Source organism: Chitinophaga sp. GbtcB8 (assembly GCF_019091455.1).
GTDB lineage: Bacteria > Bacteroidota > Bacteroidia > Chitinophagales > Chitinophagaceae > Chitinophaga.
Genome location: NZ_JAGXJN010000021.1, coordinates 57,672 through 115,342, shown reverse-complemented (window position 1 = coordinate 115,342; position 57,671 = coordinate 57,672). Strand labels below are relative to the sequence as shown.

Here is a 57,671-nt window from a genome sequence, read left to right as displayed (position 1 = left end):
CCGGGCATGGTTTCTATAATTTTACCGGCTTCCTGCTGCGCGCGGTGAAAGGTTTCAATATTCTGTTTAGCCTGCAGAATGGCTTGTTTCAGGGCAGGGTCTAAAACTGCGGTGGCCTGTGCAAATTCCGTTTCGGTTACCTGCAGCTCATTCAGCTGTACCTTATCAAACTGTAAAGCGTATTTGCGAACAGCGGCATCGCCCTGTTGCTGCACCTCCTTCAAAATAGCGGCCACATTGCTTTCCAGCGCAGTGGTATCCATTACCGGGCGTTGTAAAAGTGCCGGCCAGGATGCGTTATCAGGATACTCAAATATTTGCATGAGCCAATTGTCAATTACGAATTATCAATTACGAATTAAATGCAGCGACTGAATGAAGGGACCACTTTGATCAATCTAAAATCAGATGATCATTTTCTCAATAGGCACTACCAGTATGCCTTGTGCACCGGCGGCTTTCAGGCTTTCAATAATGTCCCAGAAATCATTTTCATTCAGTACGGAATGTACGGAGCTCCAGCCTTCTTCTGCCAGCGGCAGCACGGTGGGGCTTTTCATACCAGGCAGCAGGCTAATGATCTGCTGCAGGTTATTGTTAGGCGCATTCAGCAGAATGTACTTGTTGTTCTTTGCCTTTTTTACTGCCTTTATGCGGAACAGCAGCTTGTCCAGTATTTGCTGTTGCGCGGCATTCAGCCCATTGTTGGCAATCAGCACAGCCTCTGATTTCAGGATCACTTCTGCTTCTTTAAGGCCGTTCATGAACAGGGTGGAACCGCTGCTCACCAGGTCACAGATAGCATCTGCCAAACCAATACCAGGCGCTATTTCCACAGATCCGCTGATCTCATGGATCTCTGCGGTAATGCTGTTCTTTTTCAGGAAATCATCTACAATTACCGGGTAAGTGGTGGCAATGCGCAGCTTGTGCAGGTCCTGCACACCGCTGTAGTCCATGGCTTTGGGTACGGCTACGGATAAACGGCATTTTCCAAAACCCAGCTTTTCTACTACCTGTACCTGCTTGTTCTTTTCCATCACTACATTCTCACCCACTATGCCTAAGTCGGCTACACCGTCTTCTACGTATTGCGGAATATCATCATCGCGCAGGAAAAATACTTCCAGGGGAAAGTTGCTGGCTTCTGTCTTTAGCCGGTTAACCCCGTTGTTGATGTCTATACCGCATTCTTTGAGCAGTTTAATAGAATCGTCGTGCAGGCGGCCTGATTTCTGGATGGCGAGTTTAAGCTTCATAAAAGATGAATGTTCAGTAAAAACAACAGCGGCTTACCTTTTCCGGTAAGCCGCTGATATTTAGATATATTTTATATACATAATATCATCCCTGCCTACCGGTGTGGTAAGTATGGTGGTGATGATGGGTATGTACGTTAGTGATCATAATGACGGGGCAAAAATAGTAAGAAATGTGGAAAATCAAAATTAATTGCCCATTAATTCAAAGTAAAGTCCACACCCTGCGCATCGCGGCTGTTAGCGCCTACAAATACGGTAAAGGCGCCCGGCTCATAGGTCCACCGCATATCCTTGTCGTAAAATTTCAGGTCTTCCACGCTAATGGCGAATGTTACGGTTTGACTTTCTCCTTTCTTCAAAAAGATCTTTTTAAATCCTTTCAGCTCTTTTACCGGGCGGGTTACGCTGCCAACCTTGTCGCGGATGTAAAGCTGCACTACCTCTTCCCCATCGTAGCTGCCGGTATTGCTAACATTCACGCTTACCTGTAAAGGCGCGGCAGCCGTGATCTGCGGCTTGCTCAGCTGCAGGCTGCCATAGGTGAATTTCGTATAGCTTAACCCGTATCCAAAGGGATACAACGGTTCGTTGGATACATCCAGGTATTTGGATGAGTATTTGTTGTTAGGATCAATGGGGCGGCCGGTGGTGCGGTGATTATAGTAGATAGGGATCTGGCCCACATTCCGCGGAAAGCTCATGGTGATCTTACCGGCAGGGTTATAATCGCCAAACAGCACATCTGCAATAGCATTACCGGCTTCTGTGCCCAGGAACCAGGTTTCTACAATAGCTGGAATGTGCGCATCTTCCCACTCCAGCGTAAGCGGGCGGCCATTCATTAATACCAGCACCACTGGTTTACCGGTGGCGTATACTGCCTTTAATAATTCCTGCTGGCTTTCCGGTATGCTGATGTTGGAACGGCTGGCTGCTTCGCCCGTCATGCCCTGCGATTCGCCCAGGGCCATGATCACAACATCTGATTGCTTTGCAAGCGCTACTGCTTCGGATAACAGCTGTGCGCTGTTGGCCGTATCAGCTGCTTCCAGCCGCTGTTTTTGCATGGCCTTTTTTAATAAGCCGGTATCGCTGGTTATATGGGCGCCTTGTACATAGCTAACTTTTACGGCTGTACCCAGCTTGTTCTGAATGCCCTGTAATAAGCTCACTGCTTTGCCGGCATCGCCTGCGGCCGACCAGTTACCGATCACATCCCGCTGGCTGTTGCCCAGGGGGCCTATGAGGGCAATGCTGCCCTGCTTTTTCAGCGGCAGCAGCTGTGTTTCATTTTTAAGCAGTACAATGGAGCGTTGCGCTATTTCGCGGGCAGCCTGTAAATTCTCGGGGTTCATGATCTCTTTAGCGGCGCGTAGGGTATCGCAATACTTAAAGGGATCTTTGAACAGGCCCAGATCATACTTGGCGGCAAGAATGCGGTACACTGCATCATTGATAAGCTGCAGTGTGATCTTTTTATCCTGCAACAGCTTCTTTAACTGGGTAGCAAATACGCTGCCCTGCATATCCATGTCCACCCCGGCATTCAGGGCCAGGGCAGCGGCCTCATACTCATCTTTAGGTACACCGTGATTGATCATTTCATTGATAGCGGTATAATCCGTTACCACAAAACCTTTAAAGCCCCATTGCTTGCGCAGCAGCTCCGTCATCAGCCATTTGTTGCCGGTAGCGGGTATGCCATCCACTTCGTTAAAGGAGGTCATTACCGTAGCTACGCCCGCATCTATGGCCGATTTATAGGGCGGTAAATAATCCTGCATCATGCGGCGGCGGCTCATATCCACTACATTATAATCGCGGCCTGCTTCCACGGCGCCATATAAAGCAAAGTGTTTTACACAGGCCAGTATGGTATTATTGGCGGCAAGGTCTGTACCCTGGTAGCCCCTTACCTTGGCTTTGGCCACCTGTACACCGTACCAGGTGTCTTCCCCTACCCCTTCGGCCACGCGGCCCCAGCGGGGATCGCGTGCAATATCCACCATGGGGCTAAAGGTCCAGTGCAGCCCATCGGCGCTGGCTTCCTGTGCGGCAATACGCGCGCTTTTTTCCAGCAGGCCAAGGTCCCAGGTGCAGGCTTCGCCTAAGGGAATGGGGAAAATGGTCTTATGGCCATGGATCACATCGTAACCGAATAACAGGGGGATCTTCAGACGGGTGCCCATAGCCATTTCCTGCAGTTTGCGGGTATACTGCGGCGTGTAGGCGTTAAAGATAGATCCGCACAAACCGGCTTCAATATCTTTTTTATAACCCGGCCTAACGAAGGGGCCGGTAACATCCATATCGCTGGTGAGCAGGTTAAGCTGGCCTATTTTTTCTTCCAGCGTCATGCGCTGTATTAGCTGGGTAAGGAATTGCTTTTTAGCTGCTGATGTTTGCTGGGCCTGGGCTGGGGCTGCAAGTACAATGGCAAGGAGGGCCATTATACTGCCGGTAAGGATCCGTTTCATGACGTGCTTATTGTTTAGATAGGGTTAAAGGTACGTAACCCGGCTATTGTAAACTTCAAACCGGATTATTTAATCGATCTGTAAACCTTTTCCAGGATAAGTTATCTCTGTCTTATTCCATTAAACCACGGGGTATCCAAATAAAAACAGGCTGTATCATATATTGATACAGCCTGTTCCCTCTCAAAGGATATCTTTTATAATTATTCTGTTTTTAAACTCTTTACCGGGTTGGCTACTGCGGCTTTTACCGCCTGGAAGCTGATAGTAAAAAAGGCAATTAATAACGCCAGTAAAGCTGCTATTGCAAACACCCACCACTGGATACTGATACGGTAGGCAAAATGCTGCAGCCATTGCTGCATGCCCCAACCCGCAATGGGCGCGGCTATGAGCGCTGCTATAATTACCAGCTGCAAAAATTCTTTGGATAACAGGCTTACTACCTGACTTACAGAGGCGCCCAGCACTTTACGGATACCGATCTCTTTCACCTTTTGCTCTGCCGTGAACAGGGCCAGGCCGTATAATCCCAGGCAGGAAATAAATACGGCCATAATGGTGAAAATGGTGATGATAGTACCGGTACGCCGTTCCATTTCATAATTATGCTGGAACTGCCGGTCTAAAAAGTAATATTCAAAAGGCTCTTCGCTGTTAAGGGTTTTCCAGGTAGCGGCCAGGGATTGCAGGGCGCTTTGCAGCTGCTTTGTATTGAGGTGCACCATCAGGTAGTTATACTGCCCCTGCTGCATTTCAAAGCTGTAAGATTTAATGGGTTCCTGCAAACCTTCAAAGTGAAAGTTCTTCGTTACGCCAATGACCTCGTAGGTATACTTGTGGTCCTGCCAGTCAAAGAAAATGCGTTTGCCAATAGCTTCTGCCGGCTGGTAGCCCAGCTCGCGGACGGCTTTTTCATTTAACACGATCTTGTTAAAACCGGCAGTATCTGCTGCAAATCCGTTGGAGAAAAAGCGGCCGGCCAGCAAGGGGATCTGCAATGTGGCGGCATAATCATAGTCTACCCAGTTGGAGCGGATGGCTATTCCTTCTTTGGATGACTTACCTTCCGTATAAAAAGATTTATCAGCAACTACGGCTTTGCCGGGGTAAGTGTCACAGCCGGAAGCCTCTGCTACCAGGCTGCTTTTTTTGACTTCCGTTTTAAAGGCCAGGTACATCTTTCTGGCATGTTCTGTTCTCAGGGGTATCACTATTTGCTGCGATTGCTGGAAGCCCAGCTGCTGGTGCTGCATATACCGCATTTGCTGCAAAATGATGATGGAAGCCAGAATAAGGCAAATGGCAATGGCAAACTGGAAAACGACCAGCCCCTTGCGCACGAACACCGCGGCAAAACTATTCTTTAGCCGCCCCTTTAATACCTGTACCGGGCGAAAGGCGGAAAGGTAAAAAGCCGGGTAGCTGCCGGCCAGCAAACCCGCCACCAGCGTAAGTGTAATAAAAGCGGATATGTACAAAGGATTGGCCAGCACATTTAAGGTGATGGCGCTCCCGGAAACATCATTGAACAAGGGTAGCAGGGAGGCCAGTAAAACAACGGCCAGCACTAATGCAATTACGCTGGCCAGCACCGATTCGCCTATGAACTGCTGCACCAGCGAGCCGTTACCGGCGCCAATGGCTTTGCGGATCCCCACTTCCACCGCACGTTTGCTGCTGCGGGCAGTGGAAAGGGTCATGAAATTAATGCAGGCGATCACCAGTATGAACACCGCGATCAGGATGAGCATATATACATAGGTAATGCTGCCATTACGGGCAAACTCCGCGTCAAGGTGGGAGTGCAGGTGAATAGCTGTTACCGGCTGCAGGAAATGCTTTTTATCGAACCCGGCTGCTTTCAGCCATTTGCGCTCATATTTTTCTATAAAGGCAGGGAATTTACTTTCCAGCACTGCCGCATGGGCGCCGGGTTTAAGCCGGAGATAAGTATAGAAGATATTATTAACGGCAAAGTCGGTAGTGGTACGCGCAAACTCGCCCATACCCCCGCTTTGCAGCGACATAAAAAAGGTACCGTCAATATGCGATTTGCCGGTTGGGTTGAACACGCCGGTGATGCGGTAATCAATCTGCCCGTTGCTGTTATTAATGCGGATGATCTTATTTAATGCGGGCGCAGCGCCAAATAATTTTGCGGCGGTTTCTTTTGAGATCACCACAGTGTTGGGCTCCTGCAGGGCATTATAGGGGTCGCCTTCTGTAAAATGATAGTTGAATATGCGGAAAAAAGGCGCATCGGCCATATAACCATGGCTCTCATAAAACGACTTCACCAAGGCGCCGCCTTCATAATACTGCAACAGGCTCTTATCCTCGTTATAGGGCACAAACAAACGGGCTGCCTGCTCTACTTCCGGGAATTCCTGCTGCAGGGCGGCCGCAATGGGCGCGGCGCTCACGGCATTGGGAATAGCCCCTTCCCGGCCAATGCTTATAGTACCCAGGCGGTATAGGTCCTGAGGGCGCCGGTGTTGCCGGTCATAGCTGAACTGATCCTGCACATACAGTAAAATAAACATGCAGCAAGCCAGGCCAATGGCTAAGCCAGCCACGTTAATAATGGAAAACACCTTGTTGCGCCACATATTGCGCCAGGCGGTTTTAAGATAGTTTTTAAACATACCCGGGAATTAAGCATATAAGGGCACACAAAGGGAGTGCTGGATTGTGTGGGGATTGATTACCAGATGATTGTGATGTAATAGCAAGGGAAAATGTCCGGTTTTAAGGCAGTGGGGTGTTCGAATCTGGACGCGGGTTACGCCATTACCGCCTGCTTGGCGGCCACGGGTTTGGCCTTGCTTTTCTTATGCCTGCGGCCCCACCAGATATAAACGCCGGTAACGGGCAGGCTGGCGGCAATAAGACTGGCGCAGAAAGCCATGATCTTGCCGGGCAGGCCCAGTACGGCGCCTACGTGTATATCATAGTTCATACGGGCCAGCTTATCCGCAGCAGATGCTTTAGCAAAACGGTTGTAGGAGTGGGTAACCGGTATTTCCTGAAGGGTATATTGATCAAAAAAGAGAATGTCCTGCTTCCAGTAAGTATCCAGATCCGGGTTGGCTACGGCAGAAATGGCGGCAGTATCGCTTTCCGGGTAGTGCACTTCTATGATCTGCGCTTTGGGATAATCTGCTTTCATTTTTTCCCAGAGCCGGTCTGTAACCGGGGTGGCAGCGGCCAATGCAGCGGTGTTCTTTTTAGAGAAAGGCTCGTAATATTCCACCAGGCTTTTACCGCCGGAGCTTGTCCAGTACACGGTTTTGGCAAACCATTGAAAGCCCATCACCAAACCGGTAAGGGCTATAAAAATGATCACCCAGCTAATATAAAAGCCCATCACATTATGCAGGTCATAGTTCACCCGCCGCCACCGGGCATTCCATTTTACGGAAAAGCGCTGTTTGCTGGCTGCCCGGTTCTTAGGCCACCACAATACCAGGCCGGTAATAAGCATGATTACGAAAATAAGGGTGGCGCTGGCTACAATGGGCTGGCCAATGGCGGGCGGCAGCCATAAATAGTAATGGCCCATGATCACGATCCGGAAAAAATCGCGGTTCATATCCTTTACCTTCAACACCTGCCCGCTATAGGGATTAAAGTATACGATGTAATAATATTCCGGGTCGGCCGCATAAAAGGCTACTTCCGCGGCCCGGTCTTTGGGGAAAAAGCTTACACTGTGCGGGAGCTTGCCGGGCAGGGCTTTTTCTGCGGCGGCCTTTAATACAGAGGGCGGCAGAAAAGGGCGCTGCTCATTTTTAATATACCGGTAAGGGGTAGTTACACTTTCAATTTCGTGCTCAAAGGCCAGTATACAGCCGGTAATACCCAGGAATAAAACTACCAGGCCGGAGCTAAGCCCCAGCCAAAGATGTATTTTCCCAATCCAGTACTTCAGATCCTTTTTCTTAGTTCCCATATGGTAAAGCCGGCGGCCTAACACGCCTTATTATAGGTATTTAACATATAAAAACGTTTGCCTTACAGCTATCGTCCCCATTTGTTAATGCCTTTGTCACTTATCAGATTACCCGGCAAAATTGCGATTAAAGCGGCTAAAGTGTTTACGGGATCGGGAAAATTATTTACGGGATGCGAAAAAAACTGAACCGGATAGGGCAATGGCCCCGGGACGGATCTATAACAGCGTGGCCTACACGACGTTTCCACCGCGGGGCTTTTTACCGGTTAAAATACCTGCCGGTTCCTGATGCCGGTAAAGCGGAAACCATATACTTATCCGGTAACCCTTATTTCCGCAACCCGCCTGGTGCCGTATTAATTGCACAGGATCATGCCCGCCTGTTTTTACAGAGTTACGGTTATGATCATTCACAAAAAAAATTATTTACGTTAACAACGGTCAAATAATATTTTCTGTACTTTTAGTTGGTATAAGTTAGGCACAACTGCTTGTCATAAGAATTACGAACCTTGCCCTGAAAGTTAGATGCTCTTCCTTAGAATTGTTGCCTGGTTCCGGCTATTGTATCGTAGACACCGGGAATCATATACCGGCTACGGGCCAACGTTATGAACAGAAAAACCAAATCTAGTGTATGAAACGAAAAGTGGAGCAACACAATGACAAACAATTATTACGCAGACTCAGAACGGGCGACCCAAATGCGTTGAACGATGCCTATCGTCAATACCGTGTATGGCTGCTGGTGGTAGCTACTACTTATCTCACCGATGAAGCTGAAGCCAAAACCCTGGTGGAAGACTTTTTTATAGAATGCTGGGATAAAAATTTATTTAAGGATGTTCGCGTTCCGTTAAGGACTTTTCTTTTCAAAACCCTTACAGAGCGTTGCAAAAAACAGGGTATACAGGTAAACATGTACCCCTGATAAATCTTCGGGAATAGATCAACAATATGTCATTTTATTGACCGGTAGTACTATTATTACTTCTACTTCGACCATGTCATTATTTGTATGACTGCCAACGAAACAACTTTGTAGCCTTGACACACACACAACAACAGAACGAACACCTATGGCAACTGATGTTTGAGAAAGTTGCCGGCGTGATCTCCACGAAAGACCTGCATTACCTGGAAGCGCAGCTCCGGGAAGATGAATCCATGCAGGAAGCATTCCACGCAATACAGATCACCTTTGGTCATGAGGATCTTGAACGTTTAAAGGAGGATGAGGACTGGACCGATCTTTTAAGCATGATCAAAACCCGGCCACGCACCGCCCACCTGCACCGCTTTGGTAAATATACCATGGCAGCTGTGCTGGCAGGCCTGCTGGTAAGCAGCGCGGGGCTTTACTTTTTAACGAACCGTAAAACAAAACCACCCTTAGCTGCTGTTACTGCCGGCGAATCCCCGCAGGCAGTGGTATTACAGCTGGCCGACAGTAAAACCGTGCTGCTGTCAGACAAAACCACCAACATCAGCCTGGGCGATGTGCAGCTCCACAATGCGTCAGACCAGCTCACTTTTAGCAGCCCAGACAATTTTTCTGTATATGGCGGACAGCATACGCTGATAGTGCCGGTAGCTAAATCGTACAGGGTTACCCTGTCCGATGGTACAGCTGTATGGCTGAATGCCGATACCCGCCTGCAGTTTCCCTTTAGCTTTAATGGCAGCAGCCGGGAAATTACCCTGCTGAGCGGGGAGGCATTTATAGAGGTGGCCCCTGATGCCGGCCAGCCTTTTATTGTACACACACCTAACAGCACCGTACAGGTATTGGGCACGGCATTTAATATTAATGTCTACAACCCAAAGCAGGTGCGCCTGTCGCTGGTAAGCGGGTCTGTTAAAATGAACACCCATGGCGCAGCTGTAGTGGTAAAACCCGGTATGGAAGCGGTGTACACGCCGCCCGATGGCTTATATACACAATCCTTTGACGAAAAAACGGTGCTGGGCTGGAAAGCCGGTAAACACTTCTTTGATAAGGCCTCCCTGCCAGATATCTGCCTGATCCTGTACCGCCATATGGGTATTAAAGCGGTTATAGACAGCGGCCTACAGGGCCATGATATTCACTTTAACGGTATGGTGGATAAGTATAAACCCATCCAGGAGTTTATGGATGATGTGAAGAATATGACCGGGGTAGATTATTACTTTGACAGGCAGGGTATACTGCACTTCAGATAAACTGCTTAATACAGCATTACTGCTGTTATATATTGCTTAAAGGTTGAGGTACGTTACAAGGGAATAATAAGTACCTCCGGCGCATTCCGGGTGATGCCGGCATGCGCCACAAATGCACTATTGGCGGCCATGGCCGCCAATTTGCTTTTTACAGACGCCCTGGCAGATCAGGTACATTCCCCCGTTATGACCGGCCTGTTTTAACCCGGTATTTGTAATAAGCCACTACGGCAATCCGGCTACAGTAAAGCATTGCAAAGACTACATCCGCTGGCAAAAATCTTTCAGTAACCAAAAGGTTTCATTATTTTTGTGGCAGGGGAATTTTTCATCCCCGGCTAATTACATTTATCATGAGACGGGATGTTTTCCAGGCGATCGCGGATCCAACGAGAAGGGAAATTATACACTTGCTGGCCCAGCAGGCCCTTAACCTGAATGCGGTAGCAGAGAACTTTGATATCAGCCGGCCAGCTATTTCCAAACATATAAAGATACTCACGGAGTGCGGGCTGGTGGTGATCAAACAACAGGGCCGGGAACGGTATTGTTATGCGGAGCTGCAAAAACTGCAGGAGGTAGCGGAGTGGACTGAAAAGTACCGTATTTTCTGGACCGGGAAACTGGATGCGCTGGAAAATTTCCTGGAAAAAACGCAGCCCCGGAAGAAAAAATAGTTGTCATTTTCCCCACCGCCCTAGGGGGATTGCGCCTATAACGCTCAGAATAATTACATCGCGCTATAAATAATACTTCAGTCCTCCCAAGCAGCCATCACAGGACATTTTAGTAAATTATAAATATGCCAGGCCTAAGATCCGGCCGGCCGGGTATGCCGTATATTTTCAAGGAACACTCCTATACTGATACATTCCTACTGTTCACTTTGTCCTGAATTTAGCTGCATTTCATTATTCATCTTACCCAATTACGGAAGTATGAATCCGAATGATCAACTCTTATTGAACCGCTTGAAGGCTGGTGATGTTACTGCTTTTACGCAGCTCGTTAGCCAGTACCGCCGCTGGATGGTTTATATAGCCTATACGCTGCTGGAAGATGAAACTGAAGCGCATGATGTTGTGCAGGATTTTTTTATGGATTGCTGGGAGAAACAATTATTCACGAACGTAACCATATCACTAAAAAGTTTTTTGCACTGCGCCATGAAGAACCGTTGCCTGAACCGGCTACGGGATGAGGCTTTGCGCCGGAAGAAATTAAAGCTGCTGTTACAGCAGGCTGCCGAGCTGCCCCTGCAGCCTGCTGAGATCAGTGATTTCTGGGAACGCGTGCTGCAGGTGGTAGAGCAGGTACCGCCCGCGTCTGCGCAGGTATTCCGGTATACCTATTTTGATGGTATGAACCGTAAGGAAGTAGCCTTACAGCTTGGCATCAGCCCCTCTACCGTCAAACACCAGCTGGCGCGCTCCCTGCGCATTGTACGTAACCTGCTGCTGCGCAGCCACCAGCTTCATTACTGATCCTGCATTTCCAATACCACCGGCCCTAATAAACCGGATTCCAGCAGCTGCCATTCCGGGCGGATGGTGATATTGGTTTTAGTGAACCGTTTTTCCGCCGGCTGATCACGATCGCCTACCAGGCGGTTACGCCAGCTGTTGATCACTTCTACTTCCAGTACATTTTTACCCGGTTGTATATCGTTTAAGGCTATACGATAAGGCGGCGTCCATAATACCCCGATCTCTTTTCCATTTAATTTTACCCCGGCAATGCCTACATCTTTTACAGCGCCCAGGTTAAGGTAAATGTGCTTTTGCTTTGGATCATAATTAAACTCCTTATGATATACCACGCTGCCGGAGTAGTAACGGATGCCGGGTTCCGGCCTTTCCGTCCAGCTGGTCAGGGACGGGAACTCCACAGATGCCGGGCCTCCCCAGCGTTCATCAAAGTGTAATTGCCAGGGCCCCTGCAGGGTATCTGTTACCCTAAACTCCGGGAAGTTGGTGGCTGCTGTGCCTTGCTGTGTAACCGGCACAGGCTTGCGGAACACTACAAACCAGGAGCCATAAGGCGCAAAAGATACCGGCACCGTAGTAACACCTTTTTCCTGTGTATACGCTACTGCCGCTTGGGTGCGGCCGCTTACCGGGTCCCAGAACTCCGGCTGGCGCCCGCTTACCCGGAAGCTAACGGTAGCTTTTGTGGCTGTTTGCTTCCGGCTGCTAATGAAATAATAATCCGCTTCATTCCAACGGTGATGGATATATCCAAATGTATCTGTAAGAGGCGCTTCAAAATGACAGTCTTCCGCTATGTGCTGTAAGGCCAGCCATTCTGCGGCAGTGTAACCCCAGGCCATATGCCCCTTGCCTACTGCCCGGCTGCCTGCTTGCTGATTGGCCGTACTGTCTGTGCCCCATAAATGCGCTACCAGCTGTTGTAATGTTTTGCCGGAAGTAGCATACTTTTCCAGGCTTACAGTTCGCTGTGTACGCGGGCCAATTACCGTGGCGCCGGCACTTACCAGCTGATCTATTTTTTGCAATGCAGCCAGTGACATTACCCGGTGTTTGGGCAATACCAGCACGCGGTAACGCATACCATGCGGCAATGTGATCCAGCCTTGCTGTACCTGTAAGGCCATTAACCGCTCTTCATTGATCACGTCATAATCGTACCCGGGTAAAGCGCCCGCGGGATCATCTTCTTTCAGCCGTGCAATATTCGGTACATGATCTCCATAATAATATAACACATCCGCTACAAAACGGCCCTGCTGCATCATGTACTGCGCGCGGGCCATGTAGCTCCAGAAGGCATCTGAATATTTCCACCAGGTTATGTTGGGATTAAAGTGCGTGCCTGCAAAATATTCCTGCCCCGGCAAACCCATTTCAGGCGGCGAGCTGGTAAAGGTATGCAGCAAGGTAAGGTTCAGGCCTGCACACAGCTCATGGTCAAAGCTGGGTTTCATTTCTTTCCAGATAATATCGTCCCAGTGGTGGCCAATCGTGGTAAAAGCTTCTGCGCCTACCAGGTTTTTATTGTAGATGTGCGCTGCGCTGGCGGCCTGCTTCACAAAAAAACGGCTTTCCGGCAAAGGGCGGTGTGCGGAGGGCGACCAAAACTCGCCCATCATAATTTCACTATGCCCAAAATTCTTTAATCCATCAAAGGGTCCGGCGTGCGGGCCGGCGCTTTCCGGCTGAATTCCCATGCCATAAGCGGCCGCTTTTTCCTGGAAAACCTTGTAATGATTATCGGCTATACAATCGCTGATGGTTTTGCGCAGGTCTGCTAAAAAACGGTTGCTCACCTCGCGGCTGTCAATGAGCTTACCGGCTACTATAGGTAAGTAAGGGAGTATATCATATCCCCTGCGGTTGCGGAACTCCTGCTGAAAATCCTCTGTCCAGTTAATGCCGCCCAGCTCCCAGCTGTCTGTTTGCAGATAACGCAGCGTGGTACCCGCATCCTTGCCAATGCTTTGCAGCAGCGGCTCTACATGCGTATTCCAATACCTGGTAAAATGCTGCCGGCTCATGTAATCAATTACTAAGCCCTGCCATTTACCGCTAGAGGTAGAAATTTCCGCGCCGTTGAGGGTGTACCCAAATCTTAGGATCACCCATTTGCCTGCAGGCGCTTTCCAGCTGAGGACACCCTGTGCATTCATTTTTTGCGTAAGGTTAATAACAGCGCTGTGCTGTGCATGTACCAGCTTATTATTGGTGGTATCCTCATTCAGCAGAAAGCGTGTATCCGTAGCAGAGCCGCCTACTTCATCAAAAGCTGCTTTTTGTTTCAGGTTATGCAGGGGTTGTATGCCGGTGGTATCCCTGTAGGGGAAGGCCAGCACGGCAATGTCTTTATAAAACCCGTCCCGCGCCCCTGGTACCGGTAAGGACTGTACGTAGTTCTGATTACCATTGATGATGGTTTGCGACCAGGTTAAACGTTTGGCGGCTTCCTGCGGTTTTACATCCGGTGCGCCCAGGTTCCAGCCGCTTTGTATGTTAAGGCTTAATACCAAACCTAAGCGGTGTGCTTCCTGTACGGCAAAGCGGAACAGCTCCTGCCAGGCGGCTGAGCCAAACAGGGGGCCTTCGGGTACATTACTATTTCCCCGCTGATCCTGCCCGCCTGCGTCAAAGATACAGGCCCCGCTGAAACCCTTTGCCTTCATGGCTTCCAGGTCGCGGGTAATGGACTGTTTGCTTACATTGCCATTCAGCCACCACCACCAGCAGCGGATGCCGTAGGCAGCTGGCGGCTGCTGAAAGGCCGTTTCAGAGAGTTGTGTATTTGTATTGTTATTGGGTTGTTGTGCAAATGCCTGTTGTGATAGTAACAAACCGGATAAAAGGCCGGTTAAGATTATGCTGGATCTCATACGCGTATTTATGAAAGAAATGTAAAATTATAATGATTATCCGTCATTGCGAGGCGTAAAGCGAAGGTGCTAAGCGTGGGCGCCGAAGCAATCTCCCGAATGGCAGGAGATTGCTTCGGCCCTGCTTCCCGCTGGTCCTGACGCACGGCCTCGCAATGACCTTGGTATCATTTAATCCATCAGCTGCACTTCCCTGCGCGGGTATTGGTAAATAAGCTTTATGCTGGTATAGGCGGCAGGCACCAGGTAAGCTTTCAGACTCTTTTCCCTGGCTGCATGCGCCTGCATAATGGCAGTGCCCTGGCCGGTGCGCAGCAGGTCAAACCAGCGGTGATCTTCAAAGGCCAGCTCTACCCTCCGCTCCTGCCATACAGCCTGGCGAAAGGCTTCCTGCGTGCTTACATTCAAGGCGGGGTTGGCGTTACCGGATGTTTTGGGTAATAACCCCGCGCGCTGGCGTACCTGGTTCAACAATGTATATGCTTCCCCGTTAGCTGCAAAACCGGCTTCATTCAAACACTCCGCCAGCATCAGCAGAACATCTGCAAAACGGTATACCGGGAAGTTGCTGGCTGTCTGGTAACGGATGGCATGCGGCGTTTTATACTTGATCACATACGGTACTATCTTACTGGTATTGGGATCGGTAAAGGTAAGGCTGATGGATGCATCCTTTCGTTTATCACCTGCTTCATATGCATCCAGCATATCCTGGGTGGGAATGTTCCAGCCTGACCCGGAGCCTGTATACAAACCAAAACCGGTAATGCCGCTGCCGGCATTATAAGGTGCAAACTGGTACATAAAATCGCTGAACTCATTAGAGCTGCCTTCCATGTACTGGATCTCAAAAATGGATTCCACACTGTTCTTGTTAGCCAGCGTGTACAGGCTGGCATAATCTGGCAGCAGGGTGTACCCGTTGGGCGACTGCATAACAGCGCGTAACAGCGGCACCGCGTTATTGTATTGCTTTTGCGTAAGGTATACTTCTGCCAGCAGGGTTTGTGCGCTGGCTTTTACCGCACGTCCCTTATCCTTGGCGTTGGTCCATGCATCGGGCAGGTTGGCGATAGCTGTTTGCGCGTCCGCTATGATCTGGGTGTAGATGTCTGCTGCCGGTTTACGTTCGGCTACGTTAAAGGCATCGTTGGTGGAGGTTACTTCATGTGTAACCAGTGGAATATCGCCAAAGGCGCGTACCAGGTTAAAGTAATAGAAAGCCCGCAGAAAGCTGGCCTGGCCGGTGATCTGCGTTTTTATGGTGGCGTCTATGGTGGCGCCGCTTAAGTGATCCAGCACAGTGTTACAGCGCGCAATGCCATTGTAGCTATAGTTAAAGTACGCGTATACAAAATTGTTATCATCCTGCTCGCGGAACTCATCCAGCTCTTCGCGTGCAAAACCGGAAGCATCGCCGGTATTCTTCTGGTAAGAGGTGTTGTCGGAACGCATTTCCGTCATTACCCAGTGGCTGCCGGTGAATAAACCCTGCAATGGTGCATAAGCGCCGTTTAAGGCCTGCACAAACTGGTCGGCGGTCTTAAAATAATTACCTTCTTTCTGGAACTGCTCAGGCGATATATCCAGAAAGCTTTTTCCGCAGGCGGTAAGCAGCAGGCAGGTAAGCACTAAATATCTTGTGTGTTTCATGTTACATGTTTTTGAATAAACCATCACTCCTATAACTTCAGGTTTGCACCCAGTGTAAACGTGGCTGGTACCGGGTAGCCGGTATAGTTCACGCCCGGCGCCAGGGAGTTGCTGCCGTTCACATTCACTTCCGGGTTGCCCCTGTAGGATGAGAAGATCCAGGCATTCTGCGCGCTGAAGTATACCCGCACATTGTTGGCTGCTTTTATTTTAAAATTGTAGCCCAGGGTAATATTCCGTATAGCCACGTACGATGCATCTTTTACCCACAGGGAGTTGATCTCACGCGCCAGCGGCGTGCTGGCTACCGTGGTAGGCAGCTGCCCGTTGCCCGGCTGCTGTGGTGAGCGCCAGCGGTTCTTTACATCTTCTTCTACATTAAATACCCCATCCAGGTTAGTGGTAAAACGTTTGTACAGGTCCAGCACCTTAATGCCCTGTGATCCGTTAATGAGGATAGACAGGTCAAAATTGCCGTAGTTGAACTTATTGGTAAGGCCCCAGGTAAAATCCGGGTAAGGGCTGCCCATAACGGTTTTGTCGGCGCTGGTAATATTACCATCGCCATTCACATCTTTATACTTCACGGTGCCAGGTACCTGCCCGGTTTGATGCGGTGATTTATCCACCTCTTCCTGGCTCTGGAAAATGCCTTCAAAAATATAACCGTAGAACATGCCCATTGGGCGGCCAATTAAGGAAATATTGGTGCTTTCACTACCGGAAATGATCTGTGATTTATTGCCCAGGTTCTGAATGCGGTTACGGTTAAACGCTACATTAAAATCCGTGCTCCAGCGGAAGGCATTTATAAAATTGCGGGTGCTTACAGAAAATTCCCAGCCATGGTTACGTACTTCGCCAATGTTGGCAATGCCGCTTTCAAAGCCGGATACGCTGGGCACATCAATGGTTTGCAGCATATTCTTTGTATCGCGGACATAATATTCACCTATAAAATAAATGCGGCCTTTTAACAGGGACAGGTCCAGGCCTACATCTGTTTGCCGGGATGATTCCCAGCCCAGGTCAGGGTTAGCCAGGGCGTTCACACGCACACCGCTGGCCAAACCACCGCCCAGCACATAGTTAGTATTGTTTAAGAAATTGCCGGTATTGTCAATTACCACGCCGGGTAAATAGGTATAGTTACCAATGTTATTATTGCCTGCCAAACCATGGCTGGCGCGTAATTTCAGGTCATCAATAAAACGGGTTTTCGGAAAAAAGGGCTCTTCAGATACCCGCCATCCCAGTGATGCGGAGGGAAAATTACCCCAGCGATTGTTCTGGCCGAAACGGGAAGAACCATCGCGGCGGAATACCACGCTGGCCAGGTAACGGTCTTTAAAACCATAGTTAATACGGCCCAGGAAAGAGAGCTGCCGCCATTCCTGTACAGAGGTTTGCCCGGTGATCACGGCTGCTGCGTTTAATGTGCGCACATTATCGTCGGGATATTGTGTGCCGGTAAAGTTGCCGAACTCGCCCCGCTCCTGCTGCGCGGTATAACCCGCCAGTAAGGAAAAGCTGTGCTGCTTCCATTGCTTATCATAGGTAAGCGTATTTTCATTCAGCAGGCTTAACACGCTGCCCGTATTATACTGGCCGCTTGCAGGCTGTGGGGGCGGGCTGCGGAAGCTGCCTACAAAGGAAGGCACGTAAATGTTCTGCTTATCGTTACTGTAATCAACATTCAGGGTGGTTTTAAAATTCAGGCCGGGAATAATTTCCCAGTTCACATACACATTCGTTAACGCACGTACGCTGTTCACTTTGTTAGTAGTGTTCTCCAATACATTCACCGGGTTGGCATTAGAAAAAGCATCTGTTGATCCTATCACCGGCGTAAAGCTGCCATCCGGCTGTTTTACGGGCGGCAAAGGGCTGTTCAGCAAACCCTGTGTAAGAATGGCGGTATTGAAGTGGCCTTCTGTTTCCTGCAGGTTGCGGATGTTATAGGTGGGTGAAAAGTTGAGGCCTATGGTAACATTCTTACGCACGTTGCCTTCAATATTTGCGCGGAAGGTATAACGCTGGAAAGCGGTATTGCGTACAATGCCCTGCTGGTTAAAGTATCCGCCGGACAGCAGTACCCTGATATCTTCTGATCCTTTGCTCCAGGTTACATTATAGCTTTGAATAGGTGCGGCATGCGTCATAGCATCGTACCAGTTAGTACCGGCGCCTAATGAATCCGGGTTACGGTATTCTTTGGGTACAGATGCCGGATCAAAGGTCTGCCCGGTAAATGCGGCCATATCCTGCCGGTGCTCTGTACGCCATTCGGCATATTCCTGCGCCGACATCATCTTTACACGGTTGCGTTTATACTCCTGCTGAATGCCGGTGTACAGATCCACTTCCAGGCGGCTGGTACCGGGTTTTGCTTTTTTTGTGGTGATGAGTATTACGCCATTGGCGCCACGGGAACCGTAGATAGCCGCTGCAGAAGCGTCTTTCAGCACCGTAATGGATTCAATATCATTGGGGCTGAAAAGGCTGAGCGGGTTTGAATATTTGTTGTAGTTGGTGGTAATGGGAAATCCATCTATCACGTACAGCGGATCATCGCCAGCGCCTATGGAGCCTGCACCACGGATGCGCACCACCGGGCTTCCACCAGGCGTGCCCGTTACCTGCATTACCTGCACACCGGCTACCTGGCCGGTCAGCTTCTGATCTACGCTTGTTACCGGCAGGTCTTTGATGGATTCTGCACGTACGGTGGATACTGCGCCCGTTACATTACGCCGTTCCTGCTTACCGTAACCTACTATCACTACATCCTGCAGGGATTGGGAGGCCGGCCGCAGCTGTATGTCTACCGTTGTTTTGCCTTCAACAGGCAGCTCCTGCGTTTCATAACCAATAAAGCTTACCAGCAGCGTTGGATTACTGCTGGTTACACGTAATCTAAAGGCGCCATCGGGATTGGTAACGGTACCATTGGTGGAGCCTTTTATCACCAGCGTTACGCCGGGTATGGGATGGCCCAGCTCGTCCCGGACCGTGCCGGTGATCACTTTTTCCTGGAAGGCTGCAACGGCAATGAGCTTGTCTTTATCCAGCGCATACAATAAGATGCGCTCATCCATCACCTTATAACCAATGTCCATTGGTTTTAATACTTTATCCAGCAGCACGCCCAGCTTCTCATTATTTACAGAGAATGACAGCTTGCGGTCTGTCCGGATCACCTCCGGGCTATACAGGAAGCGGATACCGGTTTGCTGCTGCAGCAGCTCAATAATGCCGGAAATTTGTGTAGGCTGTACTGTTAGTGTTACTCTTTTGTTCAATACATCCTGTGCGGATATTTTGCTGGCATACACGGTGCAGGCAAACATACCTGCCAGTGCCAGCTGTATTACTGTTATCCTCATGACAAGCAGTATTTTGGCCTTCCATGGCCTGTGCTGCGGCACATGAATGACCTGCGATGAATAGTGATCGCTAGATTTCATAACATGAAAATTTGTTGGTTTAATAAAAGGATCCGGGAATTAGGGCCGTGCTAAGCGGTATTGCGCCACAATACCGGCTGGCCTGGTGGAATTGATTTTGGTTAATTTTTCATAACTTGGAATTGTTTGTTCGTTTAGTAAAAGGATCCGGACAACACTAACAGCCGGTAATGCGCCACATTGCCGGCTTGTTTTTTATGCTGACCGTTATTTATTGCTGACTACTCTACATTTACACCGGGCAACCGTTGCCCCTGATAATAATCTTTGTACCCCTGATCTCATAGGCTGCATGTAATACCTGGCAGATCACTTCCATTCTGGCATTAAAATCCATGTTAGATATATCTCCTGAGAAATGGCAGCTGTTAATACGCTCATTCTCTACTTCTATTTCTATACCGTATACCTGTTCAAAGGTGCGCAGCACTTCCGGTAAGGGCGCCCTGTTAAATACAAAGCTGGCTGCTACAGCCACTGCACCGGCACTGTGTATACTGTCTGCCGGTACTACCGGCAATAAGGGCAGCGGATCTTCTACCAGCAATGCTTCAAACTGCCGGCTATCTTCCGAATAGATCACTTTCTGGTTAGGTGTCAGGATCACTCCATTGCTAACGTTGATCCGTTCCCGTTTGCGGGAAGCGGTAACCTGCTCATACACTTCTACCTTACCGCTGTGTACCGTTACCTCTACCTGTTTCTTCGGATTGGTTTTTATCCGGAAGCTGGTGCCCAGCACATGTGTGACCAGGTTATTGTAGAACACATAAAAAGGGCGGTCTGCATCATGGCTTACATCAAAAAAAGCCTCCCCTTCCAGGTACACTTCTCTTTTACCGCTTTTGAAATGCGGCGGGTATAAAAGTTTGGCGCCTGCTTCCAGTATCACGGTGCTGCTATCTTCCAGCTGTATGGTTAATGCCTGTGTGCCGTTGTTCTTTTTCTCCTGCAGGTATTGGGTGGCCAGTAGCTGCCGGGTGTTCTTGTTGTTGTAATACTCCTTATTATAAAAGAACAGTATTACTGTAAGCACAATCCCAATGGTGATCACGGCCAGCGCAAACAGGCGTATCAGGCGGCCCTGTTTGGTGGCTATCAGCGGTGCCTCCTCTTGCGGGGCTTCGCCTTCATGGGTGTTAATAGCGCGGTGCAGGCGTTCCATCTCCTGCTGGTATTCCTCTTCCGGCAGCTGCAGGGCAGCAAAGCTGATGAGCTGATCGGCGCTCATGATCACATCCAGCTTTTCCGGATGATTGCTGATCCAGTTCTGCCAGAAAAAAACATCTACGGGGTCTAACTTAAAATAGTACCGCAGGTAGGATTCATTGGCCGCAAAGTCTTCCGGTGCATATAATGTATAATCCATACGGGGGCTTTGTATATATATAAGTGCAACCAACATTCCATTTTTACTATGGAATTGTTATAAAAATTTAAAAATAATTTTTAACAGGCTGATAATTAGAAAAATAGTACCACTCTTAAACACTTACGCAGGATCTTGAGGGAGTCGTATACCTGGTTATAAATGGTACGCGGGGTGGTGGTGGTAAGGGCGGATATTTCTTCGTAGCTCTTATTCTCAAAGAATTTCATGCGGATGATCTCTATCTGGCGCTGGGATAGCTGCTGCATGGCGGCCCGTACTTTATCGGCCATTTCTTTTTTAGATTGCATGAGGATGAGCAGCTCTTCGTAGGGGCGTTCTGTTTCGGTAATGCGGGTTTCCATATCGGCTACAGCGTAATGCTGCAGCTTGCCGGCTTCCCGCTGAATTTTCCTGCGGAGATAGGTTTTGAGATAAGCGCCTACATGCTGTACCGGCGGCAGTTTGTGGCGGTTATACCATATTTCGAGGAAGAGCTCATGAATACAGTCTTTCACCAGGTCTTTATTACCACAGGTGCGGAAGCCTTCTGCAAAAAGCAGCTGGTAGTAAGCCTTGTACAACATAGTAAAGGCTTCTTTGTCATTGTCCCTTATGGCATCCCAAAGTTGATCTTCCACGTGGTATTACGTATGGTGAGTTAGCGGAATATAATAAATTATCTCCAACTAACTGTCCTATACTGTCATAATTCCCTTACCCATATGTTGCGGAAGCTGACCTTACTGCCGTGTTCCTGCAGCAGCAGCGGCAGTTTAGCGGCATGGCACACATATCTGGGATAACCGGCATATACCATGGGGCCTTTAATGGCTACGTGGTTCTGTATAAGGATGCCGTTCTGAAAAACGGTGATATAAGCGGGTGTTTTCAAAGACTGATCAGCATTAAATTCCGGCGCTTCAAACACTACATCAAAGGTTTGCCAGGTTTGCGGCGGCAGGCTTGCATTTGCCAGGGGTGCATATTGTTTGTAAATGCTGCCGGCCTGTCCATTATAATATATGCGTTCCCGGTACTGGTAGCTTTCGTAGATCTGCAGCTCATACAGGCCCATGAACAGCACCCCGCTATTGCCCATGTTATTGCGGCCTTTATTTTCTTTGGGATCAGGCGTTTTCCATTCTATATGGAGCTGTATGCTGCCAAAGGCCTGTTTGGTACGGATATCTTTTGCCTTGGGCACAATGGTAAGCTCATTGCCATTAACCGCCCATTTTACAGCGCTGCTGTCCGGGTGCTCCCATTTGTTAAGGTCCTGTGCTGTGGAAAATAACACAATGGCGTCTGAAGGCGCATGGCGTTTATCCGCAGGGGTTACCACCGGTGGCTGGTGCGACCAGTCTTCGGTGGCTTCAGGTTTTACTTCCTGGGCGAAGACAGCCATTGGGAGGAGGAGCAATATGAAGAAATACTTCATTTAGAATTACGAATTGTGTAGAGCGTGTTCAATTAATTATTACTTCACCACTTCTAACCGGTCATCTTTAACCTGCAGTCGGTATTTCTTTCCTTTTTGGGTAGATAGCTTCAGCGATTGCTGCCCGTACTTCAGCTCACAGGGCCCGCTGGCAGTAGCCGTTACCGTTAGCTGCTGCAGCTTACCTTGTTGCCAATTCATATTCAGCACAAAACCACCGCGGGTGCAAATACCGCTTACATGACCGGCTGGCCAGGCATCCGGCAGGGCCGGCAACAGGTCAATATAACCCATATGGCTTTGCACCAGCATTTCTGCGATGCCGGAAGCGCCGCCAAAATTACCATCTATCTGGAAAGGCGGATGTGCACCAAACAGGTTGGTAAATGAGCCGCCATGTGCTTTGCCGCCCTTCAGGTCTTCCGCTGGCGTTAGCAGGTTTTTGAGGATGAGCAATGCGTGGTTGCCATCTTTAAACCTTGCCCACAGGTTCACCTTCCAGGCAAGGCTCCAGCCGGTACCGCCATCACCACGGAATAATAAGGACTGGCGCGCGGCTTTCATAAATTCCGGCGACTGATCCCAGGTAATATCCTTACCGGGGAACACACCCCACAAATGGGATACGTGCCGGTGGCGGCTGGTAGTATCATCTACATCCTGCAACCACTCCCGCAGCTGCCCGAACTTACCGATCTGGTTAGGCGCTATCTGTTTATATTTTGTTTGCAGGGTTTGGCTAAAGGCAGCATCCGTATGCAGGATGGCGGCTGCATCTATGCAGTTCTTAAACAGGTCGCGGATCAGCTGGTGGTCCATTGTTGGACCGGCTACCAGGCCGCCGTTCTCCGGGGAATTGGAAGGGGTGCTGATTAACCATCCGGTAACACTGTCTTTCACCAGGAAGCTCACAAAAAAGCTGGCGGCCGCTTTCATAATGGGATACGCCTTTTGCCGCAAGAAAACAGGGTCTTTTGTGAATAAATAATGTTCCCATAAATGATGACTGAGCCAGGCTGCTCCTGTTACCCATATGCCGTGATTAGCTGCATTAATAGGCGCAGTGGCCCGCCACAGATCGGTATTATGATGTAATACCCAGCCTGGCGCACCGTACTGCTCTTTTGCAGTAACACGGCCGGTTTGCGCTACATCATCTATTAAACTAAACATAGGCGCTGTGCAGGGGGAAAGATTCCAGACCTCTGCCGGCCAGTAGTTCATCTCAAAGTTAATATTGGTGGTGTACTTGCTATCCCAGGGCGGCGTTAGCTGATCGTTCCAGATGCCCTGCAGGTTCATGGGCTGCCCGCCCGGGCGCGATGCTGCGATCATCAGGTAACGGGCATATTGTACATACAAGGCTGCCAGCGCAGGATCTGTGGCCGGTGTAAATTTCCGGATGCGCTGATCCGTGGGCAGCTGTGTTTGCCCTTCGCCCAGGTTAAGATCCAGTGTATTAAAGTATTGCTGGTAGTCTTTGATATGTGCTGCTTTAATACCTGCATAGGAAAGACCTTTTAGCTTAGCTGTTACCTGTGCGCAAAGAGCAGCCGGGTTGCCGCTTACATCTTTATAACTTTTGTAGCTGGTAGCAGCGGTGAGGTATAGCGTGGCTTCGTCTGCATCCTCAACTGTGACGGTACTATCCCCAACGGTTACACGCCCTTTACGTGCACTTAGCTTTAGCCAGCTTTCACCCTTTAGTACTCCATCTTTTACCTGCAGGAAAAGCGCCAGCGTGCTGTCATTGATCTTGCGGATGCGGTACGTTTTGTGTGGCGTTTTTATTGCTGCAGTGAAGCTGATGCTTCCCGGCCTGTCTGCTGTTAAATGTACTGCAATGGCCTTTTGCGGCGCGCTGGCCAGGTATTCGCGGGTATAATGAATATTGTTGGTAGTATAGGTGGTGCGGGCAATGGCGGTGTTCAGGTCCAGCTCCCGGTGATAATCCATTACTGCTGCAGTGGTATCCCTGAAGTGTAACAGCAGGTCGCCAAAAGGCTGGTATGCTGCCTCATAACGGGAGGCGGGCGGAGCGCTTTTTTGCCCCAGGAAATGTTCTTCAGCCAGCTGCTCTGCTTCTTTTTGCTTACCGGCTGCCAGCAGCGCGCGGATCTGGGGCAGGTATTGTACTGCGCCGGTGCGGGCATGTTCCCGCGGCCCATCTGTCCATAAAGTAGCTTCGTTAAACTGTAAGTGCTCTGTATTCACACCGCCGTAGATCATAGCTCCCTGATGCCCGTTACCAATGGGCAATGCAGCGGTCCATTTAGCGGCCGGGCTGTTGTACCACAAAGTAAGCACCTGCTTTTTTGCAGGCAGCGGTGTTATGATGCGGGTAAGATTGTTACCGCTGTAGATCTTTTCACCGTCGGCAAATATTTGAAAGCCTTTTCCTTTATGATATTTGTTGCCGGTCCTATCCCACAGGATGGTGAGCAGGCGGCCATGATAAGGCACCTGGTCCAGGCAAAACCAATCCCAGGTTCCTGCAGGGATCAGCGGCGCTATTTCTACCTGTTCATCACTGCGGGGTTTTAATCCTACCAGGTCACTGATCACCAGGTCACAGAAACCGGAGTGGTTGTAAAAGCTGCTGCGCGGGTCATCTCCTTTTAGCCAGTACCCGTTCTTTTCATCCTGGTACTCACCTAAATAAGGTTGCCCGTTCTTCTGGTGGGAACGGGCGTATGTTTTCAACGCGCGGTAATATACCTGCGCATTCATTCCATCGTGATTACGGTAATCTGTTAACAGGTTGGCTAATGCTTTTAATGTTTGCGTAGTGGCAAAGGGCCATATGGCGCCATCCCACTCACAACCACCGGTTCCGTGTGTACGAAAAGCAGGGTGCCGCTGTTCTGCGGTGGTAATACCCCAGGGTGCATCAAATCCCTTTGGATCGGTGAGCTGTTGCCAGGCTTTTGCATAAGTGGCCTTATCATCCGGCAGGTTAAAATACCAGGGTATAAAACCTATCTCCTCTCTTGCTCCGGATAAACCGCCTTTTGCAAAACGTACTTTAAAGAAGCTGGCTGTATCATCCCATAACTTTTCCTGCACGTCTGCTTTTAACTGTGCGGCTAATTTTGTATACCGGATACGCAGGCTGTCGCGTCCGGCCATAGCGGCTATCAGCGCCAGTGCGCGGGCATTGCCATACATATAGCTGTTTATGGTAGGGCGTATATTCCTCTCTTTACGGGAGCCGCTGATAGATTCTTCCATTCCATCTCTTACATCAAACTGCCAGAACATACCGTCCGGTAATAATTTTTCCTGCTCCCACAAACGGTAATCGGCATCCAGGGAATCCAGCATGCTGATGGCAAAATTGCGGTTGCCTGTAACCAGGTAATAATTGTAAACGGCATCGGCAGCCCAGCCGCTGAACTGGTGGAAGCGTGGCTTAGCCTGGCGTTTGTCTTTTTCCAGCCAGTAACGGATGTATTGGTCTACGTACTGCGTATCGCGCAGCCAGCGGCCTTCATAGATGTGATGGCCTGTGGCGCAGCTTAATGCATTATACCTGCCGGCATGTTTTACCGGTTCAATAAATTCTGTGAAAATGAAACCATCCGGTGTTTGCTTTAAGTGTTTGCGAAAGCTGTACCAGCGGTAATAATAGGTTTGTTCAATGGTGCTGTCCGGACAATCCAGTAAAGGAATATTGTTTTGCAGCCAGGTGGCCGCCTGCTCATCCGGCACATAATTCATTACATTCTTTTTATCGTCTACCCGGTTAAAGAATGTTACGTATTGCTGCAGGCGGCTGCTTTTCAGGAAAGGAGCTTTTTGCTGCGCCCATCCATTCATTCCTGCACACAGGCATAAACAAACACTTAAAAAACGTTGCATGGCTTCTTTTGATTACTTCTATTTCTTATTTCGCTTTTACTTTCAGGATGCCCTTCATTACCGCATAGTGGCCGGGGAAGGTGCATACGTACGGGTAATTACCCGGCGTTTTAGGCGCTATAAAATAAATGCTCTGCGAGGTTTCCGGCTGCAGTAAGCAGGTATTGTACAACACATCTTTTGATCCCGGCACATAGGCCAGCTGTGAACCGCTTAACCCCATTTCCATGGCTAGCTTACCTACTGCATCTCCTTTACCCGGAGCGGTGATCACCAGGTTATGCAGCATATCATCATTATTATTAAACACCAGCTTTACTCTGCTGCCGGCTGTTACTTCCAGCTCTGTTACATCAAACTTCAAACCTGGTTTAGTACCTACCTGTAAAGTTATATCCGGCTTAGCCCAGCCGGCGGGTTGTACACTCACGCATTTGGTGGGATCTGTACCGCAGGCGCCTTTATTACCGGCGCCGCTGGCGGCCAGGCTTTTAGTAGTAACTGCACAGCTGGGGCCTACGCCGGCCGGAATAGCATTTAACGTATAGTAGCCAACGTTATGCAGCAGGGCTAATCCTGATTGTGATTGCAGGCCGTTCACATGCAGCTCATGAATATATCCTTCCCGCAAACCTTCCACGTAGATCCTTACCCGGCGTCCATCTTCAGACACTTCACTTTTTACCACTGCGCAGGGCTGCTGGTTAATAATAGGACTGCCATATGTTTTATGATAAGCGTAGGTAAAACCGGTTACGCTATACAAGCTGGCATCTACCGCCTGCTTTTTATTTACCGGCAAGGTAAATTCCAGCTCAAAACCATTGCTTTGTGCACGCATGGCTTTTATTTCAAAAGGCATAGCTCCTTTAAAATTTACCCGCTGCAAACCATATAATGCCGGGCCGGTAGAAGCCCATCCGCGGCTGGTCATACCTACAAAAAGGGAATGATCACTTCCCCAGGCCATGCGCAGCACACCGGATGAAAAGCCCTCCAGGAACGGGAAACAGGCGCCCTGGTATTTTCCCTTTACTTTTTCGAGGAAAGCGCGCATCACTTTGCTATGTCCCTGGTCGCCTACCAGTACCTGGCCTTTGAAAGGACCAAAGGCATCGGAGTTGATGGTTAATACTTCTGAAGTGGAAATGCCCATCAGTGTGTGCGGGAACCATACGCTGGGCTCTTTGAAGTGTTCTGTTTTCTTGGCAAAGTCGTGCAGGATACCAATGGAATCCGGGAACTGTTCCGGTTTCAGCTTAATGGGTGATCCATATTCACCGGACCAGCGCAAGCCTGCCGGGTGACCTGCAAAATCGCCATAGTCTATTTGCGTAATACGGCCGGAGCCTATCCAGTCGCCCTGGTTCTCTGCAAAAAATATATCTCCATTCTCCGACAATCCAAAACCTGCCGGGGAGCGCATGCCCGCAGCATAAGGCTGCATAGTGCCGTCCGGTTTTATGCGCATCATCCAGCCACGCCATTTAGCCAGGCTTGCACCGCGCCCTATCCAGGAAAGGTTGAGCGTTACGATCATATCGCCATTGGGCAGGAACAGCGGTCCATAAGAATATTCATGGTAGTTGCCGGACAAAGGCCAGGAGGCTACGGTCTGGAACAGGTCTGCTTTACCGTCGTTGTTAGTGTCGGTTACTTTTGTGAGCTCCGAACGTTGTGTGGTATAAAAAGATCCATTGTGCCAGGCGAGGCCCAGGGTTTCATGCATGCCATATGCAAAACGTTTGTACTGCGGCTGTTTAGACTTCTTCTGGTATGGGTCTGTGATCAGCCATATTTCCCCATGCCGGGTAGATACGCCCAACCTGTCGTCCGGTGTAAAGGCCAGCCCGCCTACTTCCAGCACCACGCTATCCGGTATAGGCACGTCCGTTATACTATAATATTTACCTTCCTTTGCCTTCATTTCTGTTTGCGCATTTGCCATAAAGGGCAGGCTGCATAACAATGATAAAAAGGCTATATGCAATTGACGCTTCATATTATTTACCAGATAATAGAGTAATGAATGTTCATAGTTTTACCGGCCTGTAAGGGCAGCACCAGGCGGTATTGCCCTTTGCTTTCCACAATCTCCGGCTGATCCTTGGTTTCAATGTAGTAGTGTTTATCATCTACCGCATAACTGCCATCCGGCAGCTTTTCTATCAGGCCGCCACTACCCATTAACCAGTATGCATTACCGTTAGCCGATGCGGGACTGTTGATGGTTACTTCCCTTTCCAGCCCTTTCCCGTCTGCGCGGGGATGCAGGTAATCTTCTACCGACCATTGGTGCAGCGTGTAAAAGAATACCGGCAGGTCATTGGGTAATAGTTTATAACCGCGGTTGGTATAGCTGCTGCTGTCTTCCCGTATAGAATCCGGCCAGGCAGCACCCTTACCGGATAGTTCTGCAATACAGGGAATGCCTGCCAGCTCCAGCGGAGCGCCTAAAGGCCGGGCCAGCTGTTTTTCTCCACGCTCATGCCACATCTCTGCCACATCAATATAAGACCCGTGCCAGGCCAGTAAAGGACTATAGTTCACCATATCATACGCATAGTTAATGCCGCCCGGCGCGCCTACCGCCATGCTATAGGGATCCACTTTATTACCATGCTCCATGAAGCCGCGTTGAATAACAGCGCTTGTTTTAACAGGATATTCCATTTGCGGGGATGCTTCAACCTGCCGTTCAGATGCAGGTGTAGTAAGCGCGGTAAAAGGAATATGCGGCCCTTCATATAACAGCACCAGGCTTTCATCATAATTTGCATAGCTTACCTGGAAATCGTGCGGCCCGGCTTTCAGTAAGGTATCGCCGTAAAAAGGGCGCTCAAAATCGCGGGTACCGCCGTTATTGGCAATTTCATTCCCATCGATCATCAGCCGTACCGGCCCGCCGGCGCGGATACTGAATACATAGTGCCCTTCTGCCGGCAGCTGCAGCTTGCCTTCCAGCAGCAGCTGCGCACGTTTATCGCCTACACGGTAGGTCAGCGAATCTGTATTACCTGAGCGGGTGGGCAGTAACAGCTTCAACGTATCATGGTTCTTATATACGCCTTTGTATACACGGTAATGCAGGCCGGTTATGCTGGCGCGTGCATCGTTATAGGTTTTATAACGGATGTTGCGGAAAGCTACAGGGCCGTTATGTACTTTAAACTGCAAGGGGCCGGGCGTTTGTACCTGTTTACGCAAGGTATCCTGTGCAGTGACACTCAATGCAGGGTCCTGCTGAATGGTGCGCCCGTTCAGTATTACAGACTCAAAACCTGCTTCCGTAGTGCCATTATTACCAGTGCGCGCTGCTTTAAACTTCACCACCAGGTGCTGCCACAAACCAGGCGCCTTGCAGGCATTCAGCAAAGGTGCTTTATCTGCTACCCCTCCGCAATCCGCTGCAGTGATGCTGTCTTTAAGCCAGCTATCCTGCAGCTGCAGCGGGTATTTACCCTGAAAAAGAATGGCGGCATTTGCCTGCGGTGATAACATGAAGTCCAGCTCCAGGTCTAGATCCCCATGCATCATTTTCGTAGGCAGCTCACCGTTAGCAGCTGCATTAAATACCAGGATACCTTTACCTTCCTTTACTTCCAGATGGTGCGGCTGTTGCCGGTTCATATATACATTACCGGCTATTTGCCAGCTATTACCCGGTGTGGTAAAAGCATCCAGGTTATCCAGGCTAAGCAGGTCCATGGGCAGACTTTCGACAGGAAGCCTTTCCTTTTTCCTGGACGAACAAGCTGCGAGACTTACAATGATGGTGCTATACAGCAAAAAAGATTTGACAGACATTGACAGAGATCAAAAGATGAAAAATATTTTCACAACGTTCATTATACTATAGTGTACTACCTGTTGCAAACATAACGGGACTGCTACGGAAAAGCAAACCGCTTATCAACTATCCGCAGCAGGTCCGGCACATCGTAATACCGCAAAACATCTGGTATTACAGCACTGTACCAGTTCTTTTGCAACACCTGCTGAATAATAGTGGTAAAGGAAGGCAAGTAGTCCGCTACCTGCAGGTATTTGATGCGATCATCCACCACAGCGGCATGCAGCGCTACCAGGGCGCTCATACCGGTGGCATGTACGGCCACCTCACTTTGCCGGAAAGCAGCATCTGTCTGCAAATAATCCAGCAAGAGCTGCAGGTCTGTTACGCGCTGCCCAAGGAGTGGCCGCCCCAAATGCAGGGATGACATTACATTGCGGTATTCTTTATTATAGAACTTGGTATTGTTAAATTCAGGCCGGTCGGCTGTTTCGCCCATACCCCGCAGATCAGGCAGCAGGATGGCATAACCTTTTTGCAGATACGGCTGTAACAAAGCAGCGCTATCCAGCAAGCTGCGTTTGCCCTCATCCTGTAAACAGATCAGCACTTTTTTGATGCTCTGTTCCTGCGGCCGGATGAGCAAAAACGGCAGGGGCGGCTCATGATCGCTGCGCAACAGCTTCTTTTCTATTTTACCTAAGGGGTGTGCAAGAGCGCCGGTATCTTCTACCTGTACTTTTTCACGGGCTGTTAATGCTAATAACTGTTGCAGGGTATCTGCCAGCGCTTTGCCTGTGAGCTTCTTCCGGCTGTTAGCCAATATGGTAGCGGTTTGCAGGAAATGCTGCTGTAGCGTAAGCTCATTGGGCATGCTGTTATTCAGCTCTCCGGTAGTAGTGCAGTTCAGTGTTGCTGCAGGTAATACATTCAGCATACCTTCTTTTACCGGTGTTTCATCTTTATAAAACCATTTACGGAACCAACGTACGGCAGCTTCCCGCTTGGGTTGGGAAATGCCGTGGCCATCATCTACCGTTACCAGCTGCACATAGTCTGTAGCATTTAAAGTAGTATAACATTGTCTGGCTTCGTTGTATGCCTGCACAGCGCCGATATAATCTACAAAGTCGTACCGGCCGGATAATATTAATAAGGGTTTAGGGGCCAGCAGGTGCATGTAATCAGCTATTTCAATGCCTTGCTTGCCTTCATTGGGTATTTGCACACAACCATCCAGCGGGCCGGCCAGCTCAAATGTTCTTTCGCGGGAAGTAATGTAGCTGCATACTGCGGCCACTTTGATGCGTGGCTCAAAGGCCATGAAGTAAGCGGTTTGCGTACCGCCGCCAGAATTGCCTAAACAACCTATACGGGCAGTATCCACTTCCCTGCGGGATAAGAGGTAGTCGAGCCCCCGCTCATTATCCCATAACTCGTAAGCCGCTACGCTGGAGCCTACCAGGGCAGCTGCCGCGTTTAATAAAGTATGTTCCGTAGTACCGCCCCTGGTTAAAGGCTTGCCGGTACTGTCCGTAAGCTGGTGACGTTCTCCCTGTGAAACGGGATCAATGATCAGCACCACAAAACCATTTTTTGCGAGCAGTATAGCTGTTTGCTGATATGAGGGTGTAGACTTGGCTGTGGCCTCGTGCCCGCAAAACAACAGCGCAGCAGGGAAAGGGCCTTTGCCTGTCGGTATGTATAAATTGGCCGTTACATGATGTTGAGGCAAGCTTTGATAAATGATCTTTTCAATACGGTAACCATCCTGCTGCAGCGTGCCTGTTATAACCGGCTGCAGCGGTGTTTTTTGCGGTAAGGGACCTAATAATTTATGATAAGCAGCCTGCAGCTGCTGCTGGTAATTGCGTACTCCCTGCGCGGATTGCAGGGCCGTTTGCAGGCGGGTATTACGCAAAACATATTGCTGGTGCATTTGCTGCATCAGGTAAATATTGAGCATTTCATCTGCCCGCCAGTCAATGATGTTAGTGGATTGTTGGGCAAACAGGGGAAATGCCCACAGGCATATAATGCCAATGGCAATTTTAGTATAACTGTATAAGTAACACTTATTCGATAACAGCTGCTTAAAACGGTAAAGTCCCCGTACTTTCATCAACATGGAATTTTAGATCCGCTATAGCGATCAAACTACAGAAATATACAGGTAAATTAGTAATTTTTTACGCAAACGTTGCCGGAGCAAGCGTTTAAAAATGTTCTGTTAACTTTGCCCGCTTATACAATATGTACCAGGGTTTTCGCAATATATTACTTTGCCTGTTGCCGGTTATATGCGCTCTTAACACATGGGCGCAGGAGCCGGAGCTGGATGCCTGCAATATTACCTGGACCCGCCAGAGCCGCAGCTCCGGCGAGTCTATGCCTTGCGGTGGCGGTGATATAGGACTAAACGTGTGGGTAGAGAAAGGGGAGCTATTCTGCTACCTTTCCCGCAGCGGCGCATTCGATGAACATAACATTATGCTCAAACAGGGGCGCCTGCGGGTAAAGCTTACGCCTAACCCGTTTGAGAACGGCACGCAATTCCGGCAAACCTTGCACCTGCGGCAGGGTTATGTTGATATCAGCGGCAGCAAAGGCCCGCTGCAGGCAAAGATCCGGGTATGGGTAGATGTTTTTCAGCCCCTGATACATGTGGAGGTAAACAGTAATCAGCTTGTAAAAGCTATTGCGCGTTATGAGAGCTGGCGCACAAAAGACCGGTTATTATCGCCAGGTGAGCTGCTTGCTTCTTCCGGTTATAAAGGCGGCACCATACCGGTAACAGCCTATCACGATAGTATTGCTTTTCATGAAAACCAGGTGCTGTTCTGTCACCGTAACCGGGATGATAAGCTGATCTTTGATTTTACCGTACAGCAACAGGGTTTAAATGCAATAAAGTCACAGCTCTGGAATCCGCAGCAGGGGCTTAGTTCCGGCGGAGCAATGTGGGGCAGTAATATGCAGGCTGCCGGTACTGCAACCGGTAAATACCAGAACACGCCTTACACTGCCTGGCAGCTGCAAAGCAGGCAAGCGGCACATAATCATACTATTAATGTGCTGCTGCATATAGATACTATTAACTGGTATCAGGGTTTGCAGCAGCAAATAGCGGCAGCTGCCGGCAGCAGCTTTGAAAAAACGCAAGCCTGGTGGCAGCAGTACTGGGACCGGAGCTTTATTTTCATTCAAAAAGACACCAACACCGTTGAATGGCAGGCCAGCCGTAACTACCAGCTGTTCCGTTATATGCTGGGCTGTAATGTTTACGGCGCTTACCCTACCAAGTTTAACGGCGGGCTATTTACCTACGATCCCGTGTTTGTAAATAAAGGCACTCCCTTTTCACCAGATTTCCGGCGCTGGGGTGGCGGTACTTTCACCGCGCAGAACCAACGCCTGGTGTACTGGCCCTTGCTGAAAAGCGGCGACTTTGATCTGATGACCGCGCAGTTTGAATTTTACCGTCGGGCATTGCAAAATGCAACGGCGCGTACCCGCTTTTACTGGGGGCATGCAGGCGCCAGCTTCACAGAGCAGATGGAAAATTTCGGTTTACCTGCCGCCAGTGAATACGGCTGGAAGCGCCCTCCTGATTTTGATAAAGGTGTAGAATACAATAACTGGCTGGAATATGAATGGGATACTGTGCTGGAATTTTGCCTGATGATACTGGATTGGCAACGTTTCAGCGGGCAGGATATTTCAAAGTACCTGCCGCTTATTGAAAGCTGCATTACTTTTTTTGATGAGCACTATCAATACCTGGCTACCTTACGTGGCGGCGCTGCGCTGGATAGTAAGGGGCAGCTGGTGCTGTATCCCGGTTCCGCTGGTGAAACATACAAGCTGGCTTATAACTCTGCTACTACTATTGCGGGCTTGCATACCGTTACCAGCCGCTTACTGGAATTATCTATTGCAGACAGTACACGCGCAAAACTGCAGGCTTTCCTGCAACGTATACCGCCCCTCTCCTTCCGTAACATGCAGGGGCATACGACTATTTCGCCTGCACAGTCCTGGCAACGGATCAATAACCAGGAAACGCCGCAGCTGTACCCTGTATTTCCTTATGGTATGTATGGCATTGGCAAACCTGGGCTGGATACAGCACGCAATACCTGGCTGTATGATACAGATGCTATATCACGCCGCAGCGCAGTTGGCTGGAAACAGGATAATATTTTCTGTGCTCGTTTAGGGCTTACTAAAGAAGCGGCTTATTATACATTGGAAAAACTGAGAAATAGTACCAACCGTTTCCCTGCTTTCTGGGGGCCTGGTTTTGACTGGACACCAGATCACAACCAGGGTGGCTCCGGGATGATAGGATTGCAGGAAATGCTGCTACAAACGGATGGCAGGCATATTTATGTTTTTCCTGCCTGGCCGGCTAAATGGGATGTGCATTTTAAGTTGCATGCACCGTATGAGACAACGGTAGAGGGTATTTTGAAGGATGGTAAGATTGTGAAGCTGGAAGTGCTGCCGAAGGAGAGAAAGAAAGATGTGATAGTGATGTTGAAGTAGCAAATCTAAAAACCATCCCTCTCTCGTATGTAGTCCATATGCAAACTCAATAGCAATATGGAAAATAAAAAGCGTGTATCGAATAGCAATAATACAAGCAGATTATTCAAAGACATTATTTCACTCATTGAGCAAAGCCGCCAGCAGATTGCTTTAACCATCAACAGTGAGATCACTTTACTTTATTGGAAAATAGGAAAGGTCATTAATAAGCAGATATTAAAACATAAAAGAGCGGATTACGGAGAGCAGATTGTAACAAAGCTGGCACAGCAGTTAACTTCAGCTTTAGGAAGGGGTTGGTCCAAACAGCAGCTTTGGAATTGTCTACGCAGTGCGGAGACAATTCAGGATAAGAAAATCTACGCACTGAGTAGACAATTAAGCTGGACACATATCCGAATACTGATCTTTATTAATGATAGTGTTAAGAGAGATTTTTATATGCAGCTTTGCCAAAGGGAAAAGTGGAGTACACGATTGCTGCAGGAAAGGATAGATAGCATGTTATATGAACGTACTGCGCTATCAAAGAAGCCAACAAAGCTGATAAAGAAAGAACTTGCCCTATTACAAACAGAAAACAAGCTCACCCCTGACCTGGTATTCCGTGATCCGTATGTATTGGATTTTCTTGGACTGCAGGATACTTATAGTGAGCAGGACATGGAATCAGCCATTCTAAAACAGCTGCAACAATTTATTATAGAACTGGGAACTGATTTTGCTTTTTTAGCCCGGCAAAAGAGGATACAGATTGATGAAGATGATTACAGGATAGATCTTCTATTTTATCATAGAGGCTTAAGACGCCTGGTAGCCATTGATCTGAAATTAGGCAAATTCAAAGCTGCTTATAAGGGGCAAATGGAGCTATACCTTAAATGGCTTGACCAACACGAAAAAAAGGAAGGTGAAGATAATCCTATCGGACTTATTCTTTGCTCCGAAAAACAATCCGAACAGATCCGGTTGTTAGAACTGGACAAAGGCCACATACGTGTTGCTGAGTATATGACACAGCTGCCTTCTAAAAAACTATTAACGCAAAAACTGCAAAAAGCTATCGCTATAACAAAGAAGAAATAATTCAAGCATCTCATTTCACCACAATACTCGCCTGCCCCTCCTCTAACCCCTCCGCCTTTGCCTTTAACACCACATTCCCCGGCTCTCCTGTACCTTTCACTATCACTAAACACCTGCCCTGCCAGGCTTTACGCTGCGGCAGCTGGTAGCTTTCTGTACTAGTAGGGTTTGCATTACCCACTCCTATAATGGTACCCGGGCCTGCTATGGAAAACTGTACCAGGTTCTCTGCTTTAGGATCACGCACACCGTTGGCATCCAGTAATTCTATTGTGATATATACCAGGTCCTGGTTATTAGCCTGCATGCTGTTATGATCTGCTGTGAGCTTGAGCTGTGCAGGTGCAGCTGCAGTGCGTAATACAGCAGTGTTTATCTTTTTGTTGCCATTATAACCTATTGCTTCCAGCGTACCTGCTTCATAAGGGACCTTGAAAGTAGCGGTAAACTTATTAGCGCGGCTGGTGGGTTGTTTTCCTAAAGAACGATTGTTCAGGAAAAGCTCCACCTGCTCACAGGAAGAATATACTTCCACTTCCAGCGGCTGCTTTTCATAACCTTTCCAGTTCCAGTCTGCTACCACATCATGCCATTCCCAATGGCTCCAGTCCACTTTATTTGGATTGGTGGGGAAAGAAGGCTTAGGCGGCTTTACAAAAACCGATACCTGGCCGGGTTTCCACAATACATCCCGGTAATAGGATTGCGGGCGTTTCCAGCCGCAGATATCTATATCGCCGCAATAGGCCAGGTTCCAGGGGTAGAAGTGCTGCCGCTGCCAGTAACCCAGCCATCCAATGCTGGCTTCTCCTATATAATCAAAGGAGGTCCATACAAAATCACCGATCACCCAGGGATGATCTGTTACACCCATCCAGTAATCAAATGCTTCCAGCGGTAAAGATTCTGTGGCAAACATAACGCGGTCGGGCAAACGCTGATGGTCTGTTGCGTATTTATCACGCGCGTAGTTATAACCGGCAATGTCCAGTGTAGCCAGGAAAGGATCTTTATCCGGCGTTACGCCGTTCACCCCACAGGTTATAAACCGTGTGGTATCCAGTGTGCGGATGTGATCACTGAGCATTTTGGCAACGCTCACTACTTCCGGCTTTTCGCGGTTCGGGATCTCGTTGCCGGTACTCCACATAATGATGGACGGATGATTGCGGTCGCGATACACCATGCTTTCCACATCTTTCCTCCACCAGTCATTAAAGTAGAGATGATAATCGTCCGGATTTTTACCCTGCGTCCAGGCATCAAAGGCTTCATCTATCACCAGCATGCCTAAACGGTCGCAGGCATCCAGGAAAGCGGGAGAGGGCGGGTTATGCGCGCAGCGGATGGCGTTGTACCCGCTGGCTTTTAGTATTTCTACCTTACGTTCCTCTGCACGGTCGTAGGCCTTTGCGCCTAGGGGCCCATTATCATGGTGCACACAACCGCCTTTTAATTTCAGCGGCTGCCTGTTCAAACGGAAGCCATTCACGGCATCAGCGGTGATGCTGCGGATGCCGAAAGGAGTTTGCAGCTGATCAACCAGCTGTCCGTCGCGGTAAACGGATGTTACAGCAGTATACAATACCGGCGTGGTAACAGACCACAGCTCAGGACGGGCTACTGCCAGGTCCTGGTTATAGGTAACAGTATCTTTTGGGGTTAAGCTTTGCGTGTTGTTGGCAGCAGCCACCTCTTTTCCCTTTGCATTTAAAATGCGGGTAACCAGCTTTATGGATGCGGCACCGGTACTTTCATTCAGGACCTTAGTACTTATATGCACACCAGCCGTGGCTGCACTTACCTGTGGAGTAGTAATATAAGTTCCCCACTGCGCTACATGTACCGGGTCCATCACCTGCAGCCATACATGGCGGTAAATGCCTGAACCGGCATACCAGCGGCTGTTCTCCCCTTCATTCCTGACCTTTACGGCCAGCACATTTTTTTCATTCCATTTGATACGATCCGTAACATCGTACCAGAAAGACGTATACCCGTAAGGGTGTTTACCCAGTTTTTTTCCATTGAACCAGATCTCCGCATTCATATAAATACCATCAAACTGCGCATGTACACGCTTGCCTTTTTGTACAGCAGGTATTGTAAATGTTTTGCGGTACCAGCCAGTGCCACCAGTGGTAAAACCACCACTTACCTGGCTAATCGCATCCGGACTAAAGGGTGATTGTGTGCCGGGCAGGTCTTCAATACTCCAGTCATGCGGCAGGTCTATTGCACGCCATTGGGAATCGTCAAAATCCGGTTCATCAGCGCCTTGCGCCCCGCCCCGGTGAAAACGCCAGCCTGCGTCAAATAGCTGCGCGCGGCTGCTGTCCTGGGCCTGGGCATAGATGGTTACCAGTAAAAATATAGCTGTTAATAATCGCATGCGCTTAGTCATAAATACAATATAGAATCAACATCATTTTTTTACGTGCGGCACAAACTGCACTTCACTCTTTCCCTTATCCACAGATGTAGCTACAGCAATACCCCGCTGTTCAGCCTTGTTCACAGCACAGTAGAAATGATATACTACACCCTTATAAAACACTACACTGGATTTATGTGCAAAAAGGTCATCAAAGGGTGCTGAAGACTTTATTAAGTCATCACCGGTCCAGTCGGTCCAGTGTACCAGGTCATAAGAACAGGCAAAGCGGTTAAAGGCACCGGGACGATCTTTCCAGAAAGCGCCGAAGTAGAACATTACCCATACATCATTCATGCGCTGGATCCATGGATCGCCGGTAATGCCGGCGTGATGGTTCAGCACCGGTTCTTTTTCATAACGCCTCCAGTGCACCATGTCGTTAGATACTGCCATGCCTATACGCTCTTTCCCTCTTTTGGGTTTCAGGCTGTCGCCTTTTGCATTGTAATACAGTATAAAAGGATAACCAATGCTGTTGGTTTTATCCCATAATACGGTGCTTTTATATAAGGTATTGTTCTCCCACCAGCGAACATCTGCATCAGTGGCCATCAGTACTGGTTTGGGTAAGCGCTGCCATTCATGGGCTTTTGCAGGGCTCTTCTTTGTATATGCTATTCCAATTGAAAGCAAGCCCTGTTCATAACCGCGGCTGCTGCCGCCAATGTACGACATCCAGTATTTGCCTTTATAGGGCTGCCATTCATAACTGCCGCCCCATTGCGGATCCTGCAGGGCTATATATCCTGCCTTCTGGTTATTATCCCAATCCGTAGTATCAGAAAAAGACATAAGCCTGCCCATTGTTTTCCAGTGCAGCAGGTCGTCACTACCGGAGAGCCAGGTTTCATAACCTCTGCCGTCAAAAACAATATAGGTCATGTACCATTTATCATTCTTGCGGAACACGCTTGGACAATCTATTTTCTTTGCATCATCTGAAGGTACTACTACCAAACCGTATTTATAGGGCGTTTTCACCTGGTCGTATACATTCTGCATTACATTGGCCGGTACCTCCTGCGGTTTGTTTTGCGCACAGGCAATCGTTCCAATTAAAAGCAGTATATATGTTAACGTGTGTTTCATCATGTCATTCAGCTGTTTTCACTATAGTTACGGGCCCCAACAAACCGGCTTCCAGCAGCGGGCTTCCCTCTAAACGGTAAGGCGCTGTAGTGCGGGTAAAACGCTGTGCTTCCGGCAGGTTGTGATCTCCGATCAAACGGTTGGCCCAGGTGTTGGACACTTCGATCTTTAACTCGTTGCTGCCGGCGCGCAGGGCTTTTGTAATATCCACGCGGTAAGGTGCGGTCCAGGCCACACCACAGGGTATGCCATTCAGGGTAACTTCCGCAATGTTGGCTACCCGTCCTACATCCAGCCATATACGGCCGGTAGCTGCTTTCCAGTCAAATGTTTTCGTATAGGCGGCAGTGCCGGAATAATAGCGGATAGTGCTATCGGTATGTTTACTCCAATCCTGCAGCTGAGAGAATGTTATGGATTGTTCAGGGCCTCCTGCTCTTTTACCAAAAGCAGCTTGCCAGCCACCCGTAAGGGTTTGCAGCGTTTTTGGCTGCGTCCAGTTCTGACCGGTATGCTGTTCTTTTTGCGTGGTTGACTTGCGCAACACTATGAATATGGAACCTGAAGGTCCTAATTGCAAAGGCAGGAGGGTACGCCCTTTTTCAACAGCCCATTCTTTTGCTGTTTGGATATCACCGGTTACCGGGTCCCATAGCTCTGGTACCTTACCGGCTATACGAAGTGAAACATCCAGGATGCGGCTAGTATCCAGCTGGTTGGAGATGAAATAAATATCTGCATCCGGCAGCTGGCGGTGGGTCCATACTACACCGGGTTGTGTGACCACATCCCTTTCCAGGCGCCATTCCTGCCAGGTTTTTAATTTTAGTGTCTGCATGATCCGGCGCACCGTATCATCACTGGCAGGGAAACCGGATAGGCCTGGCGCATGATCTGCATGTTCCTCGGTAAGTATTGTAGCACCTGCTTTCACCAGCTCCTGCAAACGGGTAGCCACTTCCGGCGATAACATCTTTGCATCCGGCGACATAGGATGCGGGCCAGGTAATACCAACGCGGCATAACTGGCACCACCCGGCAGCTCAATGCGTCCGTTGTGCACTTCTGTTAACCGTAACAAGGCATCACGGTTAAAAGAATCATATCCATCTTCTGCAATACCGGGTAAAGCGGTTAACCTATCCGGTAATATGGCACGGCGGGGTATTTCCTCTCCGGTAAATACGGCTACATCCACTACCGGCCGGCCTTGCTGTAACAGGGCCTGGCAACGTTGAGCATAGCTAACCCAGGCGCGGCCCGGTTTCCACCAGGTTTGATCCCGCTGAAAATAAAGCCCTACTCCGTCCAGCGTCATGCCCGGAGCACGGTCTGTCCAGGGATTGTGCGCAAATACGTGATACACCAGGCGGTTCACGCCCATAGCGTAATTCTTATCCTGCAAGGCTTTTAACATGGCAGGATGCTCATCCCAGGCCATGCGTAATTCCGTAAAAGCTTCTGACTGTATGATCTGTTTTCCATAAATATGCGCGCCGGAAATAGCGTCCAGCATATCATTGGGTTTATCGTGTGTAGGTGACCGTAGCCAGAACTCACCCATGGGAATATCCACTGCGCTGTAATGCGCCATGCCGTCGCTGGTCATGGTAGGAGCTACGTTTTCAGCACTAAAGCTGCAACCCTTTTCCCGCGCCAGCTTACCCATGGTGCCGTAAAAATTATCTACTACCAGCTCAGAGATCGTTTGGCGAATGTCGTGTAAAAAACGTTCAGAGATGTTAGCATTTTGCACCGGGATACCAGCCATTACCGGCAAATAAGTGTACAGGTCATATCCCCTGCGGCGGCGAAATTCTTCACGGAATACCGGCGACCAGTTCTGGCTGCCGCATTCCCAGCTATCCACATGAAATACTTTTAACACGCGGCCGGCTAACGCAGGTCCTACCTGCCTGAAGGCTTCACCAAACCACTTATCAAACTGCAGACGGATGGCAACAGGATTAAACTTATCGCACTCCAGCCCCATACCCGCGCCACCGGTAGCATTGGTATGACCGGTAGAGGTATGGCCGATACGCAGGATAGTCCAGCGGCCGGGTGGTACCTGCCATAACAGGCGGCCCTGTTTATCTAATTTACCAGTTAGGTTAATGATCTTATTCAACGGCACACATAATGAATCCGGCACCTGCGCCGTAGTAGTACGGCTGCTGATGCGCCAGATCTCCCCATTCTTTCCTTCAAACTGGTGCAGGCGTGGCTCGCCGGATAATGTAATACCGCATACTTTTAAAGTGGTTTTCCATTTGGCAGCATCCAGGTCTTCTGATCCGGCTTCTGAACCGGTGCTGTCATATACAAAACGGAAATAACGTGCAGTCGTTGGGGTGATGGCATGCGTTACACCAAAATCATTATCCTGCCAGCCATGGCGGGGCGCTTCCAAACGGCCAATGCTGTGAAAGTTTTGCCCGTCATCGCTAACGGTTACTATCAGGCGCTGCGCCTGGTAGTTGGGTCCGTTGGTGCGGATGTGAATGTTGCGGCAGGTGAAGGGTTTATCAAATGCATACTGGATCCAGCAGGCGGCTTCACTGCGAAAATTCTCTTTGTTATTGGGATCCAATAAAAAGTGCGCATCTATGCCGGCCTGGCTGGTGCTTACCACCGGCACAGGAGCTGGCGCTGTTCCCGGCAAAACAGGATAAGCCAGTACCTGGATATCTTTATAATAACCTTTATAGGCTGGCGGGGTTAACAAGGTGTCATTAAACAGGCGGTTACCCTCCACCTGCGTTTCTGACCACACCACTTTCTGCATGGAGAGCTCCGGTGTTATCCAGGGGCCGCCGGCCAGTGCAAAACCATCACAATCATGCATAGCGATCTTCAAGCCTAAGCGGTCTGCTTCCTGCATAGCAAAACGCACCATCCCCCACCATTCCGGCGTTAGCTGTGCTACCTGCGGCTGCATCAGTGGCGGGTTAGCGGCTCCTTTTATAGGCATCAGGTAAGCGCCGCCAATACCTGCCTCCTTCATTGCTTCCAGGTCGGCGGTAATACCCGCCTTTGATACGCTGGCCTGCATCCAGTACCAGAATACCCAGGGCTTAGCTGAAGCAGGCGGCTGGCGGAAATCCCTTTCCAGGTCATGCTGCTGCGCTATAACCGGCAGTGATAACATACATGCCCATACGTAAAACAGTATTGTTCTTATACCTTTCATTAAGCCTGTTGAAAAACCGATTTCAGATATTTAGTATTTGCACTAAAGTTCCATTTTACATTACGCGGGTCCTGCGCATTGCGGGAGCGCTCTATCACCAGCCAGCCGCTCCAGCCCATTTTGTCCAGCGTATGTTTTACTTTAGGTAAATGAATGCGGGGGTTATCCTGCAGCCATACACCATCTTTATCAGTACAGTGGATCTGGCAGATACGGTTCTTACCCAGGATACGCAATTCCTTTTGCAGATCACGGCCTGCTTCCAGCGCATTGGCAAAGTTGAAATAGCTCTGGATGGCTGGGGAGCCAATATCATCCAGCAGCTTTACTTCTCCGGCAGCATCCAGGGATGTTTCTATTCCAATGATCACATTTGCTTTCTCTGCCTGCCTTGCTACTGCCTGCAAACGCTGTACAATTACGGGGCGCAGGTCAGGATGCTGTACCAGGTCGCCCTGTATGCCCAGTGGCAGGAAGGCTACTTTTACATTCAGCTGGGTCATAGTATCAATGCAGTCCTGCACCATTTTGTCTACCCCCGGGCGTTCTGCAAATGACTGTGCATAAAAACCCGACATCGCAACAGAGCTAATTTCCAGGTTCAGCTCTTTTGCTTTGTCCAGGAACTGCTGGCGCAAAGCAGGATCAACGAGCTTATTATCAAAAGTTTCCCGGTTGCCTAAACCGCCCATATCCAGCTCTACGCCATCGGCGCCAATATCTTTGGTAAGCTGAAATGCGCCCAGCTTTTGCCTTTTCAGGATCATCCAGTCGCACACAGCTATTTTATAACGCTGATCTGTATTTGCAGATGTAGTAGCAGCCAAAGCGAATTGCCGGTGTAGTAAACCTGCCGTGAGGGCAAGGGAAGTATTCAGAAGGAAATGACGACGATGCATGGTTAATTAGATTACGGATTATCACTTTGGCCATTGGCCATTTTTAATCTCTGTAAGCTGCAGCTGTTTGGGATCTATTTTCACATACTTGATGCGCTCCCGGCGCCAGGTATATACAATGTGAATAGAACCATCCTTTGCGCAGATCACAGAAGGATAGGAATACTGGCTGATGGGTGAATCTTCCAGCACCAGCGCGGCATTCCACACTTTACCATCTTTGGATATAGCTACGTTTAAAGGTGTGCGCGGGCCTTTGGGCTTACCATCCGGTGGCAGCACATGATTATATACCAGCAGCTGCCGGCCATCCTGCATGGTTACTGCATCCGTACCGGAATTATTATTTGGCAGATCAATAGGCGCTATAGCCGACCAGCTGCGGCCCTTATCTGTTGACCAGGATTCCAGGATCGCGCGGTTCTTGCTTCTGCAAAGGATCTGCAGCCTGCCATCTTTGTAAAATAGCACGCTGGGTTGTATAGCGTTGTAAGTTTTTCCATCATTGATAGGTCCTACCTTTTCCCAGGTATAACCATTATCTTTTGTGAGCTCAAAGTGTACTTTCCAGCCATCACCTTCTGTACTGGACGCGCATAACAAAGTACCATCACTTAACAACACCGGTTTATTCTTAACCGGTCCTAAATAACCATCAGGCAAGGCTTTGGGAGCCGACCAGGTAGTACCGCCATCTTTTGAGCTGATCATCCAGCCTTTCCATTGCGCTACTTTAGGACCTATTTTATAGAACAGCAACAGATCACCGCCGGGTACCTGGTATAATACCGGGTTCCAGCAGGCATAACGGGTAGTGTCGTTCTTTTTACCATTGGCTACTTCTACCGGCGCCGTCCACTGGCTTTTTGCTGTTGCTTTATGGCTTACCCAGATGCTTACATCAGGCTTGCCCTCTTTAGTACCGCCAAACCAGGCTGCTACAAGCCCTTTCGGGGTTTCTGCAATGGTGGCCGCGTGGCAGGATGGGAAGGATGCTTTCTCAAAAATGAATTCGTCTGTCAGGATCCCCTCTTTAAAAGTACGCGGCTTACCTGTTTGGCCCTGGCTGCTGAGCGCTACGAGTAATAAAAACCCGGCACAAAAAATACGTTTATACATAATAGTTATTTACTGCTTTCAAATTCATAATTCCCGGAGCCTACCTCAAACACGGCCCGGCCACCTTCCATACGCAACCACTTCACACCAGCTGCTTTGGCAGCAGCGTTACCGCTTTCCTTTACCTGTGCAGCAGCTGTAGCGGGTATATATACCAATACGGTTGTATTACCAGGCACAGAAATATTCCAGGTAAATGTACCGTTCCTGTTCTTCCACTCGCTTTTAATAGTACCGTGAATGGATTGATAGGAGGCATTTACTGTTTGCAGACCTTCCGGCAAAACCGGCTGCATAATCACTTGTTTAAAACCCGGAAAAGCTGTGCTGTTACGGATACCCGCCAGGTCTTCATAATACCAGATCAGCAGATCACCCAGCAGCATTACGTGGTTATGGGAGTTCATAGCGGGGTTGGCAGTGTCGCCATTCCAGAGCTCCCAGATAGTAGTGGCGCCACGGTCTATCATATATCCCCAGCTGGGATAATCGCGGTTAGCGGCAATGTGAAAGGCCAGCTCCGGCTTACCCCAGCGGCTTAACCCGCGCATGAGCCATTGCGTGCCTATTACCCCGGTGCTGATATGCCCTTTATATTCCTGCTGTATTTTATTTACAATATTGTTAAACACCTGTTTTTCAGCTGCGGCGGGTGTTATTCCAAAATACAGTGGCAATAAGTTAGCTGTTACTGCATTATTACTGTATTGTGCAGTAAGCGGGTTAAAGAATTTCTGATTAAAGGCTGTGCGGATGTGCACACATAAGTCTGCAAATGCCTGCGCATCCTGCGGTTTATGCAGCACTTTTGCAAAACGCTGCATTAAAAATAACAGGCGGTAATAATAAGCCGTAGCCAGTAAGGTACCATCTGTATTGCGGGTAGAATCCCTGGAATGAATGAGCTGTAATGATTCCGGCGGCACACACCAATCACCGTATTTATCTTTAGTGATGATATAGTCTTTCATGTACTTAGCGCGCATGTAGGCCAGCCACTTCTTCATGGTATCATAATGTTTGGCAATAACACGCTGATCGCCAAACTGCCCGTACAACATATCTGCCACCAGGATGTAGGTGCCCGGCCAGGTAACATTATCACTGTAATAACGCCAGTAGGCCGGCGCTACGTCCGGTATAGCGCCTTCCGGCGTTTGTGCTTCCTCAATATCATCCAGCCATTTGGCATATAATTTTGCATTGTCAAACAGGTAAGCTTCCCCATAAGCGCCGGTAGCGCGATCGCCCAGCCAGGGCATACGTTCATTACGCTGCGGGCAATCCAGCGGCATACCTTTGTAATTGCTGCGAATGCCCTGGTAAGCGTTATTAAAGATCTGGTTCAGTGTAGTATCTGAGGAGGTAAATGTGCCGGTGGTACTAATATTATCGTAGATCACCTGCCCTTCGAAATCCTGTACCGTGGGTGTGCCAGGATAATTGCTGATCTCCGCATACCGGAAGCCATGATATACAAACGCCGGATGCCAGGTTTCTGTGCTCCCTCCTTTTAGTGTGTACATATCCGTTACTTTGGCGTCCCGCAGGTTAGCGGTGTAAAGAGAGCCATCAGGTTGCAGGGTTTCTGCAAAACGTAAAGTGACATTCGTACCCCGCGGGCCTTTTACTTTCATTTGCAGCCAGCCTGCCATGTTCTGCCCCATATCAAGGATGAATACACCTGGCTTTAATTCCTTTATAGACCTGGGCTGCAGCCTTTCCATCACCTGCATTTTTTCATTCAGCTGCGCTCTTATAACACCACCGGGGGCCTGTACCAGTTCCGGCTGCAACCATTTATGATCATCAAAGCGGGCAGTGTTCCAGCCGGGCATTTCTTTGGTAGCATCATACTCCTCACCATCGTATTCATTATTGGTGCGGATAGGGCCATCGGTAGTTACTTTCCAGGAAGCATCACTGGCAATGGTTTCACGGGTACCATCGGCATATTCTATTTCCAGCTGCAGCAACATTTTAGGATAACCGAATGTGCGGATCTTTTGAGGTTTGTAAGCCTGGCGCATGGTAAAGAAGCGGCCATTGCCCAGTATAGTCCCTATTGCATTATCGCCCGGCTGCAAAGCGGCAGTTACATCGTAAGTATTGTACAATACACTTTTGGTATAATCCGTGGGCGCAGGCGCCAATACCTGGTTACCGATGCGCTGCCCGTTCAGGTACAGCTCATACCAGCCTAAGCCGGCTATATAGGCTGTGGCCCTTTTGACAGCTGGCTTTACTGCAAATGTTTTACGGAAGTAGCGGGCCGACAAACGGGAGAATTTACTTTGCGCGCTATCCCAGGGGAATGCACGATCCAGTCCTATCCAGCTGGCCTGCCAATCTTTTGCAGTTAACAGCGCCATGCTCCATTGTGCCGGTTCACTCCACTCACTGGCGCCTTGTGTGGTCCAGGTTCTTACCTTCCAGTAGCAAATTGTTCTGCTCTGTAAAGGTACACCTGCATACACCACCTGTACGGATTGGCTGCTGCTTACCTTACCGGAGCTCCACAGATCACCTTCATTAGCAGCCAGCTTTTCTGCAGATGATGCTACCAGCACCTGGTAAGCGGTTTGTAACACATTGCGCTGCGCGCTGCTGATCTCCCAGCTCAGGCGGGGTGCTGTAACATCAATACCTGTTGGGTTGGATAACATTTCGCAACGCAGGTTTTGCAGCTGCACATTCGCGGTGGCCTGCCCTGCGGTGCTAATGAGCATTGTTAATATGGCAATTAAATAGCGCATTAGTTTATGGCTGCTGTTTTTAATGACCGGATATAAAATGCCGCCTCATCCTCCGGCTCACCGGCATTGGGCAGGTCGTAGGTTTGTGCAGCAGGTGTGTCCGCATTAGGCTCATGCCGTGGCATACCGGTGCGGAATACAATACGGCTCACATTCTGCACGGGCGCAAACGTAAGCTGGTTTAAGGCATCCTTCCCATTAATGTTCACCGTATAAAAACGGGTGTAAGTATTTAGCGTGATGCGGATATTATATGTAGCGCCTGCCTCGTATTTCATGATGTTCTTGAACTTTGCGCCGGACTTTGCCCGCAGCACACCATCCGGCTCAAACATCAGCCGCACGCAGCCGCTGCCTTTAGCATCCTGCAGCTCTACATGCAGCAGGCCTTTGTTATTTTGCGCAGGTGTTATGGAAAACTCTACAGCTACTCTTTGTGTTTCCGGGAACAGGTGTTCTGCTTTAGCATAGTCGTACCGGTCCTTATCTTTCAGCGCCAGGGCAGGGCCATCCGGTGTTTGTTCCATTTTCACCGGCGCCCAACAGGGACTGTAAATATTCCATAAATTCAGCGCCGTATCCGGCCGCATTTCTTTAAACACATCATTTACCTGCTCCGTTGCTTTCTCCATTACCGGCACCTTTACGCGGGATACCCAGATATCTTCCTTACTCATACTGTAAGTCACCCACAGGTTGCCATCAGGCGGCGTGCCATTTTTTTCAGTGATACCCCGGATGTACTGCGGGCCGTAATCTTTGAAATTACCGTGGTAACGCAGAGGAGAGATCTCCCCGTGCACCAGCAGCATATTTGTGTATTCCAGGCCGTTATTACTTAAAGAAATGGCCAGCGGCCAGCGGTATTCGGAGGGATTGTATACTGTGGCATAACGGCCGTCAGCTGTACGCTGCCCCCAGATCTTGGCATTGGCATTTACAAAACCCGGCGCCCTTACTGCAGATTCCGGCCAGGTTTTGCCCTCATCTTTACTGATAGCAGTAAGCGCATTTTTCCACAGTCCCACTACCCTGCCATCCGGCAAATGGTAATAGCTTAATGCCTTGTATTGTTTTTTGAGCGGTATAAGCGGATCATTACGGTCAGATTCTTCATTCCACTGCTGTGTTACAAGCGGATCAGCCAGCAGCTCATTACAGGCTTCTACAAAACCCTTATCCTTGCTGCTGGTATAATAAGGATAAGAGGTGTTCTTTGCATTCCAGGCCGGGTTATAATGAATAAAATAAACAGGGCCGTAACTGCCATCCGGCAGTATTTCCCGCACCACACGGCCTATACCCTTTCCATCATTTGGATCATCATCTATATCCAGGCAAAAACCGTAAAAGGCCAATGCCAGCAAACGCTTTTTCTTAGAGGTATAAAATCCCATACGCTGGTGCATCACCGCATATAAATTATGCGCTACACCAGGCTGGCCTTTTTTGGTAGTGCCATCCGGTACTTTATACCGCGGAAAGATCGCTTCCGGTTTGGTCCAGCTGTAACCGTCTTTGGAGGTGGTTAATAACGTTTGGCCGGGGGGTATATGCTCACCAATGCTGTCACTTAAATATTCAAGGTAAAATTTGTTGTTCCAGTAAGCCAGCATGGGTGCGTGGTTGTATGTCCAGCCGGCGCCTTCCGCCATTTCAGGATGCTCGCGGTTAGCGCGCAGCACCTGTATGTTATGCACGCCCATGGCCGGACTTAGCTGCCCGTGGTGGTAATCAATATTCACGCGGGTTTGGCCGGTATAACGTACCGTATCTTGCGCGTTGCCTGTAATGGCGAGTAATAAGAGTGGAATAATATGCAGTAGTTTCCCGTTCATGCTTTAATGTTTATGTGTGCCTCACTTGTACACGTTTAGCGCTGTAGCGCATCCAATACTTCTTCTTTTACCTTTAAAATAGTGCCGTGCTTATGCCCTTCCGGCACCAGCACCTCCCCGGATATATCTGTGAATGTTTTGAAATCAGCTGTTCTAACCGCGCCATATTCTTTATCGCGGTAGGCATCAAAATAGATCAGCCAGTTCTGCCCGGCTTTTACTACGGCGGGGCCTTCTGTAAAAGAGGGTGTAAATGCCTTTGATACATTTTTGTACGGGCCTAAAGCCTGTGCGCTGAATGCTACTTTAATATCCCTTTCCGGGCGGGTATTGTCTTTTAAGATCAGCACATATTTACCTGCTGCCTGTTCTGTGATCACACAATCAATTACGCTGAAGCCCGGATCCAGGAACAGCTTAGCAGGGGTAAAGGTTTTAAAATCCTTTGTGGTGGTGTAATACATGCGGTGGTTATTATCCTCATCCTCCTGCCCTTTTGGAAAGCGGCGTGGAATGGTAGATGCCCAGATAATAATATACTGACTGGTAACCTTATCATAAAACAATTCCGGCGCCCAAACATTTACGGTAGCAGGCTCTTTTTCCATTACGTTAATGGCGCGCTGCTCCGACCAATGCACCAGGTCTTTTGAGCTGGCATAACCAAATCCCTTATCCCCTTTCCAGCCGCTGGTCCATACCAGGTGAAAAGTACCATCTGCACCCTGGATCATTGAAGGATCGCGCATTAATTTCTTTTCACCTACCTGCGGCTGCAGGAAGGAGCGGCCCAGATCCAGCCAGTGATATGCATCATAGCTGTATAACAGGTGCAGGCCGTCTGTAGCAGGCTCCCGGAAAGAGGTAAATAAATACACTTCTTTGCCGGGCGTATAGGTATCCAGTATTAATACCCAGTCGTTCCCATCTTTTTGCTCACCCGGCGGGTCAAAAGTGTTAACACCTTTGTTCTGGTATTTACCAATGATAGTTACAGTGCCATTGCGCGGGTTATACCAGGATGCTTTTACAGTGTCTCCTGCAATCTTACCCATGTTCACCGGTATGTTACGGCCATTGTACGTATAAATAAATGCATACTGCTGCCCGCGGGTGGCCAGTAACCGGTTATAGCGGCTTCCCTGCCCGCTGGCGATCAGCGACTGATCCGGTACCCGTTCAAAATAAGGACGTGATAACAGCAGGTTTTTCAGATACACCATTTGCTGCGCACCGGGATCGTTCATGGCGCTGGTCCATGTTTCACGTACGCCATAAGCGCCGTTGTTATCAGTGGGTTTATGCATTTGCATTACGGCGTTATGCCCGTATGTATAACCGGCAGCACCGGCAAAAACAGACCAGTAACCATAACGTCGCACATCACTGTCGGTCCAGCGGGGTTGCAGGCTATCGTGCAGGCCATGCGGAATGCCTTCGTAAGAGGGCTCTCCATCCAGTGTTGGTTTTGCCGGTGTAAGACGGTAATCTGTTACAATGTATTTCCAGTTATCTTCTCCATAGCGCATATCTTCTGCGCTGGTATCCTGCGCGTAAGTACGGTGGCCGGACTGCATCATGTTAAACTGCAGCCAGCTCTCTTTATGAAACCAGGTGGAGGATTGCATGCGGCCCCTGGGATGGTAAGTAACCAGGTGCGCAGTGTCTGCTGCATGCAGGGTGCTGCCAATGGCGTTCCATACCTGTATATGATCGCTTCCCTTTATATCGCCTCCATTCATCCAGATGATGTTGGGCTTATTTTTATAACGGGCAGCTAACCAGGCTGCATAGATCTTTGCATCCTGCTCACTTACATGGCCTTCTTTTACATTAGAGCCCCATACCGGCACCAGCGCCATGTACAGTCCTTTTTCTGCTGCTTTATCAACAATATAATCCACATGATCCCAGAAATCATATTGCGCAGTATCTGTAAAAGTATTGCCGGGTGTAGTTTTAGGGGTAGCTACATTTTTATTGATCAGGGCACTGTCGCCATAGGCATTTACCTGCTTCAGGTTATGCACCACCATTACCTGTATTACATTAAACCCTTTCTGACGGCGGTTTTCCAGGTAAGTATCCGCTTCTTCACGAGTAAGCTTATTAAACAATAACCAGCCGGTATCGCCTAACCAGAAAAAGGGCGCGCCACCGGCGGTTGTAAAATACCGGCCATTGGCAGAGATATGCAGCGGAGCTACCCGCTTCATTTGTGCCTGCACAGCACCAGTGATCATTAATAATGTTATGGATAGTATAAAACCAATCTTTTGCATGATTCCCGTTTATGTTTTATTTACTGCTTACCCAAACCACCACCGGGCCTGCCCCTGGGTTTTGTAAGGTAAGATCTTTGCCAGCTGCCTGTTCTTCTGTTTTCAACAGCTGCCCGTTCTTAGGATCAATCCAGTGAATGCTGCAGGTACCGGCAGCTTTGCTCAGGTCCAGCTGTATGGGTCCAGCTGCATTGCTGTAAACAATATATGCCTTACTGTTAGTCAGTGTAAACCGTCCTGCTGTGCTTTCAACAGGATGCATGGCCGCAGCCGCTTCCAGGAAATCCTTATCTGCTATTACCGGGATACCGGCCAAAGAACCACCGGCCATAAAAGCTGCCCAGGCAAATTCATCGTAAGCGCTGCCGGCATATACCACTGCCTTTTCCGGGTATTTATTTCGGTATTCGCTTACGGCCCGGTATACCTGCTCAAAAGTACTTTTCTTAGGTTTCAGCAGGCGGGCATGCTGGCGTGGCGCCAGGTTCTGGCCACCTAATGGTGCATAGGCACTGCCATCCGGCTGGTAGTGCCACTGGCGTATATCTATTACTGTTATGAGCTTTGAACGTACCGGGTCGGCCAGTATAGCATCCTGCACATCTTTGGTGGTGCTAAGGCCAATGGTTACTTTTTTACCGGTTTCCTTTTCCCAGGCCAGGATGGTATCTATCCAGAACTGAACAAAGGCCAGCGGCCCGGTAAATTCTGCTCCAATAAAATGGATCACTCCTGTATTACCTGCAAAACTCTCCATGCATTTGCGGATGTAGGCCTGGTGCAGCTTACGGCGTACCGGATTAGTTACATCATAAAACTGCTCCGCCATAAAAATGCGTTTATCACCTGCATAGGGAGGCGGTTCCGGGAAACCGGTATGATTGATATTGTTGGCGCTGCGCCAGGGAAAATCTGCATAGTGCGCACCGGCTTCAATAATGTTATGCTGAAAATAATCCTGGTGCACCAGCACTAATCCCTGCTGGTCGGCCAGGTTGGCAAACTGTTTCAGACGCATCCAGTACCATGCGTTGTATTTGGTAAGATCATACTGGCTCAGGCCATCCCAGGCGGTTCCATGCCCGCTGCGGGCAAAAGGCAGCTCGTAAAAAGGAGGCCATACTTCGCCATCCATACGGCGTATGCGTTCATGATCATCACGCCGGCGCTCATACCACAACCCATAATTATGTTCCAGGGATACAATGTGCTTATCCTTCATCCACTGCGCTACTTCCTGCAGATCGTCTGTAAGGCCGGTACCGGTGCGGCCGGGTACAAAGCGGGTTACATCGGGTTTGGATTCTTTAATACCATCGGGCCGTACATCTCCCCGCCACCAGGGCACTTCAAAATGCTCCCCGGTTAATACGGCATTGCCACGCAGCAGCCAGCCATTACTTACATGCATGGGAGCGGCCAGCGCAGGCGCTGTTGGTTTCGTATAACCTATATCGTTAATGGTTTTAACACCGGTTGTTTTTGTAGTAACAGGATTGCGGCTTGATGCCCCATCTATCCAGTCTGTTAGCTGCGGCAGCGGTTTTACAGCTGCCCGGATCAATGCAGCAGCCTGCTCCACACTGGGGCTGCTGGAAGCTTCTGATCCCACTGGCATCAGCTGCGCCTGCTGTTTAACGTCTTTGCCTAAACGATCGGCCAGCTGTGCATAATACAAGCTGCGGGGCGGAATATGTTCATTGGATTCGCCCCAGTACCCGTCACCTGAAAACTGTGCCCAGGTTGCAAAAGCCCAGTTGTTGGCAGTTGGCGGACGGTAACAGTCCACACGTGCAGCGCTGCATTGCCAGAATACACTGTTGGCGGCGCTCCATCCGGCGCCCTGCCCATCCTGCCCGCGGTTACCAAAGCGCAGGGCATTACCATCTACATTCACTACATCAAACAACACCCCGGAGGCCCAGCTATCAATGGCACCGCTGAAATTATTGGGTAAATGTGATTCACATTGTACAAAGGCATTAGGACCTGCTGCACAAAAACCTACAGCAAAATCGTGGTAACCATATTCCGCATAAATACGCTGGAACAGGGTTTGCTGTCCCATCGTCCAAAAGCTATAACGGCGCTGCCCGCCTATTTCAGAAACAGGGTGCAGCGATTTGCAATCTTCTACCGTGATACGTTTGCTTGTTTCCAGCGCCAGCACTGCTGATCCTGCAAAATGTTCAAAGGTTACCTGGCGTACCCAGGCATCGCAAACATTTTCCAGGGTAATGGCCATCCAGCGGTGAGCTTCATCTTTTGGATTGTTTGTATCGTAGGTAGACTGGCAGCGCAGGTTTTCAACACCTGTTTGCTCAATACGGCCCGGCCAGCTGTATGTGGCCAGGGTACCGCCGCCATAAGCAGTATCCAGCGCAGTGGTTAAGGGCACATCCAGCGTAATGGCATCACCGTTTACCGCTACTATGGTACGGTCCCAGTCTATATTACGCTCGCCCGGTTTCCAGCCCAGTGTAGTAATACCTCCGCCCATGTGATCCATACCTAAAATCTCTATCCATTCTTTAGTGCTAGGACGGTGTACCAGTACTTTATCGCCTGCCTTAAAACCCTGCGTTGCAGCTACATGAATAGTGCGTGCATTTACCGGCACATAGGCATCGGTAATTTTAACGGGTGTAGTGGTGCTGCGGTCAGGCTGGCCATATATGCGGATGAGCGTTTGCCGGTCAGGACCTGTGCCTACTAATGTAGTACCCTGCTCCCCTGCCCCGCTGCCGCGTAATACCACGCCGGTAGCGCGCATGTGCAGGCTGCCGGCTATTTCATACCGGCCTTTCTGCAGCAGCACTGCGCCGCGTATGCCCTGTTTATCTGCCGGCAACGCAGCCACATAATCCAATGCCGCCTGTACAGGTACGGTAGCATCGCCCTTTATAACAGGCACTACTATACGTACCGGTACATCCGGAATGGGTTGTTCGCTGGCCATATAACCGCAATAGGAAAAATCAGGGATCCGGTTGCCCTGCTCATCGGGTGCATATACTAAATGCCCGCTGGTATTGAGCGCCACCGGTGGTGTAGGTTTAGTTTTTTTCTGTGCATATACGCCGGTTGTGATACCCAGCGTCAGCACACAAAATATGTTGATCAGTTTCCGGTTCATTCTTCTTTTGTTAAAACGAAGTTAGAAGTAAGAAGTAGGATGTACGACATAAGAAGCCTGGTTGCTACTTACATCATACATCCTACTTCATATTTCTACGCCGTATGCTTACTTCCTGCTTTTTCTACATTCCCTTTCTTTTCTTCCAGCCGGCTTCTACTTCTTTCATGTTGTAGCCGGCGGCGGAAAGGTAATTGTTAATACGGCCTTTATATTTTCCGAACCAGGCGTGCTTCTTTTCTGAAGAACCTGCATCCATAGCATGTTCGCGGGCTTCTACCAGCCAGGCCATCATCTGCGCTTTCTGCTGCTGGGTAAGGTTAGGCATCATATCCATGTACACGCCGTAAGTGAGCGGCAGCACACCATAGGTCATGCCATCCTTTACCTGGTCTACCTGCGCAGGATTCAGCTTTCCTGACAGCTTAGCCAGGTATGCCTGGTGCAGCGCATTCAGCTTTTTATTGGTAGCATCTTCAATTCCCTGCATACGGGCATCCAGCGCAGGTTTGTCATCCTTCAATTCCTCTTTGGCCGCCTTTACCTGTGTTTCCCGTTCCATTTGGATCTTATTCAGATCCTGGTATTGCTGTGCAATAATATCACGCACCTGTGTGGATACTGTAGTATTGCCCATATTCATGGAAGCCACGATCTTATCGGCCCGCTGGGTTACCACCCTCACATAAGCTGTATCTGTACCAGCGGCACTTTGCGCAACTACCGGGGCGGTAGCCAGCATACATCCTGCTAAAAATAAATATTGTAATCGGTTCATAACAATCATTGTTATTAACGGCTCATCTGGCCACTGGTTTTACCTGAAAGTGTATTAAAATTGTTCTTCGGATCTTTCCAGTTCACTTTTTTATCCGGGTTAATGCCATTGATGAATTTTTCAATGTTCGTATAACCATCGCCGTTCATATCCTTCACTGCATCGGCAGCATCTTTGGGATTCAGTCCATGTTTGCTTTCCCACTCATCGGGCATACCATCGCTATCAGAATCTTTGTAAGGTGTACCCTTGTATTCAGGATAACCGCCCACCTGGCTGATGTCGGAGATAATACCCTGTTTGTAGGAATCCTTATCCAAACGGCGGTGAATGTACTGGCTGCCAACATCTGTAGCTGTATTATCCTTATAAATGATCTTACCGGTGCGCACCTGTTCTACTACGCGGGTATCTACCGGGTCGCGTTTAGGTAAGGTAGCGCCAGCGTTTGCCAGTACAAATTCATATGCTTCCTTAGCAGACATAATTGCAATAGCCGGCATGGGCAAAGGTTTTACGATGCGCATATCATCGCGGTACTGGCCTGCATCTTCCTCATCTTCCACCTGCACACCACCGGCCCAGTTGTCTTTGGTGATCTTGTCGTAACCTTCCATAATATTACCGTTCACATATGCACGGCCAAACACTTTATATTTCAGCTTGCTGCGGCCTGATTCCGGTTTAATGATACGGTGGCCTACCGGCTCATCTTTCGGCGTAATGGGACCGGGTTTATAATAGTTATTGATGACATTGAACAAGCCGCGGTAATCGCTGCCATCCATGGTACGGTGCTTCCAGTTAAATACAACGTTATTCACAAAGTTAAACTGTCCAAACCAGCCAATAGACGGGTTACGCCCGGTATTGCAGGCCCACAGGTTACGCATGAATGTACAGTTCTCACCGCCAATGGTGCTGCCAAAAGAATGGTTGTATGTGTCCAGCGCTTCTGAAGATATACAGTTCTGAATGGTAATGTTAACGGTGGGCAGCTTCTCGTCCTGTGAACCATCTCCAGGATTATACATGTGACGGTACATAGAGATATTTTCATCCAGGCCCCAGCTGGTGGAGCAATGGTCTATGATAATGTTGCCTACAGGATTGCCACCCAGCGCATCGTCCCGGCGGCCTACGTTGGTTTCACCACGGCGGAAACGCATAAAACGGATGATCACATCATGTGTGTTGATCCACACTGATTCCCCTGCTACACACACACCATCGCCCGGTGCAGTTTGTCCTGCAATAGTGATATAAGGTGCACGGATGATCAACGGGCTTTTTAAATGTATAATACCGGCTACGTTAAATACAATAACGCGGGCGCCGCCCTGTTCTGCTGCATCGCGCAGGGTACCGGGGCCACGGTCTTCCAGGCTGGTTACCACGTACACTTTGCCGCCACGGCCGCCGAATGTATAGGCGCCGCCGCCTTCTGCACCGGGAAATGCAGGAATATCAGCCTGCGGCAGATCCGTTGGCCTGGAAGCCCAGGGCACAAAAGGTTTACCATGTTTTGCATCCTCATTAATAACCGGCAATGCTTTTTCCCACGCTTCATCAGACAAGCGCTGCGCCTCTTTCAAAGCCGCTTCATTGGCCGCCTGTATATCCTTTGGTATAGTCGGATATTGTGCCAGCACGGGCTGGGCCAGTCCCAGTGCAACAGTGCACGTAAGTGCAACAAAATAGTTCTTCATCTTCTTATTATTTCAGTTTAACAACATAAGCATGTCCGTGTATCCGTTTGTATCTTATTGAACGGGATCAAAGCTGCCGCCCCAGCCAACATTCTGATCCAGCTTAGGATTATTATCTATGGCTGATTTAGGGATGGCGAAGAAATAGTATTCCGGTTTCCAGTTAACGGCGTACTTGGTATCCATTATTTTTGGTGCGATGGTGAGATAGCTGGTATAAGCCATATCCAGGTCCATTTTATCACGTTGCGCTTTAAAGTCTGCAGCGCTGATCGCATCTGTGTTCAAGGTAATAATAACACCTGTACGTTTCTTGCCATTCAACACATTTTCAAACATTTTCCAGCGGCGCAGGTCCCAGAAACGTTTGCCTTCAAAAGCAAATTCATACAGCCTTTCATCCAGGATAGCGCTAAACATTTCAGCGCGTGTCATACCTGCTTTTAAGCCGTAGAGCTGATCTGCACCGGCATCAATGCCTGCACGTTTACGAATGGCTGTTAACTGCTCGTATGCTTCTGCAGTATTATTCACGCCACAAGCAGTTTCTGCCAGGGTCAGTAACACTTCTGCATAACGGATCTCCATCCAGTCGGTACCGGAGTATTGTACATTACCGGTAGTTACTGCCGGATCAATTGCTTTGCGGCAATAGAAACCAGTGTTGCTGGCCTTGCCGGTTTCCGTAGAAGTATTGCCTACAAAGTAGGTCCAGATCTTGTAGTCATTTACGCCGTTCAATGGCCAGGTAGCACCATTAAAAGCAATGGTGTTATCAAACCTGGGATCGCGGTTCTTATAGAAGGTTTGTGCATTGTAGGTGTAAGCGCTGGTAGCATCCGTGATCTTCTTACCATCTTTCATGGGGAAAGCATCCACCAGCTCTTTGGAGGGCTGGTTAGAACCACCGCCGGTACCGTTTATCGACGGACGTGTGCTGTTATCATAC

34 protein-coding genes (2 of these 34 cut by a window edge) are annotated in these 57,671 nt (G+C 49.2%); 7 read left to right on the top strand and 27 right to left on the bottom strand.

What is annotated here, in order from left to right; all coding sequences use genetic code 11:
• From hisD to KVT36_RS18580, 5 genes are all read right to left on the bottom strand, one after another.
• Positions 1 to 323: the 5' portion of a histidinol dehydrogenase gene (hisD, locus tag KVT36_RS18600; protein WP_217604960.1), read on the bottom strand. 964 nt of this gene lie to the left of the window's left edge; only the first 323 of its 1,287 coding nucleotides appear in the window; the start codon lies at positions 321 to 323; its stop codon lies beyond the left edge, outside the window.
• 81 nt (positions 324 to 404) lie between these two features.
• Positions 405 to 1,259, bottom strand: a complete 855-nt coding sequence (gene hisG, locus KVT36_RS18595) for an ATP phosphoribosyltransferase (RefSeq protein WP_089914118.1) — start codon at positions 1,257 to 1,259, stop codon at positions 405 to 407.
• Between the two features lie 200 nt (positions 1,260 to 1,459).
• Positions 1,460 to 3,739 (bottom strand): beta-glucosidase BglX, encoded by a 2,280-nt coding sequence (gene bglX / locus KVT36_RS18590; RefSeq protein WP_254640083.1) that lies wholly within the window; start codon positions 3,737 to 3,739, stop codon positions 1,460 to 1,462.
• A 203-nt stretch (positions 3,740 to 3,942) separates the two neighbouring features.
• Positions 3,943 to 6,387 carry an ABC transporter permease gene (locus tag KVT36_RS18585; RefSeq protein WP_217604959.1) on the bottom strand — a complete coding sequence of 815 codons (2,445 nt, stop codon included), beginning with the start codon at positions 6,385 to 6,387 and terminating at the stop codon, positions 3,943 to 3,945.
• 137 nt (positions 6,388 to 6,524) lie between these two features.
• Entirely contained in the window at positions 6,525 to 7,694 is a 1,170-nt protein-coding gene (locus KVT36_RS18580; protein WP_217604958.1) for a PepSY domain-containing protein, read from the bottom strand.
• A 173-nt stretch (positions 7,695 to 7,867) separates the two neighbouring features.
• On the opposite strand from KVT36_RS18580, the gene KVT36_RS18575 reads away from it, so the two are divergent.
• The 5 genes from KVT36_RS18575 (at position 7,868) to KVT36_RS18555 (ending at position 11,386) form a co-directional block, all read left to right on the top strand.
• Positions 7,868 to 8,146 (top strand): hypothetical protein, encoded by a 279-nt coding sequence (locus KVT36_RS18575; protein ID WP_217604957.1) that lies wholly within the window; start codon positions 7,868 to 7,870, stop codon positions 8,144 to 8,146.
• A 188-nt stretch (positions 8,147 to 8,334) separates the two neighbouring features.
• Complete coding sequence (locus KVT36_RS18570; RefSeq protein ID WP_217604956.1) at positions 8,335 to 8,628, top strand: RNA polymerase sigma factor; 294 nt, start codon at positions 8,335 to 8,337, stop codon at positions 8,626 to 8,628.
• 158 nt (positions 8,629 to 8,786) lie between these two features.
• Entirely contained in the window at positions 8,787 to 9,902 is a 1,116-nt protein-coding gene (locus KVT36_RS18565) for a FecR family protein (protein ID WP_217604955.1), read from the top strand.
• Positions 9,903 to 10,255: 353 nt separating this feature from the next.
• Positions 10,256 to 10,579, top strand: a complete 324-nt coding sequence (locus KVT36_RS18560) for a helix-turn-helix transcriptional regulator (RefSeq protein ID WP_217604954.1) — start codon at positions 10,256 to 10,258, stop codon at positions 10,577 to 10,579.
• Positions 10,580 to 10,840: 261 nt separating this feature from the next.
• A complete protein-coding gene (locus tag KVT36_RS18555) occupies positions 10,841 to 11,386 on the top strand; it encodes an RNA polymerase sigma factor (RefSeq protein ID WP_217604953.1) in 546 nt (181 codons plus the stop codon).
• Here the strand turns inward: KVT36_RS18555 and KVT36_RS18550 are convergent.
• The 10 genes from KVT36_RS18550 to KVT36_RS18505 all read right to left on the bottom strand — a co-directional run bounded on the left by KVT36_RS18550 (position 11,380) and on the right by KVT36_RS18505 (position 31,971).
• The gene (locus KVT36_RS18550) at positions 11,380 to 14,265 is read right to left on the bottom strand and encodes a glycosyl hydrolase (RefSeq protein WP_217604952.1); all 2,886 of its coding nucleotides are present in this window, start codon (positions 14,263 to 14,265) and stop codon (positions 11,380 to 11,382) included. The genes KVT36_RS18555 and KVT36_RS18550 overlap by 7 nt on opposite strands.
• Positions 14,266 to 14,436: 171 nt before the next feature.
• Positions 14,437 to 15,918, bottom strand: a complete 1,482-nt coding sequence (locus KVT36_RS18545) for a RagB/SusD family nutrient uptake outer membrane protein (protein WP_217604951.1) — start codon at positions 15,916 to 15,918, stop codon at positions 14,437 to 14,439.
• A gap of 29 nt (positions 15,919 to 15,947) precedes the next feature.
• On the bottom strand, positions 15,948 to 19,304 hold the full coding sequence (locus KVT36_RS18540) for a TonB-dependent receptor (protein ID WP_217604950.1): 3,357 nt from the start codon (positions 19,302 to 19,304) through the stop codon (positions 15,948 to 15,950).
• Between the two features lie 313 nt (positions 19,305 to 19,617).
• Positions 19,618 to 20,754, bottom strand: a complete 1,137-nt coding sequence (locus tag KVT36_RS18535) for a FecR family protein (RefSeq protein ID WP_217604949.1) — start codon at positions 20,752 to 20,754, stop codon at positions 19,618 to 19,620.
• Between the two features lie 95 nt (positions 20,755 to 20,849).
• Positions 20,850 to 21,395, bottom strand: a complete 546-nt coding sequence (locus tag KVT36_RS18530; protein ID WP_089920556.1) for an RNA polymerase sigma factor — start codon at positions 21,393 to 21,395, stop codon at positions 20,850 to 20,852.
• 65 nt (positions 21,396 to 21,460) lie between these two features.
• Positions 21,461 to 22,162: a DUF1080 domain-containing protein gene (locus tag KVT36_RS18525; RefSeq protein WP_254640082.1), complete on the bottom strand. Its 702-nt coding sequence runs from the start codon at positions 22,160 to 22,162 to the stop codon at positions 21,461 to 21,463.
• A gap of 72 nt (positions 22,163 to 22,234) precedes the next feature.
• Positions 22,235 to 26,056 (bottom strand): glycoside hydrolase N-terminal domain-containing protein, encoded by a 3,822-nt coding sequence (locus tag KVT36_RS18520; RefSeq protein ID WP_217604947.1) that lies wholly within the window; start codon positions 26,054 to 26,056, stop codon positions 22,235 to 22,237.
• Between the two features lie 25 nt (positions 26,057 to 26,081).
• Positions 26,082 to 28,058 carry a plastocyanin/azurin family copper-binding protein gene (locus KVT36_RS18515; protein WP_217604946.1) on the bottom strand — a complete coding sequence of 659 codons (1,977 nt, stop codon included), beginning with the start codon at positions 28,056 to 28,058 and terminating at the stop codon, positions 26,082 to 26,084.
• A 5-nt stretch (positions 28,059 to 28,063) separates the two neighbouring features.
• Entirely contained in the window at positions 28,064 to 29,764 is a 1,701-nt protein-coding gene (locus KVT36_RS18510; protein WP_217604945.1) for a family 16 glycoside hydrolase, read from the bottom strand.
• A gap of 182 nt (positions 29,765 to 29,946) precedes the next feature.
• Positions 29,947 to 31,971, bottom strand: coding sequence for a S9 family peptidase (locus KVT36_RS18505; RefSeq protein WP_217604944.1), 2,025 nt, complete (start codon positions 31,969 to 31,971; stop codon positions 29,947 to 29,949).
• Between the two features lie 131 nt (positions 31,972 to 32,102).
• On the opposite strand from KVT36_RS18505, the gene KVT36_RS18500 reads away from it, so the two are divergent.
• Positions 32,103 to 34,397: a DUF5703 domain-containing protein gene (locus KVT36_RS18500; protein ID WP_217604943.1), complete on the top strand. Its 2,295-nt coding sequence runs from the start codon at positions 32,103 to 32,105 to the stop codon at positions 34,395 to 34,397.
• Positions 34,398 to 34,454: 57 nt separating this feature from the next.
• Positions 34,455 to 35,486 carry a YhcG family protein gene (locus tag KVT36_RS18495; protein ID WP_217604942.1) on the top strand — a complete coding sequence of 344 codons (1,032 nt, stop codon included), beginning with the start codon at positions 34,455 to 34,457 and terminating at the stop codon, positions 35,484 to 35,486.
• A 10-nt stretch (positions 35,487 to 35,496) separates the two neighbouring features.
• Here KVT36_RS18495 and KVT36_RS18490 read toward each other — a convergent pair whose 3' ends face one another.
• The 12 genes from KVT36_RS18490 to KVT36_RS18430 form a co-directional block, all read right to left on the bottom strand.
• Positions 35,497 to 37,878: a glycoside hydrolase family 2 TIM barrel-domain containing protein gene (locus KVT36_RS18490; protein WP_217604941.1), complete on the bottom strand. Its 2,382-nt coding sequence runs from the start codon at positions 37,876 to 37,878 to the stop codon at positions 35,497 to 35,499.
• 33 nt (positions 37,879 to 37,911) lie between these two features.
• Entirely contained in the window at positions 37,912 to 39,015 is a 1,104-nt protein-coding gene (locus tag KVT36_RS18485; RefSeq protein ID WP_217604940.1) for a glycosylase, read from the bottom strand.
• A 1-nt stretch (position 39,016) separates the two neighbouring features.
• A complete protein-coding gene (locus KVT36_RS18480) occupies positions 39,017 to 42,205 on the bottom strand; it encodes a glycosyl hydrolase (protein ID WP_217604939.1) in 3,189 nt (1,062 codons plus the stop codon).
• Entirely contained in the window at positions 42,205 to 43,104 is a 900-nt protein-coding gene (locus tag KVT36_RS18475) for a sugar phosphate isomerase/epimerase (protein ID WP_217604938.1), read from the bottom strand. The genes KVT36_RS18480 and KVT36_RS18475 overlap by 1 nt, the downstream gene beginning before the upstream one ends.
• A 21-nt stretch (positions 43,105 to 43,125) precedes the next feature.
• Positions 43,126 to 44,223 carry an exo-alpha-sialidase gene (locus KVT36_RS18470; RefSeq protein ID WP_217604937.1) on the bottom strand — a complete coding sequence of 366 codons (1,098 nt, stop codon included), beginning with the start codon at positions 44,221 to 44,223 and terminating at the stop codon, positions 43,126 to 43,128.
• A 5-nt stretch (positions 44,224 to 44,228) separates the two neighbouring features.
• The gene (locus KVT36_RS18465) at positions 44,229 to 46,979 is read right to left on the bottom strand and encodes an alpha-L-rhamnosidase (RefSeq protein WP_217604936.1); all 2,751 of its coding nucleotides are present in this window, start codon (positions 46,977 to 46,979) and stop codon (positions 44,229 to 44,231) included.
• Positions 46,979 to 48,817 carry an exo-alpha-sialidase gene (locus tag KVT36_RS18460; RefSeq protein WP_217604935.1) on the bottom strand — a complete coding sequence of 613 codons (1,839 nt, stop codon included), beginning with the start codon at positions 48,815 to 48,817 and terminating at the stop codon, positions 46,979 to 46,981. The genes KVT36_RS18465 and KVT36_RS18460 overlap by 1 nt, the downstream gene beginning before the upstream one ends.
• Positions 48,818 to 48,852: 35 nt before the next feature.
• Positions 48,853 to 51,099 (bottom strand): DUF4038 domain-containing protein, encoded by a 2,247-nt coding sequence (locus KVT36_RS32780; protein ID WP_254640081.1) that lies wholly within the window; start codon positions 51,097 to 51,099, stop codon positions 48,853 to 48,855.
• Positions 51,100 to 51,115: 16 nt separating this feature from the next.
• Positions 51,116 to 54,235 carry a DUF6298 domain-containing protein gene (locus KVT36_RS18445; RefSeq protein WP_217604934.1) on the bottom strand — a complete coding sequence of 1,040 codons (3,120 nt, stop codon included), beginning with the start codon at positions 54,233 to 54,235 and terminating at the stop codon, positions 51,116 to 51,118.
• Between the two features lie 124 nt (positions 54,236 to 54,359).
• Complete coding sequence (locus KVT36_RS18440) at positions 54,360 to 55,013, bottom strand: DUF3826 domain-containing protein (RefSeq protein ID WP_254640080.1); 654 nt, start codon at positions 55,011 to 55,013, stop codon at positions 54,360 to 54,362.
• Positions 55,014 to 55,027: 14 nt separating this feature from the next.
• Positions 55,028 to 56,722 (bottom strand): polysaccharide lyase family 1 protein, encoded by a 1,695-nt coding sequence (locus KVT36_RS18435; RefSeq protein WP_254640079.1) that lies wholly within the window; start codon positions 56,720 to 56,722, stop codon positions 55,028 to 55,030.
• Positions 56,723 to 56,776: 54 nt separating this feature from the next.
• On the bottom strand, positions 56,777 to 57,671 hold the 3' portion of the coding sequence (locus tag KVT36_RS18430) for a RagB/SusD family nutrient uptake outer membrane protein (RefSeq protein WP_217604932.1). 830 nt of this gene lie beyond the right edge of the window; the window shows 895 of its 1,725 coding nt (coding positions 831–1,725); the start codon falls outside the window, past its right edge — the gene reads right to left on this strand; its stop codon occupies positions 56,777 to 56,779.

Bases quoted from the DNA above. Each gene is read 5' to 3' on its own strand.
- KVT36_RS18525 (WP_254640082.1), bottom strand. From the start codon at position 22,162: ATGGCTGTCTTCGCCCAGGAAGTAAAACCTGAAGCCACCGAAGACTGG.
- KVT36_RS18535 (WP_217604949.1), bottom strand. From the start codon at position 20,754: ATGGATTATACATTATATGCACCGGAAGACTTTGCGGCCAATGAATCC.
- hisG (WP_089914118.1), bottom strand. From the start codon at position 1,259: ATGAAGCTTAAACTCGCCATCCAGAAATCAGGCCGCCTGCACGACGAT.
- KVT36_RS18490 (WP_217604941.1), bottom strand. From the start codon at position 37,878: ATGCGATTATTAACAGCTATATTTTTACTGGTAACCATCTATGCCCAG.
- KVT36_RS18480 (WP_217604939.1), bottom strand. From the start codon at position 42,205: ATGAAAGGTATAAGAACAATACTGTTTTACGTATGGGCATGTATGTTA.
- KVT36_RS18485 (WP_217604940.1), bottom strand. From the start codon at position 39,015: ATGATGAAACACACGTTAACATATATACTGCTTTTAATTGGAACGATT.
- KVT36_RS18510 (WP_217604945.1), bottom strand. From the start codon at position 29,764: ATGGACCTGCTTAGCCTGGATAACCTGGATGCTTTTACCACACCGGGT.
- KVT36_RS18440 (WP_254640080.1), bottom strand. From the start codon at position 55,013: ATGAACCGATTACAATATTTATTTTTAGCAGGATGTATGCTGGCTACC.
- KVT36_RS32780 (WP_254640081.1), bottom strand. From the start codon at position 51,099: ATGCAAAAGATTGGTTTTATACTATCCATAACATTATTAATGATCACT.
- KVT36_RS18560 (WP_217604954.1), top strand. From the start codon at position 10,256: ATGAGACGGGATGTTTTCCAGGCGATCGCGGATCCAACGAGAAGGGAA.
- KVT36_RS18515 (WP_217604946.1), bottom strand. From the start codon at position 28,058: ATGAAGCGTCAATTGCATATAGCCTTTTTATCATTGTTATGCAGCCTG.
- KVT36_RS18475 (WP_217604938.1), bottom strand. From the start codon at position 43,104: ATGCATCGTCGTCATTTCCTTCTGAATACTTCCCTTGCCCTCACGGCA.
- KVT36_RS18520 (WP_217604947.1), bottom strand. From the start codon at position 26,056: ATGCAACGTTTTTTAAGTGTTTGTTTATGCCTGTGTGCAGGAATGAAT.
- KVT36_RS18555 (WP_217604953.1), top strand. From the start codon at position 10,841: ATGAATCCGAATGATCAACTCTTATTGAACCGCTTGAAGGCTGGTGAT.
- KVT36_RS18570 (WP_217604956.1), top strand. From the start codon at position 8,335: ATGAAACGAAAAGTGGAGCAACACAATGACAAACAATTATTACGCAGA.
- KVT36_RS18445 (WP_217604934.1), bottom strand. From the start codon at position 54,235: ATGAACCGGAAACTGATCAACATATTTTGTGTGCTGACGCTGGGTATC.
- KVT36_RS18460 (WP_217604935.1), bottom strand. From the start codon at position 48,817: ATGAACGGGAAACTACTGCATATTATTCCACTCTTATTACTCGCCATT.
- KVT36_RS18575 (WP_217604957.1), top strand. From the start codon at position 7,868: ATGCGAAAAAAACTGAACCGGATAGGGCAATGGCCCCGGGACGGATCT.
- KVT36_RS18585 (WP_217604959.1), bottom strand. From the start codon at position 6,387: ATGTTTAAAAACTATCTTAAAACCGCCTGGCGCAATATGTGGCGCAAC.
- bglX (WP_254640083.1), bottom strand. From the start codon at position 3,739: ATGAAACGGATCCTTACCGGCAGTATAATGGCCCTCCTTGCCATTGTA.
- KVT36_RS18495 (WP_217604942.1), top strand. From the start codon at position 34,455: ATGGAAAATAAAAAGCGTGTATCGAATAGCAATAATACAAGCAGATTA.
- KVT36_RS18505 (WP_217604944.1), bottom strand. From the start codon at position 31,971: ATGAAAGTACGGGGACTTTACCGTTTTAAGCAGCTGTTATCGAATAAG.
- KVT36_RS18580 (WP_217604958.1), bottom strand. From the start codon at position 7,694: ATGGGAACTAAGAAAAAGGATCTGAAGTACTGGATTGGGAAAATACAT.
- KVT36_RS18465 (WP_217604936.1), bottom strand. From the start codon at position 46,979: ATGCGCTATTTAATTGCCATATTAACAATGCTCATTAGCACCGCAGGG.
- KVT36_RS18470 (WP_217604937.1), bottom strand. From the start codon at position 44,223: ATGTATAAACGTATTTTTTGTGCCGGGTTTTTATTACTCGTAGCGCTC.
- KVT36_RS18500 (WP_217604943.1), top strand. From the start codon at position 32,103: ATGTACCAGGGTTTTCGCAATATATTACTTTGCCTGTTGCCGGTTATA.
- KVT36_RS18545 (WP_217604951.1), bottom strand. From the start codon at position 15,918: ATGAAACACACAAGATATTTAGTGCTTACCTGCCTGCTGCTTACCGCC.
- KVT36_RS18435 (WP_254640079.1), bottom strand. From the start codon at position 56,722: ATGAAGAACTATTTTGTTGCACTTACGTGCACTGTTGCACTGGGACTG.
- KVT36_RS18550 (WP_217604952.1), bottom strand. From the start codon at position 14,265: ATGAGATCCAGCATAATCTTAACCGGCCTTTTATCCGGTTTGTTACTA.
- KVT36_RS18565 (WP_217604955.1), top strand. From the start codon at position 8,787: ATGTTTGAGAAAGTTGCCGGCGTGATCTCCACGAAAGACCTGCATTAC.
- KVT36_RS18540 (WP_217604950.1), bottom strand. From the start codon at position 19,304: ATGAGGATAACAGTAATACAGCTGGCACTGGCAGGTATGTTTGCCTGC.